This window comes from Halomonas sp. OfavH-34-E (assembly GCF_024124525.1).
Lineage (GTDB): Bacteria > Pseudomonadota > Gammaproteobacteria > Pseudomonadales > Halomonadaceae > Halomonas > Halomonas litopenaei.
This window is the reverse complement of the sequence record NZ_JAMXRY010000007.1, coordinates 57,672-114,851: the sequence shown is the minus strand read 5'-3', so window position 1 is coordinate 114,851 and position 57,180 is coordinate 57,672. Positions and strand designations below refer to the sequence as shown.

Below are 57,180 nucleotides of genomic sequence, written 5' to 3'. Positions count from 1 at the left end.
GTGGCACCGGTGCCGGCGCGCAGGTTCGAGATCTGGAAGCTGGTGGCAGGAAAGCAGTCGTTGCCGGCATCCCAGTGTTCGTTGGCGAGGGCGTCCAGCGCCGGCGCGATCTGGTGAATCGGGTTACGCGCCAGGTGAGGATAGGCCACGTGGCCCTGGATGCCGCGGACCTTGAGCACGCCGCCCAGCGAGCCGCGCCGGCCGTTCTTGATCACGTCGCCCAGGCGCTCGGTGGAAGAGGGCTCGCCGACGATGCAGTAGTCGAGGCGTTCGTTGCGCTCGCGCAGGTGCTCGACCACCGCACGAGTGCCGTCCACCGCCGGGCCTTCCTCGTCGGCGGTGATCAGAAAGGCGATGCGTCCGGGGTGATCGGGGTGGGCGCTGACAAAGCGCTCCACCGCCGTGACCATGGCGGCCAGACTGCCTTTCATGTCGGCGGCGCCGCGACCGCGCAGCATGCCGTCATCATCGATGATCGGGGCAAAGGGCGGGGTCTGCCACTGGTGCTCGGGTCCGGTGGGTACCACGTCGGTGTGGCCGGCGAAGGCCAGTACCGGGCCGTGGTGACCGTGCACCGCCCAGAAGTTTTCCACTTCGCCGAAGGGCAGCGACTCGATGTTGAAGCCCAGGCGCTCGAGGCGTTCGATCATCAGCGCCTGGCAGCCCATGTCGTCCGGGGTCACCGAAGGACGCCGCAACAGCTCGAGGGCAAGCTCCAGGGTGGGCGAGAGTGTCTCGGTGGTCGCGGGGGCGTCGGTCGGTGCAGGCAAGTCGGTAGTCGGCATAGCGGTCTCGAAGAAAGGCGGCGGCCAGGGCCGCCGCGCTCGGGATCAATTGTGGGCGTGCAGCGCTTCGTTGAGGGCGATGGCGCTCTTGTTGGTCAGGCACTCGATACGGCCGTTGGTCGAGTTGCGACGCAGCAGCAGATCGTCCTGGCCGGCCAGTTCGCGGGCCGCCAGGGTGCGTACCTCCTGGCCCTGGTCATCGAGCAGGGTGACCTTGGCGCCGGCGGTGATGTAGAGCCCGGCCTCGACGGTGCAGCGGTCGCCCAGCGGGATACCGATACCGGCGTTGGCGCCGATCAGGCAGCCTTCACCCACCGAGATGATGATGTTGCCGCCACCTGACAGGGTACCCATGGTGGAACAGCCACCGCCCAGGTCGGAGCCCTTGCCGACCACCACGCCGGCCGAGATACGGCCCTCGATCATGCCCGGGCCTTCGGTGCCGGCGTTGAAGTTGACGAAGCCCTCGTGCATCACCGTGGTGCCCTCGCCCAGGTAGGCGCCCAGACGCACCCGTGCGGTGTCGGCGATGCGCACGCCATTGGGCACCACGTAGTCGGTCATCTTGGGGAACTTGTCGACACAGTCCACCGACAGGGTGCGACCTTCCAGGCGGGCCTTGAGGCGGCGTGCCGGCAGCTCGATGATGTCGATGGCGCCTTCGCTGCTCCAGGCAATATTGCGCAGCAGACCGAACATGCCGGTGAGGTCGAGCTGGTGCGGCTTGACCAGGCGATGGGACAGCAGGTGCAGCTTGAGGTAGACCTCCGGGGCGCTCTGGGGCGGCAGGTCCTCACTGATGAAGGTCGCCACCAGCGGACGCTGGCTGGCGCTGAGGCTGGCGGCCAGTTCGGCCTGCTCCGGGTGGCCGGCGTCGCGCAGGGCGTCGGCCAGGGCCTGGCAGTGTTCCGGCAGGAAGCTGACGGCGGCGGCGCCCTGGGGCGCGTCGAGTACCCGGGCGGCGGCCTCTACCAGGCTGGCGTCGGGGGCGAGCAGCGGCGCCGGGTAGTAGACCTCGAGCCAGTCGCCCTGGGTGTTCTGGGTGCCGATGCCGAGTGCAAAGCTGTGCATGCCGTATGTCCTTTTCGTAGGTACTGGAATTCGCAAAGAGGGGCGAAAAATTAGAGGTCGTCGTAGTCGCCGTCGCGATAGCCGACCAGGATGTCGTCGCCGGTGTCGAGCAGCGGGCGCTTGATCAGGGTCGGGTTGGCGAGCATCAATTCGCGGGCCTTGTTGGCGTCGACGTCGTTCTTGTCGTCCTCAGGTAGCTGGCGCCAGGTGGTGCTGCGCTTGTTGAGCAGGGTCAGCACCGGCACCGACTCGAGGAAGTGCTCGAGCAGGGCCGCCGATACGCCATCGGCGCGCAGGTCATGGACCTGGTAGGGGTGGCCGCTGCCGTCCAGCGCCTTCTGGGCCTTGCGGCAGGTATCGCAGTTCTTGATCACGTAGAGCGTCAGCATGGGGCCCGTCCTCAATGTTCGTTGGTCGTGGCGTCGGTCGGGATCAGCCGCGTGCGAGCAGGTCGCGGATGCGCTCGGCCGCTTCCCGAGTGGGGGCCAGTTCGTCCACCAGTGCCAGTCTCAGCCGACCGGCGCCCGGGTTGGTGCCGTCGCTGCCGGTTCTGCCCATGTAGCTGCCCGGCAGGACGCTGACGTGGGCCTCGGCGTAGAGTCGCCTGGTGAAGGCGGCGTCGTCACCGTCGGGGACCGCTGGCCACAGATAAAAGCTAGCCTCGGGGGCGGGAAAGTCCATCACCGGTGCGAGGATCTCGGTGACCGCGGCGAACTTGGCGCGGTAGGCGTCTCGGTTGTCGCGCACGTGGGCTTCGTCGGACCAGGCGGCGATCGAGGCCTGCTGGATCGGCAGCGCCATGGCGCAGCCGTGGTAGGTGCGGTAGCGACGAAAGCGGCTGATCAGCTCGGCATCGCCTGCGACGAAGCCCGAGCGTAGCCCCGGCAGGTTCGAACGCTTGGACAGCGAGTGGAACACCAGGCAGCGGTGATAGTCGTGGCGCCCCATGGCGGCGGCGGCCTGCAACAGTCCCGGTGGTGGCGCCTGCTCATCCAGGTACAGCTCCGAGTAGCACTCGTCGGAGGCGATGATGAAGTCGTGCTCGTCGGCCAGGGCGATCAACTGCTGGAACTCTTCGATCGGGGTCACCGCGCCGGTGGGGTTGCCCGGCGAACACAAGAACACCAGCTGCACCTGGCGCCAGGTGTCGGCGTCGACGGCCGAGAAATCCGGGCGGAAGTCGTTGTCGGCACGGCAGTCGAGGTACAGCGGGGTGCCGCCGGCCAGCAGGGCGGCGCCTTCGTAGATCTGGTAGAAGGGGTTGGGCACCGCCACCCGCGCCGGGCGTGAGCGATCGAGACAGGCCTGGACGAAGGCGAAGATGGCCTCGCGGGTACCGTTGACCGGCAGCACCTGGCGCTCGGCGTCGAGCCCGTCCAGGCCGAAGCGGCTACTGGCCCAGTCGGCGATGGCCTGACGCAGCTCGGGCAGTCCGGCGATGGCCGGATAGCGGGCAAAGTCATGCTGATGTCGGGTCAGGGCGTCGAGTGCCGCCTGGTAGGGCGCATGCTGTGGCTCGCCGATGGTCAGCGGACGATGGGCGAGGTCGGCTGGTGGCGTCAGGTCCGCCTTCAGCGCCGCCAGGCGCTCGAAGGGGTAGGGTTGCAAGGCGTCGAGATCAGGGTTCATGGGGTCCAGGCGCGCCCTTGGGGCGTCGTTGTCATCACGGGAGTGGGTGCCGTCGGCGCGGGGCGCGACCGGGCATCGATTATAGGGAAGGGGCGTACCAGCCTCAAATCGACGCGCTTCGCTTGCTGTGTGATTCAGCTCAGCTCGGCGGGGCCGCTAGACACTGAGGACGTCGATCAGCCGTTCGCGCAACTGCTGCTGGCGCTCGGGGTCGGTGATCGGTCGGCCTTCGCGGTCGGTGACGTAGAAGACGTCCTCGACGCGCTCGCCGAGGGTCGCGATCTTCGCCGCCGACAGGGTGATGCCCTGCTCCATGAAGATACTGCCGACCCGAGCCAGCAGGCCGGGCCGGTCCGGTGCGGTCAGCTCCAGCAGGGTGCGCTCGCCACCCGGGTCCTGTTCGATGGCCACCTGGGTGGCCACCTTGAAGTGCTTGAGCTGGCGCGGGGTGTGGCGGGTGACGATGGTCGGGTAGTCGTCCGGGTCGTCGAGCTCTTCGACCAGGTGGCGGCGAATCTCCTCGAGGCGGCTGGCGTCGCGGATCGGCTTGTCGTGGTCATCGAGCACGATGAAGGTGTTCAGCGTCCAGTCATTGAGCGAGGTGGCGATGCGCGCGTCGTGGATCGACAGCCCGAGCTGCTCCATGGCGGCGGCGGTGGCGGCGAACAGGTCATCCACCGAACGGGTATGGATAAATACCTTGGTCCCGCCCTCGGCCATGTCGTCGGTGGGCGCGTTGATCAGGATCAGCGGCAGCTCGCTGCCGGCGTGGGCCAGCATGCCCTGGGTCTGCCACACCACCTCGCTGGAGGCGTACTGCAGAAAGAAGTCCTCGCCGAGCGACTCCCACAGGGCGTCGACCCTCGCCATGTCGGCGCCGATCGTGGCCAGCAGCGAGTGCGCCTCCTCGCGGGTCTCGCGGACCCAGTCGGCGCGCTCCAGCGGGTTCTCGAGGCCACGTCGCAGTGCCCGCCGGGTCTCGGCGTGGAGCTGGCGCATCAGCGAGGCGCGCCAGCCATTCCACAGGGTGGGATTGGTCGCGGTGATGTCGGCCACGGTGAGGATGTACAGGTAGTCCAGGCGGGTCTCGTCGCCGACGCTGGCGGCGAAGTCGCGGATCACCTCGGGGTCGGTGATGTCGCGCTTCTGGGCGATCATCGACATCAGCAGGTGGTTTTCCACCAGCCAGCTGACTAGCCGGGTATCACGCTGGCTGAGCCCGTGGCGTTCGGCGAAGTCCTCGACCTCGCGGGCGCCGATCAGCGAATGATCGCCGCCGCGGCCCTTGCCGATGTCGTGGAACAGCCCGGCGATCCACAGGATCTCCATCTTCGGCGCCTGGTGGATCAGGGTCGCCGCCACCGGGAACTCCTTCTTCGCCTCGGGCTTGCGGAAGCCGTGCAGGCACTTCAACAGGCGCAGTGTGTGGGCGTCCACGGTGTAGATATGGAACAGATCGTGCTGCATCAGGCCGACCGCCTGGCCGAAGGCCGGCAGATACTTGCCCAGCACCCCGTAGCGATTCATCCGGCGCAGCTGGCGGGCGACATTGCCACCGGAGCGCAACAGTGCCATGAACAGCGCCTGGTGACGCGGGTCGTTGCGGTAGCGGTCGTCCATCAGGTGGCGATGGTCGCGGATCAGGCGGATGGTGTCGGCGCGTACGCCTTCGATCTCGGGGTGCTCGGCCATCAGGTAGAACAGCTCGAGCAGCGCCGCCGGCTGGTCGCGGAACAGGGTCCGCGAGCGCACCTGGATGTAGCCGCCGGCGATCTCGAAACGCTCGTTCAGCGGGGTCACGTTGATCGGGGTATCGGGCCTCAGGATCTGTTCATCGAAGTGCTGCAGCAGCATGTCGTTGAGCCCGGCCAGGGCGGTGACATGGCGGTAGTAGCGCTTCATGAACTGTTCCACCGCCAGGCGCTCGGGACTGTCGCGGTAGCCGAACAGCTCGGCGATGGTGTTCTGGTGGTCGAACAGCAGCCGATCCTCGGCGCGCCCGGTGAGCATGTGCAGGGCGTAGCGGACCTGCCACAGGAAGGCCTGCCCCTGGCTCAGGATGCGGTGCTCGGCATCGTTCATGAAGCCCTTGGCGACCACGTCCTCGTAGGACTCGGTATCGAAGTGGCGCTTGGCCACCCAGCCGATCATCTGGATATCGCGAAGCCCCCCGGGGGAGCTCTTGATGTTCGGCTCGAGGTGATACTCGGAGTTGTTGAAGCGGTAGTGGCGGGTGATCTGCTCCTGCCACTTGGCCTCGAAGAAGCGGTCTGCCGGCCACATGCGCTCACCGGACAGGCGCTCGCGCATGGCCTGGCGCAGGGCCTCGCGGCCGGCCAGGGTGCGTGACTCGAGCAGATTGGTGATGACGGTGACGTCGGCCTTCGCCTCGCGCTCGCAGTCGTTGAGCGAGCGCACGCTGTGGCCGATCTCGAGACCGATGTCCCACAGGAAGGTGATGAAGGCGGTCAGCGGCTCGCGGTAGGGCGTGTCATCGTCGTCCTCGAGCAGGAACATCAGATCGATGTCCGAATGAGGATGCAGCTCACCGCGGCCGTAGCCACCCACCGCCAGTAGCGCTACACCATCGTCCAGGCCTGGCTGGCGCGCCCAGGCCAGCGCCAGCAGCTGGTCCAGGCACCAGGCCCGTCCTCGCACCAGGTCGCGGATGTCGGCGCCGCCGAGGAAGCGCTCGTCCAGCCGCGACTGGATCTCCTTGAGCGCGCCCTTGAAGGGCGCGATGGGGGAGCGCTGGCCCTCGAGCTGGCGAGCGAAGTCGTCGAAGTCGAACAGCTCGAATTCCGGTGCGAAGCGATAGTGGTGCAGCAGCATGGGCTCTCAGCGCTCGAGGAAGGACAGGTCTTCGTCGGAACGGGCGGTCAGCACCTCGACCCCCGTCTCGGTCACCAGCAGGGTGTGCTCCCACTGGGCGGTCAGCCCCTTGTCCTTGGTCACGGCGGTCCAGCCATCGCGCAGTACCTTGGTGCGATGGTCGCCGACGTTGATCATCGGTTCGATGGTGAAGCACATGCCGGCGGCCAGTTCGATATCCGCCTCGGGGGCGTAGCCGTCATAGTGCAGTACCTGGGGGTCCTCGTGGAAGCCGGCGCCGATGCCGTGGCCGCAGAAGTCACGCACCACCGAATAGCCGTTGGCCTTGGCGTGGCTCTCGATGGCCCGGGCCAGCTCCGACAGGCGGGCACCAGGGCGCACCAGCGCCATGCTGCGGTAGAGGCACTCCTGGGTGACCCGGCACAGCCGCTCGCCCTGGATGGTCTCGCCGATGATGAACATCACGCTGGAGTCACCGTGGTAGCCGTCGGCGGTCCTTACGGTGATGTCCATGTTCATGATGTCACCCTTCTTCAGCTTCTTGCTGTCGTCGGGGATGCCGTGGCAGACCACGTGGTTGATCGAGGTGCAGATCGACTTGGGAAAGCCGTGATAGTTGAGCGGCGCCGGGGTGGAGCCGAGCTCGTTGACGATGTAGTCGTGGCACAGCTTGTCCAGGTGGCCTGTGCTGACGCCGGCTTCCACGTGGGGGGCGATCATCTCCAGCACACTGGCGGCCTGGCGGCCGGCTTCGCGCATCTTCTCGATTTCTTCGGGCGTCTTGATGGGTACGTTCATGGAATCTCGGTCTGGGTGGTGTCGCCCCGGCGCAGGCGGCTGAGCCGAGTCGCTGGCTCGCGGCGACGATGACCGCGGCGACTCCGGGGAGGGACGCGTCGAGGTGCGCGAGACGTTGGGCGACTTCAATTCGAAGGTCATCCATGGTATAAAGCTGCGCGCTTTCCTGCAATCGCCGTTCCTTGCTGGTGTTTTCGTCGAGACCCTGGTCTTGCGATCGCCTGCAACGGGATAGCCCGCTGGCGAGCGACAAACAGTAGAAGAGGTCTCCATGACGGAGCCTCGCGCCTTGAAAACACACACGCACCGACACATGGTCCCGGGTGCCTGAGGGAAACCTCTGGTCGGATCCATGGGGTGCGTGGAGGCCTAACCCGATTTTCAGGAGTCATCCATGGCACACGTCAATATGCGTGACCTGCTCAAGGCAGGCGCACACTTCGGTCACCAGACCCGTTACTGGAACCCGAAGATGGGCAAGTTCATCTTCGGCGCTCGTAACAAGATTCACATCATCAACCTCGAGCATACCCTTCCGGCGCTCAACGAGGCGATCGATGTGGTCGAGAAGATGGCCGCTTCCAACAACAAGATCCTGTTCGTCGGTACCAAGCGTAGCGCGAGCAAGATCATCAAGGAAGAAGCGAACCGTGTGAGTCAGCCGTTCGTCAACCACCGCTGGCTCGGCGGCATGCTGACGAACTACAAGACCATTCGTCAGTCCATCAAGCGTCTGCGCGAACTCGAAACCATGCACGAAGATGGCACCTTCGAGAAGCTGACCAAGAAAGAAGTCCTGATGGCCACCCGCGAGCAGGACAAGCTCGAGCGTTCCATCGGCGGTATCAAGGACATGGGCGGCCTGCCGGACGCACTGTTCGTGATCGACGTCGACCACGAGCGCATCGCCATCAACGAGGCGAACAAGCTGGGCATCCCGGTCATCGGTGTGGTCGACACCAACTCCGATCCGGACGGCGTCGACTACGTGATCCCGGGCAACGATGACTCCATCCGCGCCATCCAGATCTACGTCAAGGCCATCGCCGATGCCTGTGGCCGTGCGAAGGAAGGTCGCCCCGATGAGTTCGTCGAAGTGACCGACAGCGAAGGCGACGCCGCCGCTGCCGCTGCCGAGTAAGCTTCGGCCCGCCTGGGCCAGCCGATCGCGCAAGCGATCCACGCCGGACAGGCGCAAAGGGGGCCGTGGCCCCCTTTTCTCTACTTCAGGCCCGCGGTAATACCGAGGGTCTCTCCGACACCCAGGTCGAACCATTTAGAGGTGAATACCATGGCAGCTATCAGCGCCTCCCAGGTCAAGGAACTGCGCGAGCGTACCGGGCTCGGCATGATGGAGTGCAAGAAGGCACTCACCGAAGCCGGCGGTGACATCGAGCAGGCCATCGAGGATCTGCGCAAGAACTCCGGTCTCAAGGCCGCCAAGAAGGCCGGTCGTACCGCCGCTGAAGGTGTCGTCGTCACTCGTGTGGCCGAAGACGGTGCCTACGGTGTGATGGTCGAGATCAACTCCGAGACCGACTTCGTTGCCCGTGACGACAACTTCAAGGCCTTCGCCGACAAGATCGCCGACGCCTTCTTCGCCGCCAAGAGCGACGACGTGGCCGCGGTGACCGAAGGCGAGCTGGAAACCGCCCGCGAGCAGCTGGTGCAGAAGATCGGCGAGAACATCGGCGTGCGCCGTGCCGTCGTCGTCGACGCCGCTGAAGGCAACCTGGTGGGTGCCTATGTGCACGGTGGCCGCATCGGCGTGCTGACCGAGCTCAAGGGCGGCACCCAGGAAGCCGCCAAGGACGTGTCCATGCACGTTGCCGCGATCAACCCGACCGTGGCCCGTCCCGAGGACATGCCCCAGTCTGCCCTCGACGAGGAAAAGGCCATCATCCTGGCTCAGCCGGACATGGCCGGCAAGCCTGAGCAGATCGCCGAGAAGATGGTCCAGGGCCGTCTGAAGAAGTACCTGGCCGAGAACAGCCTGACCGAGCAGCCCTTCGTCAAGGACCCGAACCAGAGCGTGGCCGAGTTCGTCAAGGCCGCCGGTGGTGAAGTGGTCGGCTTCACTCGCTTTCAAGTGGGCGAGGGCATCGAGAAGGAAGAGGTCGACTTCGCCAAGGAAGTCATGGAACAGGCCAAGCGTAGCTAAGGTCCAAGGTTCCAAACTGTGCCTGCACAGTGTAATGATGGCGTGCGCGAAAGCGCACGCCTTCGTGTATGCGTCAGCGGTGGGTGTCTCGCGGCCTGACCGACCGCCACCCGACCCAGTCAAGCCCAAAGCGGAGAAATGCCATGAGCAGCGTCGATTCTTCCCCCCTGTCCAAGTCCGAGAAGCCCCGTGCCGCGGTGTCGAAGTACAAGCGCATCCTGCTGAAGCTCTCGGGTGAGGCGTTGACCGGGGATGCCGACTTTGGCATCGACCCCAAGGTACTGGACCGCATGGCGCTGGAGATCGGGCAACTGGTCGGTATCGGTGTCCAGGTCGGTATCGTGGTCGGTGGCGGCAACCTGTTCCGCGGTGCCGCCCTGCACGAGGCCGGCATGGAGCGCGTGACCGGTGACCACATGGGGATGCTGGCCACGGTGATGAACGCCCTGGCCATGCGTGATGCGCTGGAGCGCTCGAACATCCGTTCGCGAGTGATGTCGGCCATTCCCATGAGCGGCGTGGTGGAGCACTACGATCGGCGCACGGCGATTCGCTACCTGACCTCCGGTGACGTGGTACTGTTCTCCGCCGGTACCGGCAATCCCTTCTTCACCACCGATTCCGCCGCCTGTCTGCGCGGTATCGAGATCGACGCCGATGTGGTGGTCAAGGCCACCAAGGTGGATGGCGTCTACAACAAGGATCCGGTCAAGTTCGACGATGCCGTGAAGTACGACGAACTGTCCTATGATGACGCCCTCGATCAGAAGCTCGGGGTGATGGATTTGACCGCGATTTGCCTGGTGCGGGACCATGACATGCCGGTCCGGGTCTTCAACATGAACAAGCCTGGCGCCCTGCTCAACCTGGTGGTGGGCGGCAAGGAAGGCACGCTGATTCACAGAGGGTGACATCGTGATCAACGAGATCAAGAAAGACGCAGAAGCAAGAATGCAGAAGACCGTCGAGTCGCTGCATCACAACCTGAACAAGATTCGTACCGGTCGTGCTCATCCCAGCATTCTGGACGCGGTGCAGGTCGAATACTACGGTTCCATGATGCCGCTCAACCAGGTGGCCTCGGTCAACGTCGAGGACGCCCGCACCCTGGCCGTGGTGCCCTGGGAGCAGAGCATGGTGCCGAAGGTCGAGAAGGCCATAATGACCTCCGACCTGGGCCTCAACCCGGCGTCTGCCGGCAACGTGATCCGCGTGCCGATGCCGATGCTGACCGAGGAGACCCGCAAGGGCTACATCAAGCAGGCGCGTCAGGAGGCCGAGAACGCCCGGGTGGCGATCCGCAACGTGCGTCGTGACGCCAACAACGACCTCAAGGCGCTGCTCAAGGACAAGGATATTTCCGAGGACGAGGAGCGTCAGGGCGAGGACGAGATCCAGAAGATCACCGATCGCTTTGTCGCCGAGATCGACAAGACCCTGACCGCCAAGGAAGAGGACCTGATGCAGGTCTGAGGCGCCCTGGCGATACCCGTACTGGCCTGCCTGTGCGGCCGGGAGGGGGCGCGATACCGAGCGGTCACGCCTGGCGTGGCCGGTCGGCCGTTGGGTACTACCGCCGTTCAGCGATCCCTGGCGACTCCGCCATCGGTCATACTGTCTGGACTCCCCGGGTCAGGGATGCCTCGGGGCCTGATTCAACCGTCATGCGAGACACCATGAAGTCAACGCCGTCTCCCGAACTCCGCCCGTTACCGCCGACCGCGAGCCTGCCTCGCCATGTGGCGGTGATCATGGACGGCAACAATCGCTGGGCCAAGGCGCGTGGCCTGTCAGGAGTGCGTGGACACCACGCCGGCGTGGAAGCGGTCAGGGCCGTCATTCGTCGGGCGGCGGAGCGCCGCATCGAGACGCTGACGCTGTTCGCCTTCTCCAGCGAGAACTGGAAGCGCCCGGCGGCCGAGGTCAACGCCTTGATGGAACTGTTCCTGATGGCGCTCAAGCGTGAGGTCAAGAAGCTGCACGAGCATGACATTCGGTTGTCGGTGATCGGCGATACCTCTGGGTTTTCCTCGGCCATCCAGAAGCGCATCGAAGAGGCCGAGCGACTGACCTGCGACAACCAGGGGCTGCGCCTGGTGATCGCCGCCAACTACGGTGGTCAGTGGGACATCGCCCGGGCTGCGCGGCGGCTGGCCGAGCGAGTGGCCGCTGGCGAGCTCGACCCCGGCGCCATCGACGAGCAGGCGCTGGCCGATCAGGTCAGTCTGAGTGACGCCGCGCCGGTGGATCTGTGCATTCGCACCAGCGGTGAGCGGCGCATCTCGAACTTCCTGTTGTGGCAGCTGGCCTACGCCGAGCTGTACTTCACGCCCGTCCTGTGGCCGGACTTCGATGGCGAGGCCTTCGACGACGCCCTGGAGGATTTCTGCCGGCGCAAGCGCCGCTTCGGCATGACCGACGAACAGCTCGAGGCCCAGGGTGCTTAGACAGCGGATCATCACCGCAGCCTGGCTGGCGCCGCTGGCGCTGGCCGGGCTGTTCGGTCTGGAGGGCGGCCCCTTCGCTCTGTTTACCGCCGCCATCGTGGTGCTGGCGGGCTGGGAGTGGGCCAATCTGGCGGGGCTCGAGCGCGGGGCCTCGCGCCTGCTGCCACCGCTGGTGCTGGCCCTTGGCATGGCGCTGCTGTGGCATTTCGGCCAGCACCTGGCGCTGTGGCCGCTGGTCATTGGCGCGCTGGGCTGGGCGCTGAATCTGTGGTGGGTGCTCGGTCATCCTGGGCGCAGCCATCAGTGGTCCTCGCGGGCGATGCGCCTGGCCATGGGAGCCTGGGTGCTGCTGCCGACCTGGGTCGGCTTCAATCTGCTGCGCGAGAGCGGTAGCGCCTGGCTTCTGTTCGTGCTGCTGCTGGTGTGGGGTGCCGACATCGGCGCCTACTTTGTCGGGCGTGCCCTGGGGCGGCGCAAGCTGGCACCCAACGTCAGCCCCGGCAAGTCCTGGGAGGGCGTCTATGGGGGCATGGCGGTCACCGCTGCGCTGGCGCTGGTGTTCGCGCTGTGGCAGCAGCTGTCGCTGTCGGCCGGTCTGGCGCTGGTGGCGTTGACCCTCGGCGTGACCCTGGTGTCGGTGCTCGGCGATCTGCTCGAGAGTATGCTCAAGCGCCATCGCGGCCTCAAGGACTCCAGCGCGCTGTTGCCGGGGCACGGCGGGGTGCTCGATCGCATCGACAGTCTTACCGCGGCGGTCCCGGTGTTCGCCCTGTTCTTTACCTGGCTGGTGCAAGCATGACGGCATCTGCAGTTTCTGCCTCGTCCCAAACCTCCTCGACCACCATCAAGGGCGTCTCGGTGCTCGGTGCGACCGGCTCCATCGGGACCAGTACCCTGGACGTCATCGCCCGCCACCCCGACCGCTATCGGGTCCACGCTCTCACCGCCCATCGCTCCCGCGAGGCCCTCTATCGTCAGTGCCTGACCCATCGTCCCGACGTGGCGGTGCTCGGCACGCCGACCGACGCCGACTGGCTGGCCACGCAGCTGAAAGAGGCCGGGCTTGCCACCGAGGTGCGTCACGGCGAAGCGGCTCTGGCCGAGGTGGCGAGCGCCCCCGAGGCCGAGGTGGTGATGGCGGCCATCGTCGGCGCGGCGGGCCTGTTGCCGACGCTGGCGGCGGTGCGGGCCGGCAAGCGCGTGCTGCTGGCCAATAAGGAGGCCCTGGTGATGTCCGGGGCCCTGTTCATGAAAGCGGTGGAGCAAAGTGGTGCGGCGCTGCTGCCCATCGACTCCGAGCACAATGCGATCTTCCAGTGTCTGCCTGGCCAGCATCGTGGGGGACTCGGGCGCCACGGCGTGACTCAGCTGCTGCTGACCGCCTCGGGCGGGCCGTTTCGTGGCTTTGATGCCGAGCGGCTGGCCCGGGTGACCCCGGATGAGGCCTGCGCCCACCCCAACTGGTCCATGGGGCGCAAGATCTCGGTGGACAGCGCCACCCTGATGAACAAGGGGCTGGAACTGATCGAGGCCTGCTGGCTGTTCGACGCCCGCCCCGAGCAGATCCAGGTGGTGGTGCACCCCCAGAGCGTGATCCATTCCATGGCCGCCTACAGCGATGGCTCGGTGCTGGCGCAGCTCGGCAATCCCGATATGCGCACCCCCATCGCCTACGGTCTGGCCTGGCCCGAGCGGATCGAGGCCGGGGTCGAGGCGCTGGACCTGTTTCAGGTGGCCAGGCTCGACTTCGAACCCGCCGACGAGGCCGCCTTTCCGTGCCTGCGGTTGGCCCGTGAGGCGATGGACGAGGGTGGGCTGCAGCCGGCGGTACTCAACGCTGCCAATGAGGTGGCGGTCGAGGCCTTTCTCGACGGGCGGCTTGGGTTCACCGAGATCCCCCGGCTGGTCGAGGCGGTGCGCGCAGGTGCCCCCGGTGGTGGTGCCGATGATCTGGAGGCGGTACTCGCCGCCGACCATGACGCCCGCGCGCGTGCCCGTGCCTGGCTGGAGGCGTTGTGATGATCGCGCACCCGGTTGAACCTTTTGCCTTTGGCGCTGCCGGAGCCTGGGAAGCGGCGGCGACGGCGGCCGTCGTGATACAGCCAAGGAGGCTTGCGTGGGCCTGATTCAAAATATTCTGGCCGTGATCGTCGTACTCGGCCTGCTGGTCACCTTCCATGAGTTCGGTCACTTCTGGGTGGCGCGGCGTTGCGGGGTCAAGGTGCTGCGTTTCTCGGTGGGTTTCGGTAGCCCGCTGTGGTCGCGTTTCGATCGCCATGGCACCGAATTCGCCATCGCCGCGATTCCGCTGGGCGGCTACGTCAAGATGCTCGATGAGCGCGAAGGCGAGGTGCCCGAGAACCAGCTCGATCAGGCGTTCAATCGCAAGTCGGTGTGGGCCCGCATGGCCATCGTTGCGGCGGGCCCGCTGGCCAACTTCCTGCTGGCACTGGTGGCCTACTGGGCGCTGTTCGTCGCCGGGACTACCACGGTGGTGCCGGTGGTGGGTGACGTCACCCCGCAGACGCCGGCGGCCGAAGCGGGCCTAGAGTCGGGGATGGAGCTGACCGCCATCGGTGGCGAGACGGTGCGCTCCTGGGACGAGGTCAATCTCAAGCTGGTGGCGGCCATCGGCGCCAGTGGCAGCCTGGAGATCGAGGCCCGCGAGGAGGGCTCGAGTGCCTCCCGCAGCTATCGCGCGCCGGTCGAGAACTGGCTGGTGGGGCAGGACCCGCCCGCGCCGCTGGCAACGCTCGGTATCGCCCCCTGGCGTCCCGACATGCCTGCCGTCATCGGCCAGGTGATGGAAGGGGAGCCCGCGGCCGAGGCAGGGTTGCAAGCCGGTGATCGTGTGCTGAGTATCGACGATCGCGCGGTGAGTGACTGGCCTGATCTGGTCGAGCGGGTTAGAGCGCGACCCGGCCAGACGCTGTCGCTGGAGGTCGAGCGCAACGGCGAGTCGAAGGCGCTGAGTCTGACGCCGCGGATCAACCGGCTGGATGATGGAAGCGAGATCGGCTATATCGGTGCCGGCGTTGCCCCGGTAGACTGGCCCCAGCAGTACCAGCGGGAAATCCGCTACGGCCCCCTGGACGCAGTGGGGCAGGCGGCCTCACGTACCGCCGAGATGACGCTTCTGACGTTCGACGCCGTGCGCAAGATGGTGGTCGGCCTGATTTCGCCGACCAATCTGTCCGGGCCCATCACCATCGCTCGGATCGCCGGTGACACGGCGCGTTCCGGGCTCGAGAGCTTCATCAACTTCATGGCCTATCTGTCGATCAGCCTTGGGGTGCTCAACCTGCTGCCGATTCCGGTGCTCGATGGCGGCCATCTGCTGTACTACCTGGTCGAAGCGGTACGTGGGCGCCCGGTGTCCGAGCGCACCCAGGCCGTTGGCCTCAAGGTCGGGCTGGCGCTGGTGGGCACCCTGATGATCATGGCCCTGTACTTCGATGTGATGCGCTTGTGGTAGAAGTTGCCCCCGCCATCGACGTGGTGCGTGCGCAACAACGAGCGCCCAGGTGAATCGCGCTTTGCCGGGGACGTCACCAAGCGAGACGCCGCCGCCAACTTGTCAGTAAGGCGGAGAAATGTATAAGGTGCCTGTCTGGACAGGTACGCTGACTCAACGCGAGCGAAACGACTGCATGAAAATCAAGACCATCGGATTGGCGACACTCTTGACCGCCTGTGCCCAGGTGGCGCACGCGGCCCCTTTCACCGTGTCGGACATTCGCGTGGAAGGCCTTCAACGGGTCTCTGCGGCTTCCGTCTTCAATGCTTTTCCCGTCAACGCTCGCGATCGAGTGGACGACAGTGAACTGGCCGAAGCGGCTCGCCAGCTGTTTGCCACCGGACTGTTCGAAGATATCCAGCTGGCCCGTGAAGGCGACGTCCTGATCATCCAGGTGGAGGAGCGCCCGACGATCTCGGCGCTGAATATCGAAGGCAACTCCCAGATTCCCGACGAGGACCTGCGTGCGGGCCTCAAGCAGGCCGGCATCAGCGAAGGCCAGGTGCTGCAGCTCTCGACCATCGACGAGATGAAGCGTGAGCTGGAAGGCCTCTACCAGTCCCAGGGCCGCTACAGCGCACGCATCGACACTGAGCTGACGCCGGTGGGCCAGGGCCGGGTGCGGGTCGACATCAACATCAATGAAGGTGCGGTCGCCAAGATCCGCCAGATCAACATCGTCGGCAATGAAGCCTATTCCGACGAGATCCTGCTCGACGAGTTCGAGCTCGAGGACGATCCCGGTCTGTTCTTCGGCTGGTTCTCCGCCGACGAGTACTCCCGCGAGGCGCTGGCTGGCGACCTGGAGCGGCTGCGCTCCTACTACCTAGACCGCGGCTACGTGAACTTCGAGATCACCTCGAGCCAGGTATCGATCAGCCCGGACAAGTCGCGCATCTTCATCACCATCAACGTCAATGAAGGCAATCGCTACCGGGTCGGCGACATCAGCTTCGTTGGTGATCTCAAGGTGGCCGAGGCCGAGGCCCGCGAGCTGCTGCAGTTCGAATCCGGTGATATCTTCTCGCGCAGCGACGTGGTGGCGTCCTCCGAGGCCATGCGCTCGCGCCTGGGTGCCGAGGGCTTTGCCTTCGCCGAGGTCAATGGTATCCCCGAGGTGCGCAGCGACGGCGAGACGGTGGACCTGAGCTTCCAGGTGGCGCCGGGGCGTCGCGCCTACGTACGGCGTATCCAGTTCGTCGGCAACACCACCACCAAGGATGAAGTGCTGCGCCGCGAGATGATCCAGATGGAGAGCGCGCCAGCCTCCACCGAGGCCATCTCCCAGTCGCGCCAGCGCCTCGAGCGCCTTGGCTTCTTCAAGCAGGTGCAGGTGCAGACCGAGCCGGTCCCCGGCGAGAGCGACCAGCTCGACGTCACCTACACCGTCGAGGAACAGCCCTCAGGCTCGCTGTCGGCGAGTCTCGGCTTCTCCCAGAGTGCCGGCGTCATCTACGGCGCCTCGCTGTCCCAGAACAACTTCCTGGGTAGCGGCAACCGGGTCAACATCGGCGCCCAGAAGAGTGATACCTACACCAGCGTCAACTTCGGCTTCACCGATCCCTACTGGACCCTGGACGGCATCTCCCGCGGCTACAACTTCTACTACCGGGCCACGGACTACGAAGATTCCGACATCTCCACCTACTCCACCGATGCCCTCGGTGCCGGGATCAACTTCGGCTACCCGATCAACGAGCTGACGCGGATGAACTTCGGCGCCAATATCGAGAAGCTCGAGATCGACACCTACGACGACACCCCGTCGGAGATCAAGCGTTACGTGCTCGACGAGGGTGACGACGCCAGTACCCTGTCGGCCACCGGCAGCTGGACCCGCAACGACCTCAACCGCGGCATCATGCCGACGGCGGGTAATTACCAGCGGCTGTCGCTGGAACTCGGGGTGCCCGGCAGTGACGCCGAGTACTACAAGGCTAGGGCCCAGGCCAAGCACTTCTTCCCGTTCAACGAAGAGCAGACCTGGTCGTTGAAGTTCAGTGGCCAGCTGGGCTACGCCGATGCCATCAATTCGAGCGATCCCTATCCGTTCTACGAGAACTTCCTCGCCGGTGGCCTGGGCTCGGTGCGTGGTTTCACCGACAACACCCTTGGCCAGCTCACCACCGAACGTGAGGACGGTGATGACGAGACCCTCGGCGGTAACGTGCTGCTCGAGGGCAGCATGGAGCTGATCTTCCCGATGCCGTTCGTCGAGGACAAGCGCTCGGTGCAGCCGTCGCTGTTCGTCGATGCCGGTAACACCTTCCTCACCGAGTGCTACGACGTGCTGTCCGAGGACGAGGATCGCAAGAAGTGCAACTCCGGGGTGGAATTCAGCGATATACGCTACAGTGTGGGCGTGGGCGTCTCCTGGCTGACGCCGGTGGGTCCCCTGACCTTCAGCGTGGCCGAGCCGCTCAATGACGAGGACGAGGACGACACCCAGGTGTTCCAGTTCTCGCTGGGTCAGACCTTCTGATGAGGACAGGCGGCCGTCGCCGCTGGCTGGTGTGGTTGGCGCTGGCCGCTGCACTGAGCAGCCCGGTGTCGGCATCGGCGTCCCAGGTGGCGGTGCTCGACTGGCGTCGCGCCGTGCTCGACACCGAGGCCGCCCGCAGTGCCATGCAGAGCCTGCAGCAACAGGTCGCACCCTGGCAGCGCGAGGCCGAAACGCTACGCCTTGAGCTCGAGGCCCTGGCCGACGACCTGGCGGCTGCCGAAGGGCAGCCGAGCCCCTCACGGGTTCAGGAATTTCAGCGAAAAGGGCAGCGTTTCGATCGCCTCAGACGTGATATCCTCGAGGCTCGCCAGGAAGCCGAACAGCGTTTGATAAGTCGCCTGGAAGGCAGGGTCGACCAGGCGGTCGCTCAGGTCATCGAGCGTCACGAGGTCGAGGTGCTGGTGACACCGGACGGTGTCCTGCACAGCGGTCGTGATCTGCCGGACCTGACGGCCGAGGTCACCCGGCTGCTCAACACGTACTGAGGGAATCGCCGACAGCGCCTGTCCCGAATTCCGTCGTCACCGCATTACGGTCATACATGAAATCGACACGTACACAGCCAAACCTCTCCGATATCGCCTCTCGCTTGGGCGCTCGCCTGCACGGTGACGGCAGCCAACGTATCGTTGGCCTTGCGACGCTCAAGGACGCCGGCCCCGATCAGGTGAGCTTTCTTGCCAATCGCGCCTATCTGAAGGACCTGCCGTCCACCCGGGCGGCGGCGGTGCTGCTTCACGCCGACCATCTCGACGCCTGCCCGGTGCCAGCGCTGGTGCTGGACAATCCCTACCTCGGCTACGCCGAGCTTTCGCGCATGCTTGACCCCCAGGCCGACGCGCACCAGCCGGGCATCCATCCCAGTGCGGTGGTGGCCGAGGACGCCAGTCTGGGTGCCGACGTCTCGATCGGCCCCAATGCGGTGATCGAGTCAGGTGCTCGCCTGGGGGATCGTGTGGTGGTCGGGCCCGGTTCGGTGGTCGGGGCGGACTGCGAGATTGGCGAGGACGGTTTCCTGCACGCCAACGTCACCCTCTATCACGGCGTGGTCGTCGGCAAGCGTGTCATCTTGCACAGCGGTTGCGTGATCGGTGGCGATGGCTTCGGTTTTGCCCACGACGGTGGCGGTTGGCGCAAGATCGCCCAGCTCGGTGGCGCGGTGCTCGGCGATGATGTCGAGGTCGGCAGTTGCTCGAGCATCGACCGTGGGGCGCTGGGTGACACCGTGATCGGCAACGACGTCAAGATCGACAGCCAGGTGCAGATCGCCCACAACGTACACATCGGTGACCACAGCGCCCTGGCCGGCTGTGTCGGCATCGCCGGTTCCACCCGGGTGGGCCGCCACTGCATGCTGGGTGGCGGAGTGGGGCTGTCCGGCCACCTGACCATCTGCGACGGCGTCCAGGTCACCGGCATGAGCCTGGTGACCAACTCCATCCTCGAACCCGGGGTCTATTCCTCGGGCACCGGGGCCATGGAAAACAGTCAGTGGCGCCGCAATGCGGTGCGTTTCAAGCAGCTCGACAGTATCGCCAAGCGGGTCAATCGTCTGGAGAAGCGAGGCTCCGGCGAGGCTTGAGGGGCGGGTACAGGTCGGTATAATCCACCGCCTATTGCCGGTATGGTGCCCTTGGCCCCCGCCGGTCATGTCCTTCCAGGGAGAAGGGCTCTTGTCATTTCAGAGGTCGCTACGATGGTTATGGACATCAACGAGATTCGCGAATATCTGCCCCACCGCTATCCTTTTCTGCTGGTGGATCGGGTCACGGAACTGACCCTTGGCGAAACCATCGTTGCCTACAAGAACGTCAGCATCAACGAGCCGTTCTTCAATGGTCACTTCCCCCACCACCCGATCATGCCCGGCGTGCTGGTGGTGGAAGCGCTGGCCCAGGCCTGCGGTATCCTGGGCTTCAAGACCGTCAACAAGCTACCCGCCGATGGCTATGTGTACTACCTGGTCGGCAGCGACAACGTGCGCTTCAAGCGCCCGGTGATGCCGGGCGACAAGCTTGAGCTGCGCGCCGAGGTCGAGCGGGCCAAGCGGGGTATCTGGAAGTTCAAGTGCCGTGCCACCGTGGAAGGCGAGCTGGCCTGTGAGGCCGACATCATCTGTGCCGAGAGGAAGATCGCTTGATACATCCGACCGCCATCGTAGACCCCGGCGCCCGCCTGGCCGACGATGTCGAGGTGGGGCCCTTCAGTGTGATCGGCCCAGACGTCGAGATTGGCGCCGGGTCGGTCATCGGCCCCCACGTCGTGGTGCAGGGCCCCACCGTGCTGGGCGAGCGTACCCGCATCTTCCAGTTTGCCTCGGTGGGGGAGGCCTGCCAGGACAAGAAGTATCAGGGCGAGCCGACCCGCCTGGTGATGGGTGACGACAACGTCGTGCGCGAGGGCGTCACCCTGCACCGGGGCACCGTTCAGGATCGCAGCGAGACCACCATCGGCTCGCGCAACCTGTTTATGGCCTACGTCCACGTCGGCCATGACTGCGTGATCGGCGACGACTGCATCCTGGCCAATCAGGTCACCCTGGCGGGCCACGTGCACCTGGGCGACTTCGCGATCATTGGCGGGCTATCCGCCATCCATCAGTTCTGTCGTTTCGGCTCCCACGCCATGGCAGGCGGTGGCTCGATCATCACCAAGGACACCCCGGACTTCGTGATGATCAACGGCAATCCGGCCCAGGCCCACGGACTCAACGTGGTCGGGCTCAAGCGCCGCGGCTTTGCGACGGAAGCCATCCGCGCCCTCAGCGAGTCCTACAAGCTGGTGTACCGCCAGGGGCTCACCGTGGAACAGGCCATCGGCGAGATCCGCCAGCGCTTCTCGCTGGCCGAGACCGAAGCCTTCGTGGCCTCGATCGAGGCGTCCTCGCGGGGCATCATCCGCTAGGCAGTCGTCGGCCCGGCGGTCGGCGCCCGCAGCGGCGGGCGTCAGCCCCAGCGTCGTCGGTCATCTTGATGGCCGTCGTCGGCTTGGGCACCCTTCCATCGTCAGACTTGTTCAGCCAGTCAGGTATCCGTCATGACCCACGCTGCACGCGATGTCGCCAGCGAGACAGGCTCAATCCGTCGCGTCTATCTGGTGGCCGGTGAACTGTCCGGCGATATTCTCGGAGCTAGCCTGATGCGCGCGCTCAAGGCGCGTCATCCCGAGGTGGCATTCCGAGGACTGGGTGGCCCGCGCATGATCGCCGAGGGGCTCGAGTCGTTGTATCCGCTGGAGACCCTGTCGGTGATGGGGCTGGTGGAGGTGATCAAGCACCTGCCAGAGCTGATCCGCGTGCGCCGTACCCTACGCCGGGATGCGCTGGACTGGGAACCCGACATCATGGTCGGGATCGACGCCCCGGACTTCAACCTTGGTCTCGAGCGCCAGTTGCGCGAATCAGGTGTCACCACCGCCCACTACGTCAGCCCGTCTGTATGGGCCTGGCGTCAGGGGCGGGTCAAGGGCATCGCCCGCTCGGTCGACGCCATGCTGACCTTTCTGCCGTTCGAGGCGGCCTTCTACGTCAAGCACCGGGTGCCGGTGGCCTTCGTCGGCCATCCGTTGGCCGACGAACTGCCGCTGGTCAACGACCGCCGGGCCACGCGCGAGGCGCTGGGGATTGCCGTCGACGCCCGGGTGCTGGCGTTGCTGCCCGGCTCCCGGCGCAACGAGATCCGCTTCATGGGGGAGACCTTCCTGGAGGCTGCCGAGCGCCTGGTCAAGGCAAGGCCGGGGCTTGCGGTGGTGATCCCCGCGGCCACGCCCGAGCGCAGGCAGGAGCTCGAGGCGCTGCTGGCCGCGCGGCCGGCGCTTGCAGCCTGCGTCAGCCTGCTCGATGGCCAGGCCCGTGAGGCCATGGTGGCAAGCGACCTGGTGCTGCTGGCTTCCGGCACCGCGGCGCTGGAGGCGATGCTGTGTCATCGCCCCATGCTGGTGGGCTACCGCATGGCGCCGATGACCCATCGCATCGCTCGGCTGATGGTCAAGACCGAGTGGATCTCGCTGCCCAATCTGATCGCCCGCGAATCGCTGGTGCCGGAGTTGATCCAGGACGACGCCAGCAGCGAGGCCATTGCCACCCGCCTGGGCAAGTTGCTCGACGATGAAGCGGCGCGGACTGCGCTCGAGGCTCGCTTTGCCGCCATGCACGAGGGGCTGCAGCGTGACGCCAGCCGGCGTGCGGCGGAGGCCATCGAAGCGCTGGTCGCGGGGCAGCCGTTGCCGGATAGCGTATCGCCTCGGCTGGCCGAGGAGGTGGCCGAGGCCACGGCTGATGAAACGGATGATGTCCGTCAGGAGGCAAGCGGTGGCCGCTGAAGCGAAGTCCAGGCGCAGCAACAAGCCTGCCTTGCCGCCGCTGGTGGTGAACTATGATGGCAGCTTGCTGGCCGGTGTCGATGAGGTCGGTCGAGGCCCGCTGGTGGGCTCGGTGGTGGCAGCGGCGGTGATCCTCGATCCCTCGGTGCCGATCAGCGGACTCAATGACTCCAAGGCGCTGAGTGCCAAGCGTCGCGAGGCGCTAGACGGCCAGATACGCGAGCATGCGCTGGCCTACCATGTGGCCGAGGCGAGCCCCGAAGAAATCGACCGGCTCAATATCTATCACGCCACCCATCTGGCGATGCGCCGGGCCATCGATGGTCTGGCGCCGGCTCCTGAGTACCTGCTGGTGGACGGCAATCGGCTGCCCGGGCATCATGTTCCGGGCCAGGCAGTGGTCAAGGGAGATGCCCGCCATCCGGCCATCGCCGCCGCCTCCATCCTGGCCAAGGTGGCCCGTGACGCGGCCATGCTGGCCCTCGACGAGCGCTATCCCGACTACGGCTTCGCCCGCCACAAGGGCTACCCGACGCCTGAGCATCTGGCCGCGCTCGAACGCCTCGGGCCGCTGGCCGAGCATCGCCGGTCGTTTGCACCGGTAAAGCGTCAACTGGCGCTGTTCTGACCCGTTTTCACACACCCGCCACGGCGGGTCGAGGTAAGGCTTTCTCATGTCCGCTCCCTTCGTTCATCTTCGCGTCCACAGCGAGTTCTCCCTCGTCGATGGCCTGGTGCGCCTCAAGCCGTACGTCAAGGCGGGCATCGAGCACGGGGCGCCGGCGCTGGCGCTGACCGACGAGGCCAACCTGTTCGGCCTGGTGAAGTTCTACAACGGTGTCCAGGGCGCCGGCATGAAGCCGGTCATCGGCGCAGATCTGTGGCTGGTCAACGGCCACGACCTGGATCACCCCTATCGGGTGACCCTGCTGGCGATGAACGACGTCGGCTACCGCAATCTGACCGAGCTGATCTCGCGTGGCTGGGTCGAGGGCCAGCGCCAGGGGCGGGCCTACCTGGAGAAGGCCTGGGTGCTCGAGCAGAACGAGGGGCTGATTGCGCTGTCGGGTGGTCGCGACGGCGATGTCGGACGCCACCTGCTCAGCGATCTTCACGCCGATGCCAGGCGCCTGCTGGACGACTGGTGCCAGGCCTTCCCGGGACGTTTCTATCTGGAGCTGACCCGTACCGGCCGCCCGCTGGAAGAAGACTGTGTACACGCCTCGGTGGCATTGGCGCTGGACACCGGGGTGCCGGTGGTGGCCACCAACGACGTGCGCTTTTTGAAGCGTGAGGACTTCTGGGCCCACGAGACCCGGGTCTCCATCGGTGAGGGCAAGGCGCTCGACGATCCCCGACGTGAGCGCCGTTACACCGAAGAGCAGTACCTGAAGTCGCCCCAGGAGATGGCCGAGCTGTTCGCCGATATCCCCGAGGCGCTGGAAAACAGCGTGATGATCGCCGCGCGCTGCAACGTCGACGTGCGTCTGGGCGAGATCTTCCTGCCGGAGTACGGCATCCCCGAGGGCATGACCCAGGACGAGTTCTTCCGCAAGATCTCCCACGACGGTCTGACCGAGCGCCTCGAGGCGCTCTATCCGGTGGCGCAGCACCCCCGCGACAGTGACGAATGGGCGGTCCTCGAGCAACGCTACCGCGAGCGCCTGGACTTCGAGCTGAACATCATTCTGCAGATGGGGTTCCCTGGCTACTTCCTGATCGTGATGGACTTTATCCAGTGGGCCAAGGACAACGACGTGCCGGTGGGGCCGGGGCGGGGGTCCGGTGCCGGCTCGCTGGTGGCCTACGCCCAGAAGATCACCGACCTCGACCCGATCCAGTACGACCTGCTGTTCGAGCGCTTCCTCAACCCGGAACGTGTCTCCATGCCCGACTTCGACGTCGACTTCTGCATGGAGAAGCGCGACCGGGTCATCGACTACGTGGCCGAGCGCTATGGCCGCAACGCGGTGTCCCAGATCGTCACCTTTGGCACCATGGCCGCCAAGGCGGTGGTGCGCGACGTGGCCCGGGCCCAGGGCAAGCCCTATTCGCTGGGTGACAAGCTGTCCAAGCTGATCCCCTTCGAGGTCGGCATGACCCTGGCCAAGGCCATCGAGGAGGAGCCACAGCTCAAGGAGTTCCTCGAGGCCGACGAGGAGGCCCAGGAAATCTGGGACATGGCGCTCAAGCTCGAGGGCGTGACCCGAGGCACCGGCAAGCACGCCGGTGGCGTGGTGATCGCCCCCACCAAGCTGACCGACTTCTCTCCGCTGTTGTGCGATGAAGACGGCTCCGGCCTGGTGGTGCAGTTCGACAAGAACGACATCGAGGACGCCGGCCTGGTCAAGTTCGACTTTCTTGGCCTGCGCACCCTGACCATCATCGACTGGGCCCTGGAGATGGTCGACAAGGTGCGCTCGAAGGAGGGCCAGGGACCGCTCGATATCGACACCATTCCGCTGGATGACGGCAAGACCTTCGAGATGCTCAAGAAGGCCGAGACCACCGCCGTGTTCCAGCTCGAATCCCGCGGCATGAAGGAGCTGATCAAGCGCCTGCTGCCGGACTCGCTGGAGGACATGATCGCCCTGGTGGCGCTGTTCCGTCCCGGTCCGCTTCAGTCCGGCATGGTCGACGACTTCATCAACCGCAAGCACGGTCGGGCGGAGATCTCCTATCCGCACCCGGACTACCAGCACGAACTGCTCAAGCCGGTGCTGCAGCCCACCTACGGCATCATCCTGTACCAGGAGCAGGTGATGCAGATCGCCCAGGTGATGGCCGGCTACTCGCTGGGCCAGGCCGACCTGTTGCGGCGTGCCATGGGCAAGAAGAAGCCGGAAGAGATGGCCAAGCAGCGCGCCGGCTTCATGGAGGGCTGCGCGGCCAACGGCATCGATGCCGACCTGGCGGGCAACATCTTCGACCTGGTGGAGAAGTTCGCCGGCTACGGCTTCAACAAGTCGCACTCCGCCGCCTACGCCCTGGTGTCCTACCAGACCGCCTGGCTCAAGGCCCACTACCCGGGTCCCTTCATGGCGGCGGTAATGTCCACCGAGATGGACAACCTCGACAAGGTGGTGCCGCTGATCGAGGAGTGTCGTCACCTCAAGCTGACGGTGACCCCGCCGGACGTCAATGTCGGTGGCTACAAGTTCACCGTCGACGAAGAGGGGCGGGTGGTCTACGGCCTGGGCGCGATCCGTGGGGTGGGCGAAGGTCCCATCGGCGCCATCGTCGAGGCGCGCAGCGCAGACGGCCCCTTCAGCGACCTGTTCGACTTCTGTCGGCGGATCGACCCCAAGCGCATGAACAAGCGCACCCTGGAAGCCTTGATCCGTTCCGGGGCGCTGGACAACCTGGGGCCAAACCGCGCCGTGCTGGCCGCCTCGCTGGATGACGCCCTGAAGGCCGCGGCCCAGAGCCACAAGAACCAGAGCGCCGGGATGATGGATCTGTTTGGCGAGGCCTTCGCCCCGGACGAGGACGACAGCGCCAGCGATCCCTACGCAGACTATCTGCGCGTGCGTGAGTGGAGCGACCGCGAGCGCCTGGCCGGCGAGAAGGACACCCTGGGCCTCTACCTGACCGGCCATCCCATCGATGAATACGAGGAAGAGCTTTCGCGCTTCGTCTCGACCCGCATCGCCGACTTGAAACCGTCCCGCGAGTCCCAGCGGGTTGCCGGCCTGGTGGTGGCCCAGCGCACCATGAAGTCCAAGCGTGGCGACACCATGGCGTTCGTGACCCTGGACGACCGTACCGGACGCATCGAGGCGTCGCTGTTCGGTGAGCTCTACGACAGCGTGCGCGAGCAGCTCGACAACGCCGAGGTGCTGATCATCGAAGGTGAGGTGTCCAGCGATGACTACTCCGGCGGCCTGCGCCTGCGCGGCAAGGAGGTCACCCCCATGGTCCAGGCGCGCTCGCGCTTCGGTCAGGCGGTGGAGGTCTCGGTGGATGGTCGTGAGGCCAACGGTCGACTGATCGACAGCCTGCGCACGAGCCTCGAGCCTCATCGTCACCAGGAAGGCCTGCCGGTGCGCCTGCGCTACCGCAATCTGGAGGCCACCGGCTGGCTCGAACTCGACGAGCAGTGGAAGGTGCTGCCATCCGACGACCTGCTGATCGCGCTGCGTGAGGTCGAGGGCCAGGACGGCGTCCGCCTCAAGTATCGCTAGCGGCGCGGGGTTGCGAGGGCGCCTCTAGGACGATCTTGACCCGCTGCGCCTTGCGTGGCCCGGTCAGGGTGCGATAATGCACACCACTTTTTCTTTGCCATGGGTGGGCTTGCGACGACTGCGTCGCGCCCGCCTGACCATGACCACAAGGCTGGCCCATGAATCCCAACTATCTCGATTTCGAACAGCCCATCGCCGAACTGCAGGCCAAGATCGAAGAACTGCGTCTGGTCGGCAACGACAGCCAGGTCAGCCTGGCGGACGAAATCTCCCGACTCGAGGAAAAGAGCCGCAAGCTCACCGAGTCGATCTTCAAGGACCTGTCGCCGTGGCAGGTATCCCAGCTGTCGCGCCATCCCCAGCGTCCCTACACCCTGGACTACCTCGAGCACGTATTCACTGACTTCGACGAACTGCACGGTGATCGCGAGTTCGCCGATGACGCTGCCATCGTCGGCGGTGTGGCGCGACTCAATGATCGTCCGGTGATGATCATCGGCCACCAGAAGGGCCGCGACGTCAAGGAGAAGGTGCGCCGCAACTTCGGCATGCCGCGGCCGGAAGGGTATCGCAAGGCCTGCCGTCTGATGGAGATGGCCGAGCGCTTCAAGATGCCGGTGCTGACCTTTATCGACACCCCTGGTGCCTACCCGGGCATCGACGCCGAGGAGCGCGGTCAGAGTGAGGCCATCGCCTACAATCTGGCGGTGATGTCGCGGCTTGAGACGCCGATCATTTCCACCGTGGTGGGCGAAGGCGGCTCCGGCGGCGCCCTGGCCATCGGCGTGTGCGACGAGCTGATGATGCTCGAATACTCCACTTACTCGGTGATCTCGCCGGAGGGCTGTGCCTCGATCCTGTGGAAGAGCGCCGAGCGGGCCAGCGACGCCGCCCAGGCCATGGGGATCACCGCCAGCCGTCTCAAGGAGCTGGGCTTCGTCGACACCTTGATCAAGGAACCCCTGGGCGGCGCCCATCGCTTCCCCCATGAAACCGCCACCCGGGTCCGCGATGCCATCGGCGAAAGCCTCGAGCGCCTCGACGCCATGGATACCGCGGCGCTGCTCGAACGTCGCTACGAGCGTCTGATGAGCTACGGCGCCCCGGCCTGAGCTCGAACGCTCTGCATCGATGAGCGTCTGATGAGCTACGGCGCCCCGGCCTGAGCTCGAACGCTCTGCATCGATGAGCGTCTGATGAGCCACGGCGCCCGGCCTGAGCTCGAATGCTCTGCATCGATTGTGCGGCCCCCATCGTCCTGCGATGGGGGCCGTATGCATAGTAGGTGCCACCGCCCACCCTGACCCTCAGGAATCGCCGACATGCCGACGTCTCCCACCCTTGAAGCGCGAATCGAGCGGGCCCTCGACCGGGTGCCGCGACAGCGGTCGTTGTGGATCGCGCTGTCCGGTGGGCTCGACTCCTGCGTGCTGCTGGCGCTGGCGGCAAGGGCCTGCGGGCAGCGGTCGCGCCGATTGAGGGCGATCCACGTGCACCATGGCCTGCAGGCGGCGGCGGATGACTTCGAGCGCCACTGTCGCAGGCTGTGCGCGCAGCAGGGGGTAACCCTCGAGGTCGTCCGGGCAAGGGTGGACCGTACCTCCGGCAAGGGCCTGGAGGCGGCGGCGCGCCAGGCGCGCTACGACGCCTTCGTCGAATGCCTGGACGCCGGTGATGTGCTGTGGCTGGCCCAGCACAGTGATGACCAGGCCGAGACGCTGCTGCTGGCCGCACTCAGGCGCGCAGGCGTTGCGGGCCTTGCCGCCATGCCGGCGCGGCGTGAGGAGCGTGGCCTTTCGATCGAGCGCCCCTTGCTGGAGGTCCGGCGAAGCGAACTGGAAGCCGAAGCCCGGCGTCGCGGGCTCGATTGGGTCGAGGACCCCAGCAACGCCAGTCGCGAGTTCGATCGCAACTATCTGCGTCATGAGGTGGTGCCGGCGCTGGAGCAGCGCTGGCCCGACGCCGCGGACGCCCTGGCAGTGAGTGCACGGCATGCCGGCGAGGCGGCGGCACTGCTGGACGAATACGCGCTTGAGGATCTGGCGCGGCTGGGTGGCGACCCCGCCAGGCTGGAACTCGAGGGCCTGCTGTCGCTGTCACGGCGCCGTCAGCGCTGGTTGATCGGGCTGTGCATGCGTCGGCTGGGACTTGCGCCGGCACCGGGACCACGGTTGGACGATCTGCTCGAGCAATGTCATGCCCGGCGTGACGCCGAGGTCAAGGTGAGCTGGCCCGGGGCAGAGGCGCGGCTCTGGCGCGGTGCGTTGTGGCTGATGGGGGAGGGTGCCGGAGATCCGCTGGAGGTTGCCGAAGGCCCCTGGTCGCCAGGGAGCGCCCTGGTGGTCGCGGGGGTGTCGATGAAGCTGCCGACGACAGAGGAGGAAACGCCGCTGCCACTGTGGCTGCGCCAGCGCCAGGGCGGCGAAAGGCTGAGGCTTGCCGGGCGAGGAAGTCGCGACCTGAAGCGGCTGCTGCAGGAAGCTGGTGTGCCGCCCTGGCGGCGTGCCCAGGTGCTGGTGGTGTGGCAGGGCGAGGTCTGTGTGGCTGCGCTGGACGCCGGCAGGGGGTGCTGGATCGCCCTGGCCGAGGGCTGGACGGCGTCGCCCTTACGGGCAACGCCTGGGGCCGGCTGATGGCTTGGCCAAGGGCTCTGGCCGTGGCTTTTGACCAAGGGCTCTGGCCAGGGACCGTGTGAGAGGGCTCAGGCCTCGGCGTGGGCCGTGCCCGCGTGCAGCTTGAGCGCGAAGTCGGTATTGGCCAGGTAGTCGGCCTCGCGTTCCAGGTCGGTGCACAAGAGGCCTGGCTCGTCGCTGCCCTGGTAGTGCAGATGCAGGACCTCGCCGTCCACCTCGAGCCGCGGCGTCGCCGGCGGCTGCTCCGGGCGCGAATGGTTGAGGATCACCGCCAGTCGAAGCAGGCGTGCCAGGCGCTGGCTGTCACGCTGTTCGGCCTTCGGCAACAGCTGCCATTCCTTGCTCGGGAACTTGCGTCGGTGGGCGCGCACCAGGAAGGCCAGCAGGCGCTGTTCCGGGCGCGAGAAGCCGGCCAGATCCGAGTGCTCGAGCAGATAGGCGCCGTGGCGATGGAACTGACTGTGCGAGATCGACTGGCCGATCTCGTGCACCCAGGCGGCCCACTCCAGATAGCGGCCACGTTCCTCATCGAGCCCCCAGTCGTCGGCGACCTGGGCGAACAGCGCCTTGGCCGAGGCGGCCACATTGTCGGCCTGGCGAACGTCGACGGCGTTGTAGCGGGCCAGGGTCTCCAGGCTCTTTAGACGCGAGTCCTCGGGACTGTTGCGGCCAGCCATGTCGTAGAGCACCCCTTCACGCAGGGCGCCGTCGGCGTAGCGCATTTCGCTGAGGTCGAAGGCCTCGAAGATCGCGCACAGAATCGCGACACCGGCGGGAAAGACCCGGGCACGATCGGCCTTGAGCCCGTCCATGGAGACCTTGTCGAGCTGCTTGGTCTTGATCAAGCGCTTTCTCAACTTGGCCAGACCGTCGCGAGTGATCACTCCTTCCGGCGCGTCGCCTGCCGCGTGCATCACCGCCGCCGCCGCCTTGATGGTGCCGCTGGAGCCCACCGGGTCATCCCAGCCCAGACGCTGGTAGGGTCTGCGGATATTAGCCAGTTCCGACAACGCCGCGAGTTCGGCGTTGCGCATGCGCTTCTCGCTGATATCGCCGTCGCCGAAGAAGCGTCGGGTAAAGGTCACGCAGCCCATGGAGAGGCTTTCCAGCGCCTTGGGTTCGAACTGTTCGCCGATGATGAACTCGGTGGAACCGCCGCCGATATCGACGATCAGCCGGCGCCCGTTCTCGGCCAGGGCGTGGGCCGCGCCGAGGTAGATCAGGCGTGCCTCCTCGCGCCCGGCGATGATCTCGATGCGCGTGCCGAGCATGGCCTCGGCGCGGTCGATCAACTCCTGGCTATTGTGGGCATCGCGCAGTGCGTTGGTGCCCACCACCCGCATACGCGAGGCCGGGATGCCCTCGAGAAAGGGCGCAAAGCGAGCCAGGCAGTCCAGCGCCCGCGTCATGGCGTCCTCGTTGAGGTAGCCGTCGTCGTCCAGGCCCGCCGCCAGCTGGACCTTTTCGCCCAGCCGCGCCACCACCTGCAGCCGGTCATCCTGATAGTTGGCCACCAGCAGGTGAAAGCTGTTGGAGCCCAGATCGATGGCGGCCAGGCGGGCGGGGTCCTTGGTGGCGTCGTGGGGCGACTCGCGCAGGGTGCTGAGCGTATCCGAGGGTTGATTCATGGCGGGTCCTTCACTGGAGATGGATCAAGGTTGCGTTTCGCCCCGGGGGATGTCAATGATCCGGGTCCGCCACGGGGCTTGCGTTCCCCTTCCGGCTTGTCTAGTATCGTGTCATTCGCCTGTTTCGAATGTGTTTTCCCGGTCGCGCCGCCGCCGCGACGTGACCATCCCAAGTCGTCAGACAGCCCGCACGACGTCAGCTCCGCTCCCGGCCAAGGCCCCGGCCCAAGCCCGCGAGACGCTGGCAACGGCGAATGAACCTGCTCCCTCGTCCAGACGCTGGCGTGGATCTCCCCTCCGGAGAATCCAGTCAATGGCCCTATTATCTTTACCTGGCCTCGCACGAGCAGCCTCGGGCTCTGAACGCACTCAATCGGCGTGTCTTTTCGCCCCTCGGCGCCTTGCCGCCCGGCTTCCACGAGTAATTTCTGAACTCTGATGAATCTGACCGAACTCAAGCAAAAGCCCGTGCCGGAGCTTCTCGATATCGCCCGCGAGATGGGTATCGACAACCTGGCCCGGTCCCGCAAGCAGGACATCATCTTTGCCATCCTGAAGAAGCACGCCAAGAGCGGCGAAGACATCTTCGGCGATGGCGTGCTGGAGATCCTTCAGGACGGTTTCGGATTCCTGCGCAGCGCCGACAGCTCCTACCTGGCCGGCCCCGACGATATCTATGTGTCGCCGTCCCAGATCCGGCGCTTCAACCTGCGCAAGGGCGACACCATCTCCGGCAAGATCCGCCCGCCGAAAGAAGGCGAGCGCTACTTCGCGCTGTTGAAGGTCAGTCAGATCAACCTGGACCGGCCGGAGAACGCCAAGCACAAGATCCTGTTCGAGAACCTCACGCCGCTGTTTCCGCAGGACCGTCTGCGCATGGAGATCGGCAATGGTTCCACCGAGGATCTGACCGCGCGCATCATCGACCTGACCGCACCCATCGGCAAGGGCCAGCGTGGCCTGATCGTGTCGCCGCCCAAGGCGGGCAAGACGCTGATGCTGCAGAACATCGCCACCTCGATCACGCGTAACAACCCCGAGTGCCAGTTGATCGTGCTGCTGATCGACGAGCGCCCCGAGGAGGTCACCGAGATGTCGCGCACCGTGCGCGGCGAAGTGGTCGCCTCGACCTTCGACGAGCCGCCGGCGCGTCACGTCCAGGTGGCCGAGATGGTGATCGAGAAGGCCAAGCGTCTGGTCGAGCACAAGAAGGACGTGGTCATCCTGCTCGATTCCATCACCCGTCTGGCGCGCGCCTACAACACCGTGGTGCCGTCCTCCGGCAAGGTGCTGACCGGTGGTGTCGACGCCCACGCCCTGGAAAAGCCCAAGCGCTTCTTCGGTGCCGCGCGTAACATCGAGGAGGGCGGCAGCCTGACCATCATCGCCACGGCCCTGGTGGATACTGGCTCCAAGATGGACGAGGTGATCTTCGAGGAGTTCAAGGGCACCGGTAACATGGAAGCCCACCTGGATCGCCGTCTGGCCGAGCGTCGCGTCTATCCCGCGCTCAACATCCGCCGCAGCGGCACCCGTCGTGAGGACCTGATCGCCTCCGACGAGGAGATGCAGCGCATGTGGATCCTGCGCAAGCTGCTCAACCCGATGGACGATACCGCGGCCACCGAGTTCCTGATCGACCGACTCAAGGACACCAAGACCAACCTCGAATTCTTCGAGGCGATGAAGCGCCGCTAGCGTTGGCCAACGCCGCGCCTGGGCGGTCGCCAGACGCAAGGTCCAGGTGACCGAGGTCAAGACGAGGGGCAGCATGCTATGCTGCCCCTTTTGTGTTCAGGGGAGCGAGGCAATCGCATGAAATATGGTGACTTGCGTGACTTTATCGCGGGTCTCGAGGCCGCCGGCGAACTCAAGCGGGTGACCGCCGAGGTGGACCCCTATCTCGAGATCACCGAGATCTGCGATCGCACCCTGCGCGCCGGTGGCCCTGCGTTGTTGTTCGAGAACGTCAAGGGCAGCGAAATGCCGCTGCTCGGCAACCTTTTCGGCACCCCCAAACGCGTCGCCATGGGCATGGGCCAGGACTCGGTGGAGGCGCTGCGCGAGGTCGGTGAGCTGCTGGCCTTTCTCAAGGAGCCGGAACCTCCCAAGGGCTTTCGCGATGCCTGGGAAAAGCTGCCGATCTTCAAGCAGATCATGAGCATGGGTCCCAAGACCGTGCGCTCGGCACCGGTCCAGCAGCGAGTCTTCGAGGGCGATGAGGTGGACCTGGATCGACTGCCGATCCAGCACTGCTGGCCCGGTGATGCCGCCCCCCTGGTGACCTGGCCGCTGGTGATCACCAAGGGCCCGCACAAGAGTCGTCAGAATCTCGGTATCTATCGCCAGCAGAAGCTCGGCAAGAACCGCCTGATCATGCGCTGGCTGTCCCATCGTGGCGGCGCGCTGGACTTCCAGGAATTCCAGCAGGCGCACCCCGGCGAGCCCTTCCCCGTAGCGGTGGCGCTGGGCGCCGACCCGGCGACCATTCTGGGGGCGGTGACCCCGGTGCCTGACTCGCTGTCCGAGTACGCCTTCGCCGGGCTGCTGCGTGGCTCGCGCACCGAACTGGTCAACTGCGGTCACGCCGACCTGCAGGTGCCGGCGTCTGCCGAGATCATCCTCGAGGGCTTCCTGTACCCCGATGATACCGCGCCGGAAGGTCCCTACGGCGACCATACCGGCTACTACAACGAGGTGGAGACCTTTCCGGTGTTCACCGTGACGCGCATGACCATGCGCAAGGACGCCATCTACCACTCCACCTACACCGGACGTCCACCGGACGAGCCTGCGATCCTCGGGCTCGCCTTGAACGAGGTGTTCGTGCCGATCCTGCGCCGCCAGTTCCCTGAGATCGTCGACTTCTATCTGCCCCCGGAAGGCTGCTCCTACCGCATGGCGGTCGTGACCATGAAAAAGCAGTACCCGGGCCACGCCAAGCGGGTAATGATGGGGGTATGGAGCTTCCTGCGTCAGTTCATGTACACCAAGTTCGTGGTGGTGCTGGATGATGACGTCGACGCTCGCCAGTGGGAGGACGTGATCTGGGCCATCACCACCCGCATGGACCCGGCCCGCGACACCGTGATGGTCGAGAACACCCCGATCGACTACCTCGATTTCGCCTCTCCGGTGGCTGGGCTCGGCTCCAAGATGGGCCTGGACGCCACCAGCAAGTGGCCGGGTGAAACGGACAGGGAGTGGGGCGTGGCGATTGCCATGGACGACAGCATCAAGTCCCGGGTCAGCGAGCGCTGGGACGAATTCGACATTCCTCTCCCCGACAGCAACAAGAGGTCGACATGACGGCAAGGACCCTGACCTGCCAGGTCATCGAGGTCGAGGACCTCACCCCTGACGTGTTTCGCGTGATTCTGGAAGGACGCGCCGAGGCCATGGCCCATGCCCCGGGCCAGTACCTGGAAATGTGCCTGGACGATGACTGCTGGGTGCCCTTTTCCATCGCCAGCCGCCATCGTGACGATGGGCGACTCGAGCTGCATATTCAGCACTGGCCCGAACGCTCCAACTCGGCCCAGCTCAGGGCCATGCTGGTCGAGGCCCAGCACCTGACCGTGCGTCTGCCGGGGGGCGACTGCGTGCTGGATGGTGAAAGCGATCGTCCGCTGACGCTGATCGCCGCCGGTACCGGCTTCGCCCAGATGAAGGCGATCGTCGAGGCGGCGCTCCACGCCAACCCCGGGCGCTCCATCAGCCTGTGGTGGGCGGCCAAGGAACGCCGTGATCTGTACGCCGAGAGCCTGGCCCGGCAGTGGGTCGCCGAGTCCGATAAGGTCAGCTTCCACGCGGTCTGCGAGGAAGGCTTCGAGCAAGGCTTCGCCGACGAGCGGGTGCACGCCCATCATGGCCGTATCGACGCCGCACTCGCCGCCGAGCTTGGCGATGTGTCGGGCCACGACGTCTATCTGTCGGGCTCGCCCGGCATGGTCTATGCCTGTGTCGACGTGCTCGCCTCGCTGGGGCTGGACCCGTCACGGGTGTTCTCGGACGTCTTCGCCTACGCGCCACGCGACCCTCTGGTGCCGGTGGTCGGTAGCCTGGTCGGGGAAAAGCAGTCATGAGCGCGTCGCCGATCCTGATTACCGGTGGCGCCCAGCGTCTGGGGCGTCACTGCGCCGAGCGCCTGGTACAGGACGGCCAGCCGGTGATCATCAGCTATCGCCGCGAGCGCCCGGAGCTCGAGGCCATGCGCGAGCGCGGCATCGTCACCCTCCAGGCGGACTTCTCCAGCGAAGACGGCATCCTCGACTTCCTGGAGCGGCTCAAGAGCGAGACCGGATCGCTTCGCGCCATCGTCCACAACGCCAGCGACTGGGCACCGGACAGCGATGGCGAGGATGCCGGGGCCGCCTTCGAGCGGCTGTTCCGTATCCATATGCTGGCGCCTTACCTGATCAACCTCCACGCCAAGCCCTTGCTCGACGCCTGCAGCGAGCCCCAGCGGGACATCGTCCACATGACCGACTATGTGGTGCAGAAGGGCTCGCGCAAGCACGCCGCCTACGCCGCCACCAAGGCCGGGCTCGACAATCTGACGCTGTCCTTCGCCGCGCGTTATGCCCCTGAGATCCAGGTCAACGCCATTGCACCCGCGCTGATCATGCTCAATCAGGGCGATGACGAGGACTATGCCGCCAAGGCCAGGGCCAAGTCGGCGATGGACATGGTGCCGGGGCCCGGGGTCATCTACCAGAGCCTGCGCTACCTGCTCGACAACCGCTATGTGACCGGGACGACCCTGGCTGTGGACGGTGGCCGCCACCTGCGCTGAATCGCCGGCGGACTCGCCTGACCCGAGGAATCCCCCTAGACTCTGGATGACCCTGACAACAACATCACAAGGAGGCGACCCATGGCTCATCACGACGACGACCTGCATGGCGACAGCTCTCACGACGGCTTTCATGACGAAAGCGGATTCCTGACGATCTTTCTCGGCCTGGTGGTGATGGTCGGCATGACCTGCCTGCCGGCGACCATCGGCTGGGTGCAGCTGGCGACAGGCTAGCCAGGGACGTCAGTCGACCATGGTCGACGGCACGGCGCTTTTCCTGCCCGTGCACAGGGGTTGCCATTTGCTCCGGCGCGGGGCAGGATGAAACAAGATTCGAGGAGACACCGATGACCGATCACGCAAACCCGACCCGACCCCGACCCGATGGCAGCGAAAGCGCCCTCGTCGGTGCCGTCGTGGGCTCGGATTGTGTGCATGCGGACGCGGTGTCCTTTTATTGGCCCAGCTTTTCCTGGTATTGGTTTGATACCGGGGCGCTGGTGCGCGAGGCCTGATCCAAGTATCTGGCACTCGCGAGGCGCTCCCCCCCAGGGCCGCCTCCCAGAACCCCCGGACGGCTGCCCGTCCGGGGGTTCCTTGTTTGTATGGCCAGACGTTTTCACTCAGTAGCACTCACCTGCGAAAGGCAGGCAACCGGAGCAATGACATGACCGCATATCGACTCTTCGCCAGCACCATTTCCCATGGCTATGCCTATGGCGATAGCTGGCGATTTATCGACGCGCGGTCGGCCCAACTGGCCACCTCCGACCGTGAGCGCCTCGGTGGTCGACGCACCCAACGATGTACGACCACACGGAGCTGATACCATGACCGCCAGCCTTTCGCTTGCCACCGCCGACCTCAACGCTGCCGCGACGCAAGAGACCGCCCCCCAGATGACCCTGCCGACCCCGCAGGCGCTCAAGCGCCAGTGCCCACTCGGGACGACCCTGAGCGATCGCGTCGACGCTCAGCGTCAGCAGATCCGTGACATTCTCGAGGGTCGTGATGATCGCCTGCTGGCGGTGGTCGGGCCCTGTTCGATCCATGACCCCAGGTCGGCGCTTGAATACGCCCGGCGTCTGGCCTCCCTGGCCGACAGCATCCGTGATCGAGTGCTGGTGGTGATGCGGGTGTACGTCGAGAAGCCCCGCACCACCGTGGGCTGGAAGGGCCTGGCCTATGACCCGGACCTGGATGGCAAGGGCGACATGGCGCGTGGGCTCGAGCTGTCACGCCAGCTGATGCGCGAGATCGTCGAGCTGGGTCTGCCGGTGGCCACCGAGATCCTGCAGCCGATGATCGCTCCTTACCTTGAGGACCTGCTGGCCTGGGTCGCGATCGGCGCACGCACCACCGAATCCCAGCTGCATCGCGAGATGGCCAGTGGCATCGGCGCGGTGGTCGGCTTCAAGAACGCCACCAGCGGCGACGTCCAGGTGGCACTGGACGCCATGCGCTCGGCCGCCCACCCCCACCAGCACTTCGCGGTGGGCGAGCAGGGGCAGCCGGTCATGCGCGAGACCGCCGGCAACCCCTACACCCATGTGGTGCTGCGGGGCGGCCACGGTGAGCCCAACTACGGGGTCGACGCGGTCGCCGCCGCCAGGAAGGCGCTGATCGGCACCGGCCTGCCGCCGCGGCTGATGGTGGACTGCAGTCACGCCAACGCACGCAAGGACCATCGCCGTCAGAGCGAAGTCCTGCTCGAGGTGCTGGCCCAGCGTCTGGCCGGTGACACCTCGCTGATCGGGGTGATGCTCGAAAGCCACCTGAACGAGGGCAAACAACCCCTGGAGCCCGGCAAGCTGCGCTACGGTGTCTCGGTCACCGACGCCTGCATCGGCTGGGAGACCACCGAACACCTGTTGAGCCTGGCTGCCGAGCGTCTTGCCCAGCAGGGTTGAGCCCGACGATGCGAACGAACCAGACCAGAGGCCCTTTCGGGCCTCTGGTCGTTTATGTCCGGCGTAACTGGCTCGCGTCGCGGGTGGGGACGTGACTCAGCGGCAGACGGGTCATACCTGATAGAAGCTGTCGCAGCGGAATTTCGCCTCGCAGGCCGCCAGTTGGCTGCGGTAGCGGGAAGCATAGTGGGTGGGGACGTGACTCAGCGGCAGAAGGGCCATATCTGATAGAAGCTGTCGCAGCGGAATTCCGCCTCGCAGGCTGCCAGTTGGCTGCGGTAGCGGGAAGCATAGTGGGTGGCCACCTGACTCAGCGGCAGAAGGGCCATACCTGATAGAAGCTGTCGCAGCGGAATTCCGCCTCGCAGGCCGCCAGTTGGCTGCGATAACGGGAAGCGGTGCTGGCCACCTCCCGCGCCGCGCGTTGCACCGCCGGCTTGGCGCGATAGCTGCCGCGCTGATAGCCGCCCTGGCCTTCGTGGTAGGCCAGGTACAGGTGCTCGGGGTTGGACAGTGACACCCCCGTCATGCGCCGCGTGCGGGCGTTGTACCAACCGATGAAGTCGGTGGCGTCGTCCATGTCGGTGCGACTGGCGAACAGCCCGCCGGCGTCATCATCGTATTCGCCCCATACCGGATCCTGGGCCTGGGCATAGCCGTAGGCCGAGGACGGGCGCGTCCACGGAATGAAGCCCAGTAGCTTGGTACGTGGCGGCCTGACGTGGCTGCGAAACGACGACTCGCGCTTGATGAAGGCCATCTGGGTCCAGGGGGGCGTGCCCCACTTTTCATAGGAGGCCTGGGTGGCGTCGTACCAGTCAGGCTGCTGGCGAAAGATCTCGCACAGATTGTCCTGATGGCTCGGCGGCGCCGGGGCGAAGGCGGCGCAGCCGCTGAGAGTAACAAGCGCCGCGGCAAGCACCGTAGTGAGTAGAGCAGACCGCATCCCTGGCATGGCCCGTTTCACAACATTTTCCCGTTTTAGTGATATCGCCCCCAGTATGCCCTCCCGTGCACTGTCGGGTCATCCTCACATGTCCCACCGGCTGCTTCGGGTCATCGGAGAGGGGGCGATGGGGCGAACGCCTTCGATGTCCGATGACGTCTGAGTTCGATCATCCAGCGCCATGCTCAAGGCCAGGACGGTCATTTCTTGCGGGAAGGCAAACGGGTTGTATCAAGGTGCCTGTTGTTCGCCTATGGTAGCGGTTGCCGCTGAAAACGCCTGTTGAAGCCAAACCACCACCTTGTCGAGGATGGCATTGTCGGACATTGTTTGGCTCCTGATCAGGTGGTAGTGCAGTCCCGGTAGAAACGGGCCGAATGGCACCTCCAGCACACCACGAGCGATCTCATCCTGCACCAGGGTCAAGCCCAGCAGGGCCACGCCCTGGCCGGAGATAGCGGCCTGGATCGCGTGACTTTCTTCGGAGAAGGCGAGTCGAGGCCCCAGCACGGCAGGGGTAGACCCCACCGCCTGACACCACTGAGCCCAGCCGGGCAGGCCAAGGTTCGGACAGTACCAGTCGAAATCGATATGACGAACACCCCTGAGGTCGTCGACGCCAGCCAGCTGGAGTTGCGGGCTGGCGACCAGGGCAATGCGATCGGTCGCCAGGGTCACCACCTCATGGTCCGGATAGGGGCCCATACCGTAACGAATCGCCAGGCGGGTTCCATGCGTCAGATCAAGCACGCTCTCGCTGGCATGGATATTCAAGGCGATATCGGGATTCGTCGAATGAAAGTCGGTCAGTCGAGGAAGCAGCCACTGGCTGGCGAAGGCCGGAGTGCAGGAGAGGGTGACGCTGGCGGGTGTCGTTCGCTTGAGCAGACTTTCCAATGCGTCGGCGAAGGCGTCAAAGCCCTGGCGTAGCACGGGAGAAAGCTCCGTTGCCGCGTCGGTCGGGATCACCTGGCGGGTGCGACGCTCGAATAGCGCTACGCCGAGCCAGCTTTCCAGTTCACGTACCTGGTGGCTGATCGCGGCGGGCGTTACCGCCAGCTCTTCAGCCGCCCCCTTGAAACTACGGTGACGTGCTGCCGCCTCAAAGGCACGCAACTGCGAGAGTGGTAGTCGGCGTCGTTGCATCGCATCCCTATGGACAAAAAATTTTTGTGTATCTGCAAAGAATAGATCGTTTGTCGGCCCGAATCGATTGGAAGATTCTGTCGTTCGTGCACCACCAAGCATGAGCGGTACTAATCCCAAAGGAGAATCTTCATGGCTACACTGTTGCACCTTGATGCCAGCGCACGCTCCGGACTTTCCGGTAGTCAACCCCACGGATCGCATTCGAGACGCCTCAGCGCCCACTTCGTCACACAGTGGCAACGGGCACGTCCTGACGACAGGGTCGTCTATCGCGATGTCGGCCAGCAGCCGCCTCGTCCTGTCACCGGTGATTGGATTCATGCCGCCTTCACCAAGCCGGAAGCGCGGGATAGGTGGATGCACGAGGTTCTCGCGGAGAGTGATTCCCTGGTCGACGAACTGCTCGAGGCGGATCTGATCATTGCTGGCGTACCGATGTACAACTTCGGCGTTCCGGCCGGATTCAAGGCTTATATCGACAATATCGTGCGAGTCGGGCGGACTTTCGGCTTTGATCGCTCCCGCCCAGGCTTGCCCTATTGGCCGATGCTGAGCGCCATGGGCAAGCGCTTGGTAGTGCTTGGTGCCCGGGGTGATTATGGCTATGAGTCTGGTGAGCGAATGGAGCACACCAACCACGTCGAACCACACTTGCGTACCGTTTTCGCCTATCTCGGCATAGAGGAGTTGCACAGCATCGCCGTGGAGTATGACGAGTTTGCCGACGAGCGGCTGCAGCAGTCTCTGATTCAGGCGGAGCAACGCGTTGAGGCGTTGGTCGACAGGCTGGCGGCCAGTCTGGACGTTGCTCGCGTTGTTTCCGATCCAGTCTCGGGGTGAGCGCACCTCCGTGACCGCTTCTTCGATCGTCCCCTGCTGGGTACCAGATGCTCGGCAACAGATGTGATTCCCTGTCCAGCAAACGTCTGTATTGCAGAACTTGAAATAAGAATAGTCTCGCGGGATGAGAAATTTGCGCGTCTCGCCGTCAGAGGGCCGATGTGGTGAGAGGGAGTGTCTGATTTCCAACAATGTATTCTTCATGATAAGTCGGAAAAATCAGTGAGCGAGGTGGATGATGGGTGGTTATATAAGTAGAGATAGGGAGCCTGATTTGGCGGCTTCTTTCGGTGCGCTGGAAGAAAAACAGTTGTCAGTGAGCCAACCGCTTGCGCGCAATGGTGTTCTGCAGCCAGGAAAGGTCTATTTCATTCCCGCGAGGTGTGGCGCTGCCGTTGTACTGGAAAAAGGGCAGATGCTTACGCTGATTAACGTAAGTGGATTGCAGGTCTGCGATATGTGGGCTTTCAATACGAGTGATCCAGACGAATTTCTATCCATGGAACATACTCGAACCCATCTTGGGCGCTTGGTGCCGGTTGTCGGTGACAGTATGGTTTCCAATAGAAGAAACGAGATGCTGGAACTAGTGGAAGATACTTCGCCTGGGGTGCATGACACATTGATTGCCGCCTGCGATATCAATCGCTATAGACAGCTTGGCGTAAGCGAATACCATGACAACTGTGTTGATAATCTTCGAATGGCATTGCTTGCCATCGGCAAGGAGGTTTCGCATGTTCCATCACCATTCAATGTGTGGATGAATGTTCCACTTGATGGTGATGGCTCACTGACATTTGTGCCACCCGTGGCCAAAAGAGACGACAGGATCGTGTTCAAGGCAATGATGACCTGTTACGTAGTCATGTCATGCTGTCCCCAGGATATTACGGCGGTCAACGGAGTTGGTAGCCAAACGGAAAGTATAGGAGTCATGCTCGGAGATTGAAGAAACACGGGATAGATGGCGATGCACTGCAACTCCGCCGCCGGCGCTAAAGGTTCTCATTTCGTCGGAGGTAAACTCCAGCCTTTGCGCTCCGGCGGCATCCGGCTCGTCATCGCTCACGATATGACTTCAGCACTCCCTCTCGTCGCTTCAAACGCCTCTACACGTTTTTTGGGCCAGCGGCAGCGAAGTTTAGCGATAGCGATCACGCTGCCTCTACGCGGGCTCGGGCTTCTTCTCCCTTGGCTGACCCTCACCTCCGATGTCCGAGGGCACCAGTGGCAGGTCCTCGGGCAGGTGGCGGGCACAGAAGTCCAGGCAGTCGAGGCCGTTGACGGCCTGGGGGGCCAGTGGACAATTCCATGGCGACTCGCGCAGCACTTCCGGAAGATGGTCGCTCAGGTCCTCCATGTCCTGACTCTTGGGCCAGCACAGCCAGCGCTCCCGTTCAGGGGTCTCGGGGTGGCGCCACTTCAGCATCCAGTCGTCGCCCCAGGGCAGTACGCCCAGGGTGTCGGGTTCGGGCGGCGGCAGACCCTGGAAGGCGCTGGCCCACCAGCGGGGCGAGAGGTGATGGCGTCCCAGGCGTCGGCTGCACTGGGCCAGCAGGGTACGCTGCACCACCATGACATCCAGGGCGCTGTCATCACGATAGAGCACATGGAGCGCGAGAGTGTGCGGTATTACGCAAAGCTCCCGCTCAACCAGTTCATCCAGTGACTCCCTGCTGTCGACCTCCTCGGCCAGGGCGCCGTCCAGCGTTACCAGGGTGACCGATTGTGGCGGTATGACGAGACAACAGGGAAGTGCCTGGTCGAGGCACGAAAGCGATTGGACATTGGCGGCGCTGCCCCGGTCGAGGCTCTGTTGATCGACACAGTGGACCCAGTACCAACGAGGCTCGGGATCTTCGTCGGCTGAAGGGGCGCGTTGGGGCATAAGAAGTATGCGCTGATGTCGGTGTCCCAGATTCCACATGGTTCTGGTCCTGTCGATAGCGATTGTTGGTGCACTGTGTCGACGAGCGAAGCCATTTTCTTTCACCAACTGTTACTCTTTTTACAATAGCGCTACTTCCTGTGCTCTGCGTCAACCTCGTCTATCGTCATACGAGTGTCATCTGGACTACCTAGTGTTGTCGGCGGACCGCCGTCGCCCCTGTGATCGACTTTCCCCTCCGATACCCGAGGCCGGCAACAGTGACTGGCACCGACAGCCCACGCCTTGACGGCGAACAGAGGGCTGCAAGAAGAGGACTGCGCAATGAGCAAGGAAATTGAAGATCATCGTCTGTTGAATCCCAGCCGTAATGAACCCTTCTCCTCGGTGCTCGACCGTCGTCTTTCCCGGCGAGCGGTGATGAAGGGTGGCATGGGCATGGCGGCCATGACCATGCTGGGAAGCTTTGGTCTCTCGGCCTTCGCCAACGAGCCGTCGTCAGGGATGGCCAAGACGCCGCTGGCGCTGGCCTTCGAGTCGATTGCCGGTTCGCGCAGCGACGCCGTGGTGGTGCCGCCGGGCTATACCGCCCAGGTGCTGGTGCCCTGGGGTACGCCGCTTGACGACAGCGCGCCCGAATGGAGCGAGGATCTGACGATGACGCCCCAGGCCCAGGCGGCCAGCGTCGGCATGCATCACGACGGCATGCATCCTTTCGCGCTGGATGAGAGCACGGCCTCCGAGCGCTTCCTGCTGGTGATGAACAACGAATACATCGACGAGAACGCGCTGTGGGCGCCCCAGGGCGGCCCTACCAACATGACCGAAGGCAAGCGTCCGGCGGACGAGGTGCGCACCGAGATCAACGCCCACGGGGTGACCGTGGTCGAGGTGAAGAAGGACGCCGATGGTCGCTGGAGCCACGTCAAGGGTTCCGCCCATAACCGTCGCTACACCAGCGCCACCCCGATGCACCTGTCAGGGCCGGTGGCGGGCAGCGACTACGTCAAGACCAGGTATTCCCCGGGCGGCACCCAGGCTCGCGGCACCAACAACAACTGTGCCCACGGCTACACGCCCTGGGGTACCTACCTCACCTGCGAGGAGAACTGGCCGGCCTACTTCGTCAAGAACGAAGGCCGTACCCTGGACGATGACCGTCTTGGCATCGCCAGTGGTCGCGGACGCTACGGCTGGGAGACCGCCGCGGGTGATGACAGCGAACGCGACGACGAATTTACCCGTCTGATCGGCGACCCCGTCGCCGACGACGCCAGCGGTGACTACCGCAACGAGCCGCGTCAGTTCGGCTATATCGTCGAGATCGACCCCTATACCGGCAGGCAGGCGATCAAGCGCACGGCGCTGGGCCGCTTCCGCCACGAGGGCTGCTGGCCGGGCAAGCTGGTAGCAGGCGAGCCGGTGGTGTTTTACTCCGGTCACGACTCGCGCAACGAGTACATCTACAAGTTTGTCTCGGAGGCGGCCTGGGACCCGGCGGATGCCATCGCTCCCGGCGCCGAGGCCGATCGCCTGGCGATCGGTGACAAGTACATGGACAGCGGCACCCTTTACGTCGCTCGCTTCAACGCCGATGGCAGCGGCGAGTGGCTGCCGCTGACGCCGGACGCTTCCACCCAGGATGGCCGTACCCTGGCCGAGGCGCTGGAACTCGACGCCGATGACCTGGCCGGGGTGATCATCCACACCTGTGATGCCGCCGACCTGATGGGTGCCACACCGATGGATCGCCCTGAGTGGGGCGCGGTGGACCCGTCCACCGGCGAGGTCTACATGACCCTGACCAACAACTCGAAGCGTACCGAAGACGGCACCGAGGCGACCCTGACCGGCGACGGCGACAACATCACCGCGCTGGGCAACGGCTACGCCACGGCACCGGTCAATGCGGCCAACCCGCGGGCGAACAACGAGGCCGGTCAGATCATCCGCTGGCGCGAGGGCAGCGATGCCACCGCCTTCGACTGGGAGGTATTCGTGTTCGGTGCCGCGGCCAGTGACCAGAACAACCTGTCCGGGCTGACCGCCGACAACGAATTCGCCAGTCCCGATGGGCTCTACTTCGATGAGCGCGGCGACGGCCAGGGCATCCTGTGGATCCAGACCGACAACGGCTACGAGGGCGTCACCGAGAGCACCAATGACCAGGTGCTGGCGGTCGTGCCGGCGGAGCTCGAGCGTGCCGATGGTGCCGCCGCGGTGATCTCCGGGGCCAACCAGGACAAGCTCAAGCGTTTCTGCGTGGGCCCCAACGGCTGCGAGGTCACTGGCATCTTCCCCACGCCGGACAAGACCGCGCTGTTTATCAATATCCAGCATCCGGGCAACTGGCCGGCCAGTGACGACGCGACCCAGGCGTCTGATGCCAGCGTGCGACCGCGCGCCGCCACGGTGGTGATCCAGCGCGAAGACGGCGGCCAGATCGGCGTCTAGGACGTGTCCGAAAGGTGCCGGCTTGCGTCGGCCTTTCGGGCAACCTCCAGGGGCGTTCTCTACGTCTGACGTCTTGCGCCGCCCCAGCACCCCGGCTCCCTTTTCAGGGAGCCGGGGTGTTTTTTCTAGGGTCTGGGTGTCCAGGGCTGGATGATCGGCAGCCTGAAGCGGGAGGCGGTTGGTCCGGGAACCGCTTGGGGCGGCCAAGGCGCAGGTCGCGCGGCGTCCGGCAGCCGTCAGGACACATGACGACAACATGAAAAGCCCCTCGCCAGCGTCGCTGGCGAGGGGCCTGGGTGGTGTTATCGACGCGCCGATGGCGCGTCAATGCGGGGCGTTACTCAAGCGCGAGCGGCGTAGGCGTACAGCAGCGTTTCCTGGGCGGAGATCGGTGCGGCCTCGCCCGGATCCTGCTTGATGTAGGTGCCGTCGGCCTGCAGCAGCCAGCTCTGGCAGTTGTCGACCAGGTAGGTCTCGAGGTCCTTGCGCACCCGGGCGGCGAGCTTCTTGTCGAGCAGCGGGAAGCAGGTCTCGACCCGATGGAACATGTTGCGCGCCATGAAGTCCGCGCTGGAGCCCCATATCTCGGGCTTGCCGTCGTTGTGGAAGTGGAACACCCGGGTGTGTTCGAGGAAGCGACCGATCACCGAGCGCACCCGGATATTCTCGGAGATACCGGGCAGGCCGGGGCGCAGGCAGCACATGCCGCGGATGATCAGGTCGCACTCGACGCCGGCCTGGGAGGCGCGGTAGAGCGCCTGGATCAGCTTGGGTTCGGTCAGCGAGTTGCACTTGACGATGATATGGGCGCGCTTGCCCTTGCGCGCGTAGCTTGCCTCCCGCTCGATCATTTCCACGACCCGTTCGTGCAGGGTGAAGGGGGCGTGCAGCAGCTTCTCGATCTGGCGGGTGCGGCCCATGCCGGACAGTTGCTGGAACACCTTGTGCACGTCGGCGCACAGCACAGGGTCCGCGGTGAGCAGGCTGTAGTCGGTGTAGAGCTTGGCCGTCTTGGAGTGATAGTTGCCGGTGCCGAGATGAGCGTAGTGGCGCAGCGCGCCCTTCTCGCGACGCACGATGTGCATCATCTTGGCGTGGGTCTTGTAGGCCATCACCCCGTAGATGACGATGGCGCCGGCCTCCTGCAGGCGCGAGGCCAGCGCCAGGTTGTCGGCTTCGTCGAAGCGGGCGCGCAGTTCGATGACCACGGTCACTTCCTTGCCTTGGCCGGCGGCTTCGACCAGGGCGTTGACGATGGGTGAGTCGGCACCGGTGCGATACAGCGTCTGCTTGATCGCCAGCACGTCGGGGTCGCGGGCGGCCTCGCGCAGCAGGTCCTCCACCGGGGTGAACGACTGGAAGGGGTGGTGCAGCAGGATGTCGCCTTCCTGCATCGACTGCATGATGGAGTTGGGTTGCTTGACCTGCTTGGGCACGCCGGGGGTAAAGGAGCGGTACATCAGATCGGGTCGGTCGGCGTCACCCAGTACCGACATCATGCGGGTCAGGTTGACCGGGCCATTGACCCGATAGAGGTCACTGGGTTCGAGCTGGAACTGCTTGATCAGGAAGTCGGAAAGCTCCTCGGGGCAGTTGTCGGCCACCTCCAGGCGCACGCCGCTGCCGTAACGCCGGGCCAGCAACTCGCCGCGCAGGGCCGAGGCCAGGTCCGAGACTTCTTCGGGATCCACCGTCATGTCGGCGTTGCGGGTCAGACGGAACTGGTAGCAGCCCTTGACCTTCATCCCCGGGAACACCTCGTCGGCGTGGGCGTGGATCATCGACGACAGGAACAGATACTCGGTGAAGCCTTCCTCGCACAGCTCTTCCGGCAGCGCGATGACCCGGGGCAGCGAACGTGGCGCCGGCAGGATGGCGAGGCCGCCCTCGCGGCCGAAGGCGTCCTTGCCCTCGAGCTCGACGATGAAGTTGAGGCTCTTGTTGACCAGCCGCGGGAAGGGGTGCGAGGGGTCCAGCCCGATGGGACTGACCACCGGGATGATCTCGGTGGAGAAGTAATCATGGACCCACTTGCGCTGCTGCTTGGTCCAGTCCCCACGCCGACGGAAGCGGATGTTGTGAGCTTCCATGGCAGGGATCAGCTGCTCGTTGAGGATGCGGTACTGACGCTCCACGTGTTCGTGGGCGATCTTCGAGATCTCGTCGAGCACCGAACGTGGGCTGCGGCCGTCGGCACCGGTGGCGTCGTCGCCCACGGCCAGTTGGCTCTTCAGTCCGGCCACCCGGATCTCGAAGAACTCGTCCATGTTGGAGGAAAAGATCAACAGGAACATCAGGCGGTTGAGCAGCGGGTGCGCCTGGTCCAGCGCCTGTTCCAGCACCCGGATGTTGAACTGCAGATGCGACAGCTCACGATTGAAGTAGAGGCTCGGGTCAGTGAGGTCGGCCTCCGGGTCCGGCATTGCCTTGGGCTTGATGCCGGTGCGCGTCTGGTTAAGGCGCGGCACCGGGGTATCGGCCTGGGGCGCGTCGCTCATCGAGACGTCGGACTTGCCCAGGGTCGCATGTTCAATCGTGGCGTTGTCGCTCTGCGCGTCTTCCATGGTGGTTCCTCATCGGGGCTCGGGAAGGGCGCCGCTCCCTCCCCTGATCAGCGGGCCAATAGCCTGGCCGCGCGTTTGGCAAAGTAGGTCAGCACGCCGTCGGCGCCGGCACGCTTGAAGCACATCAGCGACTCGAGGATGACAGTGTCAGCGTCCAGCCAGCCGTTGTCGAAGGCGGCCATGTGCATGGCGTATTCACCGCTCACCTGGTAGGCGTAGGTGGGCACCCGCAGCTCGTCCTTGACCCGGCGGACCACGTCCAGGTACGGCATGCCGGGCTTGACCATCACCATGTCGGCACCTTCGGTGATGTCCATGGCGACCTCGTGGAGGGCCTCGTCGCTGTTGGCCGGGTCCATCTGGTAGGTCGACTTGTCGGCCTTGCCCAGGTTGGCCGCCGAGCCCACCGCATCGCGGAAGGGGCCGTAGTAGCGCGAGGCGTACTTGGCGCTGTAGGCCATGATACGGGTGTTGGGCAGGCCTTCACGCTCGAGCAGTTCACGGATGGCACCGATACGCCCGTCCATCATGTCGGAAGGGGCGACCACGTCGGCCCCGGCCTCGGCATGGGACAGCGCCTGCTTGATCAGGGTCTCGACGGTGCGGTCATTGGCCACATAGCCGTCTTCATCGAGGATGCCGTCCTGACCGTGGCTGGTGTAGGGGTCCAGGGCGACATCGGTGATCACGCCGAGCTCGGGCAGGGCGGCCTTGAGCTCGCGCACGCTACGCTGGACCAGGCCGCTGGCGCTGTAGGCTTCTTCCGCCAGCTCGCTTTTCTTGTCGGGGTCGACCACAGGAAACAGCGCAATGGCGGGAATGCCCAGCTCGACGGCCTCGCGGGCCTCTTCGATCAACAGGTCCAGCGACAGGCGCTCGACCCCGGGCATGGAGGGTACAGCCTCGCGGCGGCCTTCGCCCTCGAGCACGAAGACTGGCCAGATCAGATCGTCGGCACTCAGCTGGTTCTCGCGCATCAGGCGGCGGGAGAAGTCGTCCTTGCGCATGCGACGAGGACGGCTGGCGGGGTAAAGACGAGGGGTAATGGCACTCAAGACGGCACTCCACGGAAGCAAGGATTCGGCGCCACGCGCTAGTCTGGTGGCACTTCATGACAAAAGCATGACATTGATTGAGTATATTCCTCCTCTCCCGTTCGCCGAAAGTCGCGTCTTGTCGCACCCGTGGCGACTCTCTAGAGTAGTGGCAGTCTTGGCCGCGTCCGGCCCCGTTCGCGACGCGCTATAAAGGAGAATGACATGAGTAAACAGGTAGCGATCGTCTTGTCGGGCTGCGGCGTACAGGATGGTTCCGAGATCTACGAGACCACCCTGACCCTGCTGCGCCTGGACCAGCTGGGCATCGCCTATCGCTGTTTTGCCCCGGATATCGCTCACCAGGAGGTGATCGACCACCACAGCGGGGAGGCCGTCGAGGCGTCGCGCAATGTGCTGGTCGAGTCCGCCCGCCTGGCCCGGGGCGAGATTTCGCCGCTGGACGAACTGTCGGCATCGGACTTCGATGCCCTGATCCTGCCCGGTGGCTTCGGGGTGGCCAAGAATCTTTCGAACTACGCCACGGCCAAGTCCGAGATGGAGGTCCACGAAGACCTGGCCGAGCTGTTGATCGAGTTTCACGATGCGCGCAAGCCGATCGGCCTGATGTGCATCGCGCCGGTGCTGGTGCCCAAGGTGCTGGGGCCGGGCATCGCCGTCACCATCGGTACCGACCCCGAGGTGTGTGGTTGCATCAGCGCCATGGGCGGCCTGCATCGCAGCTGTGCGGTGGACGATATCGTGGTGGACTTCGAGCATCGCCTGGTGACCACCCCCGCCTATATGCTGGCTACCCGCATCAGCGAGGCGGCGCTGGGCATCAACAAGCTGGTGGATCGAATCGACGAGATGATGGACGTCAACACCTGAGCGCCGTCTCAGCGGGGCCAGGCCCCGCTGAGACGCCAGACGATGGCGGATCATTGTCGCCAAGCGCCTTGAACACCACCGGCGCGAGAGCGGTAAAAAAGCAAAGCCCGAGGCCAATGCCTCGGGCTTAGTGCATCCTGCTGACGGGGGCTTTGCCGGTGTGGCGATCACGCCTCGTCCGGCACTTCCTCGTCATCGCTGCTCCGCCTCTTGACCAGCCGGCCGAACAGCAGCCCGACCTCGTAGAGCAGGTACATGGGTACCGCCAGCAGGCTCTGGCTGACCACGTCCGGCGGGGTCATCAGCATGCCGATGACGAAACAGCCGAGGATGACGTAGGGGCGCTTGGCGCTCAGGCTCTTGACGCTGGCGGCGCCGGTGAGGATGAGCAGGAAGGTGGCAATCGGGATCTCGAAGGCGATACCGAAGGCGAAGAACAGCTTCAGCACGAAGTTGAGATACTGGTTGATATCGGTCATCACCTGCACGTTCTCCGGCCCGGTCTGGGTGAAGAAGGCGAACAGCAGGGGAAAGACCACGTAGTAGGCGAAGGCCGCGCCGAGATAGAACAGCAGGACGCTCGAGGCCAGAAGCGGCAGTGCCAGGGCCTTTTCCTTGTCGTACAGCCCTGGTGCCACGAAGGCCCAGGCCTGGTGCAGGACGAAGGGAATGGCCACGAACACCGCTACTACCAGGGTCAGCTTGAACGGCGCCAGGAAGGGCGACGCCACCTCGGTGGCGATCATCTGGGAGCCTTCCGGCAGCAGCTCCATCAGGGGGTCTGCGACAAACTGGTAGATGTCGTTGGAAAAGGCGTAGAGCGCCAGGAAGATCACCAGGATGGCGATCACGGCGCGCATCAGTCGCGAGCGCAGCTCCACCAGGTGTTCGATCAGTGGGGCGTGGCCCTGACTTGACGGCGGAGTGTCACCGGTATCGCTCATCGGGTGGCGGAGTCCTTGTGCTCGGAAGAGGCGGTGTCATCGCTGGGCGCGGGGGAGAGAGTGGAAGCCGAAGCGCTGGACGACGAGGCGCGTGCGGCGCTGTCGACGGCGTCGTCCAGCCGCTGGCCGGCCGAGGCCGACTGGGCGCCGGTGGAATCCGCCTGCCCGCCGTTGCCCTTGCTCGGGGTGTCGGCGATGGATTCCACGCTGCGCTTGGCTTGTTCGGCGCTGCGCTTGGCCTGGTTGACGCTGTCGTCCAGCTTGCGTTCCTGCTCCTTGAGCTTCTGGCGCAGTTCCTCGGCCTCGAGCTGGGCGCTGATCTCGCGTTGCATGCCGGCCACCGAACGCTTGATGCGTCCGATCCACAGGCCGGCGGTACGCGCGGCCTTGGGCAGGCGCTCGGGACCCAGCACCAGCAGTCCCACCACCCCGATGATCAGCAGTTCCAGAAAGCCGATATCGAACATGTGGCGTTACTTGCGCTCGTCGGAGGATTCGGGCTTGCGCTCCGCCTCGACGTCGTAGGTGTTGTTGGGCGTATCGGTCTCGTCATGACGGACCTGGGCCTGGGGCTTGGCCTCCTCCGACTTGTCCTCATCCTCGCTGACGGCCTTCTTGAAGCCCTTGACCGCGCCACCCAGGTCGCTGCCAACGTTGCGGAGCTTCTTGGTGCCGAAGATCAGGATGATGATGCCGAGTACGATCAGCAGTTGCCAGATACTGATACCACCTAACATAAGAACTTCCTCAATATGCGGCGCCAGGCGCCGTGAATCGTTGGTTCCCGCCGAGGCTCAGGAGCGGCGCGAGGCCTTCTCCTCATGCCCCGATACGCCGAAGCGTCGGGCGAGTTCATCCAGCACCTGCCGATGGTCGAGTCCCAGGTGCGAGAGCATCACCAGACTATGAAACCACAGGTCTGCCGTTTCGGCGATCAACGCCTCGCGACTGGCTGGATCCGCGTCAACATCCTTGGCGGCAAGCACGGTCTCCACCGCCTCTTCGCCCACCTTCTCGAGTATCTTGTTCAGCCCCTTGTGATGCAAGGAGGCAACGTAGGAAGTGTCAGGATCGGCGTGCCGACGTTCGCTGAGGGCGGCGTCGAGCTGGTTCAGAATATCGCTCATCGGTGAAGATTCCATTAAAAGATCAGTTCCAGATCACCAGCAGTGTGCCGATGCCCGCAGCGACCAGGACCGGCCAGGGCTGATCGGTCAACCAGCCGGACAGCGGTTGCCAGGCCAGCGCCACCGCGGCCAGGGCGAGCCCCAGTCGGGTCCGGCGTATGCGCCTGGCCTGGCGGGTCAGCTGGCCGAGAATATGGGTCATGACCTCGCCCTGCTGGGTGATCTGGCGCGATCGCTTTTCGGTCTGGGACAGCGCCTGGTGGGCCAGCACCGGCAATTCCGGTAGCTGCCGGGTCAGCTCCGGTGCCTGCCGCTTGAACGACTCCCACAGGCCCTGGGCGCCGGCGCGTTCCTTCATCCAGCGCTCCAGGTAGGGCTTGGCGGTGGCCCAAAGGTCCAGGTCCGGGTAGAGCTGACGGCCCAGACCCTCGATATTGAGCAGGGTCTTCTGCAGCAATACCAGCTGGGGCTGGACTTCCATGTTGAAGCGCCGCGCGGTCTGGAACAGGCCCAGCAGCACCTGGCCGAACGAGATGTCCTTGAGCGGTTTCTCGAGGATCGGCTCGCATACCGTGCGTACCGCCGCCGCGAACTCGTTGGCGCGGGTATCTTCGGCTACCCAGCCGGACTCGATGTGCAGCGCCGCGACCTCGTAGTAGTCCTGGTGGAAGAAGGCCAGCAGGTTGCGCGCCAGGTAGTCCTGGTCTTCCCGGGTAAGGCTGCCGACGATGCCGCAGTCGATGGCGATGTACTGGGGGTCGGACGGTGCCTGGCGGGAGACGAAGATGTTGCCCGGGTGCATGTCGGCGTGGAAGAAGTTGTCGCGGAACACCTGGGTGAAGAAGATCTCCACGCCGCGCTCGGCCAGGCGCTTCAGGTCGGTGCCCTGGGCCTTGAGCGCCTCGATGTCGGCCACCGGCACGCCGTGGATGCGTTCCTGGACCATCACCTTGTGGCGGGTCAGCGGCCAGTGGATTGACGGCACATACAACAGTGGCGACTTGTCGAAGTTGCGCTTGAGCTGGGAGGTGTTGGCCGCTTCCTTGGTCAGGTCGAGCTCGTCGAACAGGGTGGTCTCGTAGTCGCGGACCACTTCCACCGGGTGCAGCCGGCGCGCTTCCGGCACCTTGTTCAGCGCTCGCGCCACCAGGTACATCAGCGCCATGTCCTGGCGCATGACCCGCTCGATGCCTGGGCGAATCACCTTGACTACCACGTCCTGGCCGTCGGGCAGCCTGGCGGTGTGGACCTGGGCGATCGAGGCCGAGGCCAGCGGCTCACGGGAAAATTCGGCGAACAGTACCTCGAGCGGCTCGCCCAGGGACTCCTCGATCAGTGCCTCGGCCTGCTCGCCGGGGAAGGGTGGTACCTGATCCTGCAGCCGCTTGAGTTCATTGGCGATATCGTCGGGGAACAGGTCGCGACGGGTCGACAGCATCTGGCCGAACTTGACGAAGATCGGTCCCAGCGACTCCAGCGCCAGACGCAGGCGTTCGCCGCGGGAGCGCTCGCCGACGGGAATCAGCTTGAGCGGCGACCAGGTGAATATCAGCCGCAGCCACCAGGGCAGCTTTTCCAGCGGCAGCAGAGTGTCGAGTCGGTAGCGGGTGACGACCCAGATGATGCGCAGCGGGCGGAGGATCATGAGACGTCGTTCTCCCGGGCCAGGCGACGGGTCAGGCGCTTGAGACGTGCCTCGGTACGGTCGGTGGCCAGCTCCAGTTCGGTCAGCGCCTCGCGCATGGCCTCGAGCTGATGGCGGCCGGGCAGCCAGCGGGCTTCCTCGAAGACGTACTCGGAGACATCGGCACACAGCTCACGGTGGGTGCGCAGGCCCCAGCGGGACAGGCCGCGCAGGCCTTCGGCGAGCTGGTGAGCCGGCAGGTCGCCGAGATAGCGGGCAAGCTCAGCCTCCCAGTCCAGGTCGAGATCCAGCAGCAGGTCGCGGGTCGCCTCGAGCAGGTGGATCTTGCCGCGCACCGCGAGACGGCCCTCGAACATCAGCCGTTCCATGTCGGCGCCGCCGGCCAGCCGGCCCAGGGTGTCGCTGTCCAGCTCGACGATGGCGTCCCAGGCGCCTTCATCGACCTCGTCCACCAGCAGCAGGTCAACCCCCTGGGGGTGATAGCACAGCGCCAGCTGGACACGCGGGGACTCCAGGCACATCAGCACCCGCTGGCCCGCCAGCGAGCGCAGCCGAGAAGGCGAGGCAGGGTCGCGTGCGAGCAGGGCGTTGACGGTCTTCTCGATGCCGGCCAGCAGCAGGGTCGGGGTCAAGGCCATCATGTCCTCAAAGCTTGATGCCGCGATGCAGCGCGACGATGCCGCCGGTGAGATTGGTGTATTCGACGCGCTCGAGTCCGGCGGTTTCCATCATGCCCTTGAGCGTTTCCTGATCCGGGTGCATGCGGATCGACTCGGCCAGATAGCGATAGCTGTCGGCATCGCCGGCGACCAGTTCGCCCATCTTCGGCAGCAGACGGAAGGAGTACTCGTCGTAGGCGCGGGTCAACAGCGGATTGTCGGGCTTGGAGAATTCCAGCACCAGCAGGCGGCCGCCGGGCTTGAGGATGCGCGCCATGGAGGCCAGGGCGGCGTCCTTGTCGGTGACGTTGCGCAGACCGAAGGCGATGGTGATGCAGTCGAAGGTATTGTCGGGAAATGGCAGGCATTCGGCATTGGCCTGGACGTACTCGACGTTGCCGCCGACACCACGGTCGATCAGCTTGTCGCGTCCCACCCCGAGCATGGAGGCGTTGATGTCGGCCAGCACCACCTTGCCGCGCGGTCCCACCATGCGCGAGAACTTCAGCGCCAGGTCGCCGGTACCGCCGGCGATGTCGAGTACGCTATGACCAGGCCGGACGCCGGAACGTTCGATGGTCAGGCGCTTCCACAGCCGATGGATACCGAAGGACATCAGGTCGTTCATCACGTCGTAGCGAGCCGCCACGCTGTGGAAGACATCGGCGACACGTGAGGCCTTTTCCTCGACCGGCACGTCCTGAAAACCGAAGTGGGTGGTGCGCTTATCCATGGGACTCCCGAGTCGTGAGCGATTGCGAGAAGAGCCGATGGGGGCTCTTTGGCAGCGGCCATTGTAGCCTTGCCGAGGTGGCTTGTCTTTGACCGTCACCCGGCTTGTCGCCACACCGGTGTCGATCGCTACAGCTGACGGATCTCGATACCCAGCGGCTCGCGACTGGCGCCGGCCTCGTCCAGACGCTTGAGATAGTCGGTCCAGTTGGCCTCGCGCTCGCGGATCAGCCAGTCCAGATAGTCCCAGCTGTAAAGGCCGCTGTCGTGGCCATCGTCGAAGTGCAGCTTGAGGGCGTAGCGGCCCGCCTGGGTGATGTCGGCAAGGCCCACGTCCTTCTTGCCCACCTGAAGGGTGGCGGTGTCGCCGCCGTGGCCACGGACCTCGGCGGAGGGCGAGAATACGCGCAGGTACTCCACCGACAGGCGGTGGCGGGAGCCATCGGCGTAGCCGATCTCGAGCTCGCGGGCCTTTCTGTGGTAGTGCACCAGGGTCGGAGTGGGGGCGCTCATGGCGATCCTCTCTGTTTCAGCACGGTTGGCGTGCCCGGACGTCAGTATTGGCGGCGTCGAAAGCACAACCGGGCCGCAGCGCAGTGCGCGGCGGCCCGGTCATCGAGGGTGCTTGGCCGGTGGTTACAGGATATACCGGCTCAGATCCTCGTCCATGGCCAGCTCGCCGAGCTGAGAGTCGACGTAGGCACGGTCGATGACCAGCGGGTTGCCGAGATCCGAGCCTTTGAACGAGGCCTCCTCGAGCAGCCGCTCCATTACCGTGTGCAGGCGACGGGCGCCGATGTTCTCGGTGCCTTCATTGACGTTAAAGGCGATCTCGGCGATGCGCTCGATGCCGTCATCGGTGAAGCGCACCTCGAGGCCGTCGGTGGCCAGCAGCGCCTCGTACTGACGGGTCAGGGCGGCGGACGGCTCGGTCAGGATGCGCTTGAAGTCGTCCGGCGTCAGCGCCGACAGCTCGACACGGATCGGCAGACGGCCCTGCAGCTCGGGGATCAGATCCGAGGGACGCGACAGGTGGAAGGCGCCGGAGGCGATGAACAGGATGTGGTCGGTCTTCACCATGCCGTACTTGGTCGACACCGTGGAGCCTTCGATCAGTGGCAGCAGGTCGCGCTGGACGCCCTCGCGGGAGACCTCACCGCCGCTGGACTGACCGCTGCCCTTGGCGACCTTGTCGATCTCGTCGAGGAAGACGATGCCGTTCTGCTCCACCGCCTCCACCGCGCGGGACTTGATGTCGTCCTCGTTGACAAGCTTGCCGGCCTCCTCGTCGCGCAGGATGGTGAAGGCCTCCTTGACCGTGACCTTGCGGGTCTCGGTCTTGCCCTTGCCCATACCGGAGAACAGGTTCTGCAGCTGGCTGGTCATCTCTTCCATGCCCGGCGGTGTCTGGAACTCGAGGTTGGGCGCCTGGGGCGACACCTGGATCTCGATTTCCTTGTCGTCGAGCTGGCCTTCACGCAGCTTCTTCCTGAACATCTGGCGCGTCGAGGAGTCCTCGCGCGGCTCGTTTTCCTGGCCACGGGGCGGCGGCAGCAGGGCGTCGAGGATGCGATCCTCGGCGGCGTCCTCGGCGCGGTGGCCGACCTCTTCCTTGGCCTGCTCGCGCACCAGCTTGATCGCTGCCTCGGTCAGGTCACGGATGATCGACTCGACGTCACGGCCGACGTAGCCCACCTCGGTGAACTTGGTCGCCTCGACCTTGATGAAGGGAGCCTTGGCCAGCTTGGCCAGGCGCCGGGCGATTTCGGTCTTGCCGACGCCGGTGGGGCCGATCATCAGAATGTTCTTGGGGGTGACCTCCTGGCGCAGCTCGCCGTCGAGCTGCATGCGGCGCCAGCGGTTACGCAGGGCGATGGCCACGGAGCGCTTGGCATCCTGCTGACCGACGATGTACTGATCCAGCGCGTGGACGATTTCGCGGGGCGTCATCTGGGTCATGATCAAAGCTCTTCCAGGGTCACGTGATGGTTGGTGAACACGCAGATGTCACCTGCGATCTCCAGCGACTTCTCGGTGATCTCGCGGGGCGACAGTTCCGTGTTCTCGAGCAGCGCGCGGGCGGCGGACAGGGCGTAGTTGCCGCCGGAGCCGATGGCGATGATGCCACGCTCGGGTTCCACCACGTCACCGTTGCCGGTGATGATCAGCGAGGCCTTCTTGTCGGCCACCGCCAGCAGCGCCTCGAGGCGGCGCAGGGCGCGATCGGTGCGCCAGTCCTTGGCCAGCTCCACCGCGGCCTTGACCAGGTTGCCCTGGTACTTCTCCAGCTGGGCCTCGAAGCGTTCGAACAGGGTGAAGGCGTCGGCGGTGCCGCCGGCAAAACCGGCCAGCACCTGGCCGTGATAGAGGCGACGCACCTTGCTGGCGTTGCCCTTCATCACCGTGTTGCCCAGTGACACCTGGCCATCGCCGGCCAATGCCACCTGGTCGCCGCGGCGAACGGAAACGATCGTGGTCATGGAGAATTCTCCTTGGGGAAGCCGAGGCCTCCGGTGACTGTCGAGGGGCAGAGCCCTCTGCATAAGCGATAGGCTGGTAGGTGCGGGCGGGTCGCAAGGATTTCAAGCGCGGGCGACTCGGGAATGCGGCTCGCTTCGAGGAGAAGACGGCGCAGCAGAAGGACGAGAGATACCGCCACGATGGGTGCTTGAGCGGTGGCCAGCACCCACCAGGCCCAGACATGACGTTCTGGGCCTGGTGGGCGTAGCTTCAGAAGGAGGAGGTGTGCCGACGTCAGTTCTGCAGCTGGATCAGCAGCGGCTCGATGCCTTGAGTGCTCATCAGATCCTGGGCCCGCGACAGTTCATTGCGATCACTGTAGGGGCCGACCTGCACGCGATGCCAGGTGGCGCCGCCGGTGGCCTCGACCTCGCTGATCTTGGCCAGCAGGCCGAAGTCCTTGAGTCGTCCGGCGAGCTGTCGGGCATCGTTGACCTCGCGGAAGGAGGCCGCCTGCAGCATGTAGCGACGTTCGGCGCTGCGCGGGGTCTCGGATGGCGTGGACGACGCTTCCTCTTCGCGGGAGTTGGCGGCGATCACCGCGGCGATGGGGTCGTCCGCGGAGATC

52 protein-coding genes (2 of these 52 running past the window's edge) are annotated in these 57,180 nt (G+C 65.1%); 29 read left to right on the top strand and 23 right to left on the bottom strand.

What is annotated here, in order from left to right:
- The 6 genes from dapE to map form a co-directional block, all read right to left on the bottom strand.
- A protein-coding gene (dapE, locus tag NH448_RS05165) for a succinyl-diaminopimelate desuccinylase (RefSeq protein ID WP_045991192.1) crosses the window boundary here: on the bottom strand, positions 1-785 show its 5' portion. The gene continues 412 nt to the left of window position 1, outside the view; the window shows 785 of its 1,197 coding nt (coding positions 1-785); its start codon is at positions 783-785; its stop codon lies off the left edge, out of view.
- A gap of 45 nt (positions 786-830) precedes the next feature.
- Positions 831-1,856 carry a 2,3,4,5-tetrahydropyridine-2,6-dicarboxylate N-succinyltransferase gene (gene dapD / locus NH448_RS05160; protein ID WP_253028479.1) on the bottom strand — a complete coding sequence of 342 codons (1,026 nt, stop codon included), beginning with the start codon at positions 1,854-1,856 and terminating at the stop codon, positions 831-833.
- Positions 1,857-1,906: 50 nt separating this feature from the next.
- The gene (locus tag NH448_RS05155) at positions 1,907-2,245 is read right to left on the bottom strand and encodes an arsenate reductase (protein WP_045991190.1); all 339 of its coding nucleotides are present in this window, start codon (positions 2,243-2,245) and stop codon (positions 1,907-1,909) included.
- Between the two features lie 43 nt (positions 2,246-2,288).
- The gene (dapC, locus tag NH448_RS05150) at positions 2,289-3,485 is read right to left on the bottom strand and encodes a succinyldiaminopimelate transaminase (protein WP_108449739.1); all 1,197 of its coding nucleotides are present in this window, start codon (positions 3,483-3,485) and stop codon (positions 2,289-2,291) included.
- Positions 3,486-3,641: 156 nt separating this feature from the next.
- Positions 3,642-6,317, bottom strand: a complete 2,676-nt coding sequence (locus NH448_RS05145) for a [protein-PII] uridylyltransferase (RefSeq protein ID WP_045991188.1) — start codon at positions 6,315-6,317, stop codon at positions 3,642-3,644.
- A 6-nt stretch (positions 6,318-6,323) separates the two neighbouring features.
- Positions 6,324-7,115, bottom strand: coding sequence for a type I methionyl aminopeptidase (gene map / locus NH448_RS05140; protein WP_045991187.1), 792 nt, complete (start codon positions 7,113-7,115; stop codon positions 6,324-6,326).
- Positions 7,116-7,509: 394 nt separating this feature from the next.
- Here map and rpsB point away from each other — a divergent pair, with 394 nt between their 5' ends.
- The 18 genes from rpsB (at position 7,510) to tilS (ending at position 28,880) form a co-directional block, all read left to right on the top strand.
- Positions 7,510-8,256, top strand: coding sequence for a 30S ribosomal protein S2 (gene rpsB, locus NH448_RS05135; RefSeq protein WP_045991186.1), 747 nt, complete (start codon positions 7,510-7,512; stop codon positions 8,254-8,256).
- 150 nt (positions 8,257-8,406) lie between these two features.
- Entirely contained in the window at positions 8,407-9,276 is an 870-nt protein-coding gene (tsf, locus tag NH448_RS05130) for a translation elongation factor Ts (protein ID WP_253028478.1), read from the top strand.
- A gap of 143 nt (positions 9,277-9,419) precedes the next feature.
- Complete coding sequence (gene pyrH / locus NH448_RS05125; RefSeq protein WP_045991184.1) at positions 9,420-10,187, top strand: UMP kinase; 768 nt, start codon at positions 9,420-9,422, stop codon at positions 10,185-10,187.
- A gap of 4 nt (positions 10,188-10,191) precedes the next feature.
- On the top strand, positions 10,192-10,749 hold the full coding sequence (gene frr, locus NH448_RS05120) for a ribosome recycling factor (RefSeq protein WP_045991183.1): 558 nt from the start codon (positions 10,192-10,194) through the stop codon (positions 10,747-10,749).
- 203 nt (positions 10,750-10,952) lie between these two features.
- On the top strand, positions 10,953-11,723 hold the full coding sequence (gene uppS / locus NH448_RS05115) for a polyprenyl diphosphate synthase (RefSeq protein ID WP_045991283.1): 771 nt from the start codon (positions 10,953-10,955) through the stop codon (positions 11,721-11,723).
- The gene (locus tag NH448_RS05110) at positions 11,716-12,522 is read left to right on the top strand and encodes a phosphatidate cytidylyltransferase (RefSeq protein ID WP_045991182.1); all 807 of its coding nucleotides are present in this window, start codon (positions 11,716-11,718) and stop codon (positions 12,520-12,522) included. The genes uppS and NH448_RS05110 overlap by 8 nt, the downstream gene beginning before the upstream one ends.
- Positions 12,519-13,742 carry a 1-deoxy-D-xylulose-5-phosphate reductoisomerase gene (gene ispC, locus NH448_RS05105; RefSeq protein ID WP_108449741.1) on the top strand — a complete coding sequence of 408 codons (1,224 nt, stop codon included), beginning with the start codon at positions 12,519-12,521 and terminating at the stop codon, positions 13,740-13,742. Before NH448_RS05110 ends, ispC begins: the two co-directional genes overlap by 4 nt.
- A 97-nt stretch (positions 13,743-13,839) precedes the next feature.
- The gene (gene rseP / locus NH448_RS05100) at positions 13,840-15,198 is read left to right on the top strand and encodes an RIP metalloprotease RseP (protein ID WP_253028477.1); all 1,359 of its coding nucleotides are present in this window, start codon (positions 13,840-13,842) and stop codon (positions 15,196-15,198) included.
- A gap of 175 nt (positions 15,199-15,373) precedes the next feature.
- Positions 15,374-17,722 (top strand): outer membrane protein assembly factor BamA, encoded by a 2,349-nt coding sequence (gene bamA / locus NH448_RS05095; protein WP_181248592.1) that lies wholly within the window; start codon positions 15,374-15,376, stop codon positions 17,720-17,722.
- Positions 17,722-18,228 (top strand): OmpH family outer membrane protein, encoded by a 507-nt coding sequence (locus tag NH448_RS05090; protein ID WP_222516070.1) that lies wholly within the window; start codon positions 17,722-17,724, stop codon positions 18,226-18,228. Before bamA ends, NH448_RS05090 begins: the two co-directional genes overlap by 1 nt.
- A gap of 56 nt (positions 18,229-18,284) precedes the next feature.
- Positions 18,285-19,325 carry a UDP-3-O-(3-hydroxymyristoyl)glucosamine N-acyltransferase gene (gene lpxD, locus NH448_RS05085; protein WP_045991178.1) on the top strand — a complete coding sequence of 347 codons (1,041 nt, stop codon included), beginning with the start codon at positions 18,285-18,287 and terminating at the stop codon, positions 19,323-19,325.
- A gap of 114 nt (positions 19,326-19,439) precedes the next feature.
- Positions 19,440-19,883, top strand: a complete 444-nt coding sequence (fabZ, locus tag NH448_RS05080; protein ID WP_045991177.1) for a 3-hydroxyacyl-ACP dehydratase FabZ — start codon at positions 19,440-19,442, stop codon at positions 19,881-19,883.
- The gene (lpxA, locus tag NH448_RS05075) at positions 19,880-20,647 is read left to right on the top strand and encodes an acyl-ACP--UDP-N-acetylglucosamine O-acyltransferase (RefSeq protein WP_045991176.1); all 768 of its coding nucleotides are present in this window, start codon (positions 19,880-19,882) and stop codon (positions 20,645-20,647) included. Before fabZ ends, lpxA begins: the two co-directional genes overlap by 4 nt.
- A gap of 132 nt (positions 20,648-20,779) precedes the next feature.
- Complete coding sequence (lpxB, locus tag NH448_RS05070; RefSeq protein WP_253028476.1) at positions 20,780-22,063, top strand: lipid-A-disaccharide synthase; 1,284 nt, start codon at positions 20,780-20,782, stop codon at positions 22,061-22,063.
- Positions 22,053-22,691, top strand: coding sequence for a ribonuclease HII (gene rnhB / locus NH448_RS05065; protein WP_231498598.1), 639 nt, complete (start codon positions 22,053-22,055; stop codon positions 22,689-22,691). The genes lpxB and rnhB overlap by 11 nt, the downstream gene beginning before the upstream one ends.
- Before the next feature lie 46 nt (positions 22,692-22,737).
- Entirely contained in the window at positions 22,738-26,247 is a 3,510-nt protein-coding gene (gene dnaE / locus NH448_RS05060) for a DNA polymerase III subunit alpha (RefSeq protein WP_253028475.1), read from the top strand.
- A 158-nt stretch (positions 26,248-26,405) separates the two neighbouring features.
- Positions 26,406-27,359 carry an acetyl-CoA carboxylase carboxyltransferase subunit alpha gene (locus tag NH448_RS05055; RefSeq protein WP_045991173.1) on the top strand — a complete coding sequence of 318 codons (954 nt, stop codon included), beginning with the start codon at positions 26,406-26,408 and terminating at the stop codon, positions 27,357-27,359.
- A gap of 210 nt (positions 27,360-27,569) precedes the next feature.
- Positions 27,570-28,880, top strand: coding sequence for a tRNA lysidine(34) synthetase TilS (tilS, locus tag NH448_RS05050; protein WP_253028474.1), 1,311 nt, complete (start codon positions 27,570-27,572; stop codon positions 28,878-28,880).
- A 68-nt stretch (positions 28,881-28,948) separates the two neighbouring features.
- Here tilS and ppx read toward each other — a convergent pair whose 3' ends face one another.
- Positions 28,949-30,508: an exopolyphosphatase gene (ppx, locus tag NH448_RS05045; RefSeq protein ID WP_108449746.1), complete on the bottom strand. Its 1,560-nt coding sequence runs from the start codon at positions 30,506-30,508 to the stop codon at positions 28,949-28,951.
- Between the two features lie 438 nt (positions 30,509-30,946).
- Here ppx and rho point away from each other — a divergent pair, with 438 nt between their 5' ends.
- The 7 genes from rho to NH448_RS05010 all read left to right on the top strand — a co-directional run bounded on the left by rho (position 30,947) and on the right by NH448_RS05010 (position 37,216).
- Entirely contained in the window at positions 30,947-32,206 is a 1,260-nt protein-coding gene (gene rho / locus NH448_RS05040) for a transcription termination factor Rho (RefSeq protein WP_045991171.1), read from the top strand.
- Between the two features lie 117 nt (positions 32,207-32,323).
- Entirely contained in the window at positions 32,324-33,817 is a 1,494-nt protein-coding gene (gene ubiD, locus NH448_RS05035) for a 4-hydroxy-3-polyprenylbenzoate decarboxylase (RefSeq protein ID WP_045991170.1), read from the top strand.
- The gene (locus NH448_RS05030) at positions 33,814-34,593 is read left to right on the top strand and encodes an NAD(P)H-flavin reductase (RefSeq protein ID WP_108449747.1); all 780 of its coding nucleotides are present in this window, start codon (positions 33,814-33,816) and stop codon (positions 34,591-34,593) included. The genes ubiD and NH448_RS05030 overlap by 4 nt, the downstream gene beginning before the upstream one ends.
- Positions 34,590-35,303, top strand: coding sequence for a dihydromonapterin reductase (gene folM / locus NH448_RS05025; protein ID WP_108449748.1), 714 nt, complete (start codon positions 34,590-34,592; stop codon positions 35,301-35,303). Before NH448_RS05030 ends, folM begins: the two co-directional genes overlap by 4 nt.
- An 81-nt stretch (positions 35,304-35,384) precedes the next feature.
- Positions 35,385-35,540, top strand: a complete 156-nt coding sequence (locus NH448_RS05020; RefSeq protein WP_181248593.1) for a hypothetical protein — start codon at positions 35,385-35,387, stop codon at positions 35,538-35,540.
- A 113-nt stretch (positions 35,541-35,653) separates the two neighbouring features.
- Positions 35,654-35,821 carry a hypothetical protein gene (locus NH448_RS05015; RefSeq protein WP_253028473.1) on the top strand — a complete coding sequence of 56 codons (168 nt, stop codon included), beginning with the start codon at positions 35,654-35,656 and terminating at the stop codon, positions 35,819-35,821.
- A gap of 315 nt (positions 35,822-36,136) precedes the next feature.
- A complete protein-coding gene (locus tag NH448_RS05010) occupies positions 36,137-37,216 on the top strand; it encodes a 3-deoxy-7-phosphoheptulonate synthase (RefSeq protein ID WP_108132293.1) in 1,080 nt (359 codons plus the stop codon).
- A 310-nt stretch (positions 37,217-37,526) separates the two neighbouring features.
- Here NH448_RS05010 and NH448_RS05000 read toward each other — a convergent pair whose 3' ends face one another.
- Together NH448_RS05000 and NH448_RS04995 are read right to left on the bottom strand one after the other, a co-directional pair.
- Positions 37,527-38,162 carry a lysozyme-like domain containing protein gene (locus NH448_RS05000; protein WP_253028472.1) on the bottom strand — a complete coding sequence of 212 codons (636 nt, stop codon included), beginning with the start codon at positions 38,160-38,162 and terminating at the stop codon, positions 37,527-37,529.
- Between the two features lie 231 nt (positions 38,163-38,393).
- A complete protein-coding gene (locus tag NH448_RS04995) occupies positions 38,394-39,308 on the bottom strand; it encodes a LysR substrate-binding domain-containing protein (protein WP_222570006.1) in 915 nt (304 codons plus the stop codon).
- A 132-nt stretch (positions 39,309-39,440) separates the two neighbouring features.
- Here NH448_RS04995 and NH448_RS04990 point away from each other — a divergent pair, with 132 nt between their 5' ends.
- Together NH448_RS04990 and NH448_RS04985 are read left to right on the top strand one after the other, a co-directional pair.
- Positions 39,441-40,151: an NAD(P)H-dependent oxidoreductase gene (locus NH448_RS04990; RefSeq protein WP_045991165.1), complete on the top strand. Its 711-nt coding sequence runs from the start codon at positions 39,441-39,443 to the stop codon at positions 40,149-40,151.
- A 274-nt stretch (positions 40,152-40,425) separates the two neighbouring features.
- The gene (locus NH448_RS04985) at positions 40,426-41,103 is read left to right on the top strand and encodes an urea carboxylase-associated family protein (protein ID WP_253028471.1); all 678 of its coding nucleotides are present in this window, start codon (positions 40,426-40,428) and stop codon (positions 41,101-41,103) included.
- A 216-nt stretch (positions 41,104-41,319) separates the two neighbouring features.
- Here NH448_RS04985 and NH448_RS04980 read toward each other — a convergent pair whose 3' ends face one another.
- Entirely contained in the window at positions 41,320-42,081 is a 762-nt protein-coding gene (locus tag NH448_RS04980) for a hypothetical protein (protein WP_124803462.1), read from the bottom strand.
- Between the two features lie 285 nt (positions 42,082-42,366).
- Here NH448_RS04980 and NH448_RS04975 point away from each other — a divergent pair, with 285 nt between their 5' ends.
- Positions 42,367-44,496, top strand: a complete 2,130-nt coding sequence (locus tag NH448_RS04975; protein WP_124803460.1) for a PhoX family phosphatase — start codon at positions 42,367-42,369, stop codon at positions 44,494-44,496.
- 341 nt (positions 44,497-44,837) lie between these two features.
- Here the strand turns inward: NH448_RS04975 and ppk1 are convergent, their stop codons facing one another.
- Both ppk1 and hemB read right to left on the bottom strand, forming a co-directional pair.
- Positions 44,838-47,060: a polyphosphate kinase 1 gene (ppk1, locus tag NH448_RS04970; protein WP_222516059.1), complete on the bottom strand. Its 2,223-nt coding sequence runs from the start codon at positions 47,058-47,060 to the stop codon at positions 44,838-44,840.
- Between the two features lie 47 nt (positions 47,061-47,107).
- Positions 47,108-48,115, bottom strand: coding sequence for a porphobilinogen synthase (gene hemB / locus NH448_RS04965; RefSeq protein WP_253028470.1), 1,008 nt, complete (start codon positions 48,113-48,115; stop codon positions 47,108-47,110).
- A gap of 204 nt (positions 48,116-48,319) precedes the next feature.
- Between hemB and elbB the strand changes: the two genes are divergently transcribed.
- A complete protein-coding gene (gene elbB / locus NH448_RS04960) occupies positions 48,320-48,985 on the top strand; it encodes an isoprenoid biosynthesis glyoxalase ElbB (RefSeq protein ID WP_108449754.1) in 666 nt (221 codons plus the stop codon).
- A 167-nt stretch (positions 48,986-49,152) separates the two neighbouring features.
- Here elbB and tatC read toward each other — a convergent pair whose 3' ends face one another.
- From tatC to NH448_RS04905, 11 genes are all read right to left on the bottom strand, one after another.
- On the bottom strand, positions 49,153-49,929 hold the full coding sequence (gene tatC / locus NH448_RS04955) for a twin-arginine translocase subunit TatC (RefSeq protein ID WP_253028469.1): 777 nt from the start codon (positions 49,927-49,929) through the stop codon (positions 49,153-49,155).
- The gene (gene tatB / locus NH448_RS04950; RefSeq protein WP_253028468.1) at positions 49,926-50,396 is read right to left on the bottom strand and encodes a Sec-independent protein translocase protein TatB; all 471 of its coding nucleotides are present in this window, start codon (positions 50,394-50,396) and stop codon (positions 49,926-49,928) included. Before tatB ends, tatC begins: the two co-directional genes overlap by 4 nt.
- Positions 50,397-50,402: 6 nt before the next feature.
- Positions 50,403-50,666 carry a Sec-independent protein translocase subunit TatA gene (gene tatA, locus NH448_RS04945; RefSeq protein WP_253028467.1) on the bottom strand — a complete coding sequence of 88 codons (264 nt, stop codon included), beginning with the start codon at positions 50,664-50,666 and terminating at the stop codon, positions 50,403-50,405.
- Positions 50,667-50,723: 57 nt separating this feature from the next.
- Positions 50,724-51,056, bottom strand: coding sequence for a phosphoribosyl-ATP diphosphatase (locus NH448_RS04940; protein WP_045991156.1), 333 nt, complete (start codon positions 51,054-51,056; stop codon positions 50,724-50,726).
- A gap of 22 nt (positions 51,057-51,078) precedes the next feature.
- Positions 51,079-52,701, bottom strand: a complete 1,623-nt coding sequence (gene ubiB / locus NH448_RS04935; RefSeq protein ID WP_045991155.1) for a ubiquinone biosynthesis regulatory protein kinase UbiB — start codon at positions 52,699-52,701, stop codon at positions 51,079-51,081.
- On the bottom strand, positions 52,698-53,339 hold the full coding sequence (locus tag NH448_RS04930; protein WP_045991278.1) for an SCP2 sterol-binding domain-containing protein: 642 nt from the start codon (positions 53,337-53,339) through the stop codon (positions 52,698-52,700). Before NH448_RS04930 ends, ubiB begins: the two co-directional genes overlap by 4 nt.
- 7 nt (positions 53,340-53,346) lie before the next feature.
- Entirely contained in the window at positions 53,347-54,093 is a 747-nt protein-coding gene (gene ubiE / locus NH448_RS04925) for a bifunctional demethylmenaquinone methyltransferase/2-methoxy-6-polyprenyl-1,4-benzoquinol methylase UbiE (protein ID WP_045991154.1), read from the bottom strand.
- Positions 54,094-54,221: 128 nt separating this feature from the next.
- Positions 54,222-54,605, bottom strand: coding sequence for a gamma-butyrobetaine hydroxylase-like domain-containing protein (locus NH448_RS04920; RefSeq protein WP_045991153.1), 384 nt, complete (start codon positions 54,603-54,605; stop codon positions 54,222-54,224).
- A gap of 123 nt (positions 54,606-54,728) precedes the next feature.
- A complete protein-coding gene (gene hslU / locus NH448_RS04915; protein ID WP_045991152.1) occupies positions 54,729-56,051 on the bottom strand; it encodes an ATP-dependent protease ATPase subunit HslU in 1,323 nt (440 codons plus the stop codon).
- 2 nt (positions 56,052-56,053) lie between these two features.
- On the bottom strand, positions 56,054-56,572 hold the full coding sequence (gene hslV, locus NH448_RS04910) for an ATP-dependent protease subunit HslV (protein ID WP_045991151.1): 519 nt from the start codon (positions 56,570-56,572) through the stop codon (positions 56,054-56,056).
- A 274-nt stretch (positions 56,573-56,846) separates the two neighbouring features.
- Positions 56,847-57,180, bottom strand: partial view of an SPOR domain-containing protein gene (locus tag NH448_RS04905; RefSeq protein ID WP_253028466.1) — the 3' portion only. It continues 401 nt past the right edge of the window; the window shows 334 of its 735 coding nt (coding positions 402-735); the start codon falls outside the window, past its right edge — the gene reads right to left on this strand; it ends in the stop codon at positions 56,847-56,849.

Excerpts from the sequence above, each read along its gene's own strand:
- ppx (WP_108449746.1), bottom strand. The coding sequence starts at position 30,508 with ATGAATCAACCCTCGGATACGCTCAGCACCCTGCGCGAGTCGCCCCAC.
- ubiE (WP_045991154.1), bottom strand. The coding sequence starts at position 54,093 with ATGGATAAGCGCACCACCCACTTCGGTTTTCAGGACGTGCCGGTCGAG.
- NH448_RS05090 (WP_222516070.1), top strand. The coding sequence starts at position 17,722 with ATGAGGACAGGCGGCCGTCGCCGCTGGCTGGTGTGGTTGGCGCTGGCC.
- tilS (WP_253028474.1), top strand. The coding sequence starts at position 27,570 with ATGCCGACGTCTCCCACCCTTGAAGCGCGAATCGAGCGGGCCCTCGAC.
- NH448_RS05145 (WP_045991188.1), bottom strand. The coding sequence starts at position 6,317 with ATGCTGCTGCACCACTATCGCTTCGCACCGGAATTCGAGCTGTTCGAC.
- hslU (WP_045991152.1), bottom strand. The coding sequence starts at position 56,051 with ATGACCCAGATGACGCCCCGCGAAATCGTCCACGCGCTGGATCAGTAC.
- elbB (WP_108449754.1), top strand. The coding sequence starts at position 48,320 with ATGAGTAAACAGGTAGCGATCGTCTTGTCGGGCTGCGGCGTACAGGAT.
- pyrH (WP_045991184.1), top strand. The coding sequence starts at position 9,420 with ATGAGCAGCGTCGATTCTTCCCCCCTGTCCAAGTCCGAGAAGCCCCGT.
- NH448_RS05030 (WP_108449747.1), top strand. The coding sequence starts at position 33,814 with ATGACGGCAAGGACCCTGACCTGCCAGGTCATCGAGGTCGAGGACCTC.
- ispC (WP_108449741.1), top strand. The coding sequence starts at position 12,519 with ATGACGGCATCTGCAGTTTCTGCCTCGTCCCAAACCTCCTCGACCACC.
- NH448_RS05020 (WP_181248593.1), top strand. The coding sequence starts at position 35,385 with ATGGCTCATCACGACGACGACCTGCATGGCGACAGCTCTCACGACGGC.
- map (WP_045991187.1), bottom strand. The coding sequence starts at position 7,115 with ATGAACGTACCCATCAAGACGCCCGAAGAAATCGAGAAGATGCGCGAA.
- tatC (WP_253028469.1), bottom strand. The coding sequence starts at position 49,929 with ATGAGCGATACCGGTGACACTCCGCCGTCAAGTCAGGGCCACGCCCCA.
- NH448_RS04940 (WP_045991156.1), bottom strand. The coding sequence starts at position 51,056 with ATGAGCGATATTCTGAACCAGCTCGACGCCGCCCTCAGCGAACGTCGG.
- rpsB (WP_045991186.1), top strand. The coding sequence starts at position 7,510 with ATGGCACACGTCAATATGCGTGACCTGCTCAAGGCAGGCGCACACTTC.
- NH448_RS05000 (WP_253028472.1), bottom strand. The coding sequence starts at position 38,162 with ATGCGGTCTGCTCTACTCACTACGGTGCTTGCCGCGGCGCTTGTTACT.
- NH448_RS05015 (WP_253028473.1), top strand. The coding sequence starts at position 35,654 with ATGACCGATCACGCAAACCCGACCCGACCCCGACCCGATGGCAGCGAA.
- NH448_RS04930 (WP_045991278.1), bottom strand. The coding sequence starts at position 53,339 with ATGGCCTTGACCCCGACCCTGCTGCTGGCCGGCATCGAGAAGACCGTC.
- NH448_RS05010 (WP_108132293.1), top strand. The coding sequence starts at position 36,137 with ATGACCGCCAGCCTTTCGCTTGCCACCGCCGACCTCAACGCTGCCGCG.
- NH448_RS04990 (WP_045991165.1), top strand. The coding sequence starts at position 39,441 with ATGGCTACACTGTTGCACCTTGATGCCAGCGCACGCTCCGGACTTTCC.
- dnaE (WP_253028475.1), top strand. The coding sequence starts at position 22,738 with ATGTCCGCTCCCTTCGTTCATCTTCGCGTCCACAGCGAGTTCTCCCTC.
- dapD (WP_253028479.1), bottom strand. The coding sequence starts at position 1,856 with ATGCACAGCTTTGCACTCGGCATCGGCACCCAGAACACCCAGGGCGAC.
- ppk1 (WP_222516059.1), bottom strand. The coding sequence starts at position 47,060 with ATGGAAGACGCGCAGAGCGACAACGCCACGATTGAACATGCGACCCTG.
- fabZ (WP_045991177.1), top strand. The coding sequence starts at position 19,440 with ATGGTTATGGACATCAACGAGATTCGCGAATATCTGCCCCACCGCTAT.
- NH448_RS04975 (WP_124803460.1), top strand. The coding sequence starts at position 42,367 with ATGAGCAAGGAAATTGAAGATCATCGTCTGTTGAATCCCAGCCGTAAT.
- uppS (WP_045991283.1), top strand. The coding sequence starts at position 10,953 with ATGAAGTCAACGCCGTCTCCCGAACTCCGCCCGTTACCGCCGACCGCG.
- NH448_RS04920 (WP_045991153.1), bottom strand. The coding sequence starts at position 54,605 with ATGAGCGCCCCCACTCCGACCCTGGTGCACTACCACAGAAAGGCCCGC.
- lpxD (WP_045991178.1), top strand. The coding sequence starts at position 18,285 with ATGAAATCGACACGTACACAGCCAAACCTCTCCGATATCGCCTCTCGC.
- bamA (WP_181248592.1), top strand. The coding sequence starts at position 15,374 with ATGAAAATCAAGACCATCGGATTGGCGACACTCTTGACCGCCTGTGCC.
- dapC (WP_108449739.1), bottom strand. The coding sequence starts at position 3,485 with ATGAACCCTGATCTCGACGCCTTGCAACCCTACCCCTTCGAGCGCCTG.
- NH448_RS04995 (WP_222570006.1), bottom strand. The coding sequence starts at position 39,308 with ATGCAACGACGCCGACTACCACTCTCGCAGTTGCGTGCCTTTGAGGCG.
- NH448_RS04980 (WP_124803462.1), bottom strand. The coding sequence starts at position 42,081 with ATGTGGAATCTGGGACACCGACATCAGCGCATACTTCTTATGCCCCAA.
- NH448_RS05155 (WP_045991190.1), bottom strand. The coding sequence starts at position 2,245 with ATGCTGACGCTCTACGTGATCAAGAACTGCGATACCTGCCGCAAGGCC.
- tatA (WP_253028467.1), bottom strand. The coding sequence starts at position 50,666 with ATGTTAGGTGGTATCAGTATCTGGCAACTGCTGATCGTACTCGGCATC.
- tatB (WP_253028468.1), bottom strand. The coding sequence starts at position 50,396 with ATGTTCGATATCGGCTTTCTGGAACTGCTGATCATCGGGGTGGTGGGA.
- hslV (WP_045991151.1), bottom strand. The coding sequence starts at position 56,572 with ATGACCACGATCGTTTCCGTTCGCCGCGGCGACCAGGTGGCATTGGCC.
- ubiB (WP_045991155.1), bottom strand. The coding sequence starts at position 52,701 with ATGATCCTCCGCCCGCTGCGCATCATCTGGGTCGTCACCCGCTACCGA.
- ubiD (WP_045991170.1), top strand. The coding sequence starts at position 32,324 with ATGAAATATGGTGACTTGCGTGACTTTATCGCGGGTCTCGAGGCCGCC.
- folM (WP_108449748.1), top strand. The coding sequence starts at position 34,590 with ATGAGCGCGTCGCCGATCCTGATTACCGGTGGCGCCCAGCGTCTGGGG.
- tsf (WP_253028478.1), top strand. The coding sequence starts at position 8,407 with ATGGCAGCTATCAGCGCCTCCCAGGTCAAGGAACTGCGCGAGCGTACC.
- rho (WP_045991171.1), top strand. The coding sequence starts at position 30,947 with ATGAATCTGACCGAACTCAAGCAAAAGCCCGTGCCGGAGCTTCTCGAT.
- NH448_RS05055 (WP_045991173.1), top strand. The coding sequence starts at position 26,406 with ATGAATCCCAACTATCTCGATTTCGAACAGCCCATCGCCGAACTGCAG.
- lpxB (WP_253028476.1), top strand. The coding sequence starts at position 20,780 with ATGACCCACGCTGCACGCGATGTCGCCAGCGAGACAGGCTCAATCCGT.